51 protein-coding genes and 2 pseudogenes (2 of these 53 only partly in view) are annotated in these 56,961 nt (G+C 67.4%); 39 read left to right on the forward strand and 14 right to left on the reverse strand.

Going from position 1 to position 56,961, the window contains the following annotated elements; translation table 11 throughout:
• The 4 genes and pseudogenes from HB681_RS16090 to HB681_RS38105 all read right to left on the reverse strand — a co-directional run.
• A protein-coding gene (locus HB681_RS16090) for an FAD-binding protein (RefSeq protein ID WP_213955854.1) crosses the window boundary here: on the reverse strand, positions 1-206 show its beginning. It extends 727 nt beyond the left edge of the window; the window shows 206 of its 933 coding nt (coding positions 1-206); the start codon lies at positions 204-206; the stop codon falls past the left edge of the window.
• Positions 207-220: 14 nt separating this feature from the next.
• Positions 221-970: an electron transfer flavoprotein subunit beta/FixA family protein gene (locus HB681_RS16095; RefSeq protein WP_213955855.1), complete on the reverse strand. Its 750-nt coding sequence runs from the start codon at positions 968-970 to the stop codon at positions 221-223.
• A gap of 260 nt (positions 971-1,230) precedes the next feature.
• Positions 1,231-1,731: pseudogene (locus tag HB681_RS16100) on the reverse strand (citrate/2-methylcitrate synthase); the annotation flags it as partial.
• Between the two features lie 164 nt (positions 1,732-1,895).
• Complete coding sequence (locus HB681_RS38105; protein ID WP_256734963.1) at positions 1,896-2,138, reverse strand: hypothetical protein; 243 nt, start codon at positions 2,136-2,138, stop codon at positions 1,896-1,898.
• Positions 2,139-2,193: 55 nt separating this feature from the next.
• Between HB681_RS38105 and HB681_RS38110 the strand changes: the two genes are divergently transcribed.
• Positions 2,194-2,574, forward strand: a complete 381-nt coding sequence (locus HB681_RS38110; protein ID WP_256734974.1) for a LuxR C-terminal-related transcriptional regulator — start codon at positions 2,194-2,196, stop codon at positions 2,572-2,574.
• A 116-nt stretch (positions 2,575-2,690) separates the two neighbouring features.
• On the opposite strand, the gene HB681_RS16110 is transcribed toward HB681_RS38110, so the two are convergent.
• From HB681_RS16110 to HB681_RS16125, 4 genes are read right to left on the reverse strand one after another with little or no spacing between them, the layout of a single operon-like run.
• Positions 2,691-3,494, reverse strand: coding sequence for an enoyl-CoA hydratase-related protein (locus tag HB681_RS16110; protein ID WP_213955857.1), 804 nt, complete (start codon positions 3,492-3,494; stop codon positions 2,691-2,693).
• A 36-nt stretch (positions 3,495-3,530) separates the two neighbouring features.
• Complete coding sequence (locus HB681_RS16115) at positions 3,531-4,691, reverse strand: acyl-CoA dehydrogenase family protein (protein WP_213955858.1); 1,161 nt, start codon at positions 4,689-4,691, stop codon at positions 3,531-3,533.
• Positions 4,692-4,702: 11 nt separating this feature from the next.
• Positions 4,703-5,461: an SDR family NAD(P)-dependent oxidoreductase gene (locus HB681_RS16120; protein ID WP_256734964.1), complete on the reverse strand. Its 759-nt coding sequence runs from the start codon at positions 5,459-5,461 to the stop codon at positions 4,703-4,705.
• A gap of 21 nt (positions 5,462-5,482) precedes the next feature.
• Positions 5,483-6,553, reverse strand: a complete 1,071-nt coding sequence (locus tag HB681_RS16125; RefSeq protein ID WP_213955860.1) for a DUF1254 domain-containing protein — start codon at positions 6,551-6,553, stop codon at positions 5,483-5,485.
• A 329-nt stretch (positions 6,554-6,882) separates the two neighbouring features.
• Here HB681_RS16125 and HB681_RS16130 point away from each other — a divergent pair, with 329 nt between their 5' ends.
• From HB681_RS16130 to HB681_RS16195, 14 genes are all read left to right on the forward strand, one after another.
• Positions 6,883-8,118, forward strand: a complete 1,236-nt coding sequence (locus tag HB681_RS16130; RefSeq protein WP_213955861.1) for an alpha/beta hydrolase — start codon at positions 6,883-6,885, stop codon at positions 8,116-8,118.
• 89 nt (positions 8,119-8,207) lie between these two features.
• Complete coding sequence (locus tag HB681_RS16135) at positions 8,208-8,978, forward strand: SDR family oxidoreductase (protein WP_213955862.1); 771 nt, start codon at positions 8,208-8,210, stop codon at positions 8,976-8,978.
• Between the two features lie 35 nt (positions 8,979-9,013).
• Entirely contained in the window at positions 9,014-9,460 is a 447-nt protein-coding gene (locus HB681_RS16140; protein ID WP_213955863.1) for a phasin family protein, read from the forward strand.
• Between the two features lie 2 nt (positions 9,461-9,462).
• Positions 9,463-10,569 (forward strand): alpha/beta fold hydrolase, encoded by a 1,107-nt coding sequence (locus HB681_RS16145; RefSeq protein WP_213955864.1) that lies wholly within the window; start codon positions 9,463-9,465, stop codon positions 10,567-10,569.
• Positions 10,566-11,168: a GNAT family N-acetyltransferase gene (locus tag HB681_RS16150; protein ID WP_213955865.1), complete on the forward strand. Its 603-nt coding sequence runs from the start codon at positions 10,566-10,568 to the stop codon at positions 11,166-11,168. Before HB681_RS16145 ends, HB681_RS16150 begins: the two co-directional genes overlap by 4 nt.
• A gap of 135 nt (positions 11,169-11,303) precedes the next feature.
• Complete coding sequence (locus tag HB681_RS16155) at positions 11,304-12,407, forward strand: CaiB/BaiF CoA-transferase family protein (protein ID WP_213955866.1); 1,104 nt, start codon at positions 11,304-11,306, stop codon at positions 12,405-12,407.
• Positions 12,408-12,471: 64 nt separating this feature from the next.
• Positions 12,472-13,659, forward strand: a complete 1,188-nt coding sequence (locus HB681_RS16160; RefSeq protein WP_213955867.1) for a lipid-transfer protein — start codon at positions 12,472-12,474, stop codon at positions 13,657-13,659.
• Positions 13,660-13,691: 32 nt separating this feature from the next.
• Positions 13,692-14,135 carry a MaoC family dehydratase N-terminal domain-containing protein gene (locus HB681_RS16165; RefSeq protein WP_213955868.1) on the forward strand — a complete coding sequence of 148 codons (444 nt, stop codon included), beginning with the start codon at positions 13,692-13,694 and terminating at the stop codon, positions 14,133-14,135.
• Between the two features lie 15 nt (positions 14,136-14,150).
• Positions 14,151-14,570, forward strand: a complete 420-nt coding sequence (locus HB681_RS16170; RefSeq protein WP_213955869.1) for a MaoC family dehydratase — start codon at positions 14,151-14,153, stop codon at positions 14,568-14,570.
• Positions 14,571-14,614: 44 nt separating this feature from the next.
• The gene (locus HB681_RS16175; RefSeq protein WP_213955870.1) at positions 14,615-15,442 is read left to right on the forward strand and encodes an SDR family NAD(P)-dependent oxidoreductase; all 828 of its coding nucleotides are present in this window, start codon (positions 14,615-14,617) and stop codon (positions 15,440-15,442) included.
• Between the two features lie 16 nt (positions 15,443-15,458).
• Positions 15,459-16,604 (forward strand): acyl-CoA dehydrogenase family protein, encoded by a 1,146-nt coding sequence (locus tag HB681_RS16180; protein ID WP_256734965.1) that lies wholly within the window; start codon positions 15,459-15,461, stop codon positions 16,602-16,604.
• A 33-nt stretch (positions 16,605-16,637) separates the two neighbouring features.
• Positions 16,638-18,188 (forward strand): long-chain fatty acid--CoA ligase, encoded by a 1,551-nt coding sequence (locus tag HB681_RS16185; protein ID WP_213955871.1) that lies wholly within the window; start codon positions 16,638-16,640, stop codon positions 18,186-18,188.
• A 77-nt stretch (positions 18,189-18,265) separates the two neighbouring features.
• Entirely contained in the window at positions 18,266-20,971 is a 2,706-nt protein-coding gene (locus tag HB681_RS16190; RefSeq protein WP_213955872.1) for a LuxR C-terminal-related transcriptional regulator, read from the forward strand.
• Between the two features lie 135 nt (positions 20,972-21,106).
• Complete coding sequence (locus HB681_RS16195) at positions 21,107-22,141, forward strand: DUF1254 domain-containing protein (RefSeq protein WP_256734966.1); 1,035 nt, start codon at positions 21,107-21,109, stop codon at positions 22,139-22,141.
• A gap of 273 nt (positions 22,142-22,414) precedes the next feature.
• On the opposite strand, the gene putA is transcribed toward HB681_RS16195, so the two are convergent.
• Positions 22,415-26,221, reverse strand: a complete 3,807-nt coding sequence (gene putA, locus HB681_RS16200; RefSeq protein WP_213955873.1) for a trifunctional transcriptional regulator/proline dehydrogenase/L-glutamate gamma-semialdehyde dehydrogenase — start codon at positions 26,219-26,221, stop codon at positions 22,415-22,417.
• 72 nt (positions 26,222-26,293) lie between these two features.
• Between putA and HB681_RS16205 the strand changes: the two genes are divergently transcribed.
• The gene (locus HB681_RS16205; protein WP_213955874.1) at positions 26,294-26,791 is read left to right on the forward strand and encodes an Lrp/AsnC ligand binding domain-containing protein; all 498 of its coding nucleotides are present in this window, start codon (positions 26,294-26,296) and stop codon (positions 26,789-26,791) included.
• 24 nt (positions 26,792-26,815) lie between these two features.
• Here HB681_RS16205 and HB681_RS16210 read toward each other — a convergent pair.
• Positions 26,816-27,786, reverse strand: a pseudogene (locus tag HB681_RS16210) (LysR family transcriptional regulator).
• Between the two features lie 84 nt (positions 27,787-27,870).
• On the opposite strand from HB681_RS16210, the gene HB681_RS16215 reads away from it, so the two are divergent.
• The 4 genes from HB681_RS16215 to HB681_RS16230 all read left to right on the forward strand — a co-directional run bounded on the left by HB681_RS16215 (position 27,871) and on the right by HB681_RS16230 (position 33,432).
• Positions 27,871-28,686, forward strand: a complete 816-nt coding sequence (locus HB681_RS16215; protein WP_213955875.1) for a sugar phosphate isomerase/epimerase — start codon at positions 27,871-27,873, stop codon at positions 28,684-28,686.
• Between the two features lie 11 nt (positions 28,687-28,697).
• The gene (locus HB681_RS16220) at positions 28,698-30,413 is read left to right on the forward strand and encodes an FAD-dependent oxidoreductase (protein ID WP_256734967.1); all 1,716 of its coding nucleotides are present in this window, start codon (positions 28,698-28,700) and stop codon (positions 30,411-30,413) included.
• A 126-nt stretch (positions 30,414-30,539) separates the two neighbouring features.
• On the forward strand, positions 30,540-31,751 hold the full coding sequence (locus HB681_RS16225; RefSeq protein ID WP_213955876.1) for a CoA transferase: 1,212 nt from the start codon (positions 30,540-30,542) through the stop codon (positions 31,749-31,751).
• Between the two features lie 25 nt (positions 31,752-31,776).
• The gene (locus HB681_RS16230; RefSeq protein WP_213955877.1) at positions 31,777-33,432 is read left to right on the forward strand and encodes an acyl-CoA dehydrogenase family protein; all 1,656 of its coding nucleotides are present in this window, start codon (positions 31,777-31,779) and stop codon (positions 33,430-33,432) included.
• Positions 33,433-33,510: 78 nt separating this feature from the next.
• Here HB681_RS16230 and HB681_RS16235 read toward each other — a convergent pair whose 3' ends face one another.
• From HB681_RS16235 to HB681_RS16245, 3 genes are read right to left on the reverse strand one after another with little or no spacing between them, the layout of a single operon-like run.
• The gene (locus HB681_RS16235) at positions 33,511-34,530 is read right to left on the reverse strand and encodes a tripartite tricarboxylate transporter substrate binding protein (protein WP_213955878.1); all 1,020 of its coding nucleotides are present in this window, start codon (positions 34,528-34,530) and stop codon (positions 33,511-33,513) included.
• A 54-nt stretch (positions 34,531-34,584) separates the two neighbouring features.
• A complete protein-coding gene (locus HB681_RS16240) occupies positions 34,585-35,544 on the reverse strand; it encodes a 2-hydroxyacid dehydrogenase (RefSeq protein WP_213955879.1) in 960 nt (319 codons plus the stop codon).
• Positions 35,545-35,554: 10 nt separating this feature from the next.
• Entirely contained in the window at positions 35,555-36,751 is a 1,197-nt protein-coding gene (locus HB681_RS16245; protein ID WP_213955880.1) for a mandelate racemase/muconate lactonizing enzyme family protein, read from the reverse strand.
• A gap of 126 nt (positions 36,752-36,877) precedes the next feature.
• Here HB681_RS16245 and HB681_RS16250 point away from each other — a divergent pair, with 126 nt between their 5' ends.
• From HB681_RS16250 to HB681_RS16275, 6 genes are all read left to right on the forward strand, one after another.
• Positions 36,878-37,609, forward strand: a complete 732-nt coding sequence (locus HB681_RS16250) for an FCD domain-containing protein (RefSeq protein WP_213955881.1) — start codon at positions 36,878-36,880, stop codon at positions 37,607-37,609.
• A 91-nt stretch (positions 37,610-37,700) separates the two neighbouring features.
• Complete coding sequence (locus HB681_RS16255) at positions 37,701-38,306, forward strand: class I SAM-dependent methyltransferase (protein ID WP_213955882.1); 606 nt, start codon at positions 37,701-37,703, stop codon at positions 38,304-38,306.
• Positions 38,307-38,437: 131 nt separating this feature from the next.
• Positions 38,438-39,514, forward strand: a complete 1,077-nt coding sequence (locus HB681_RS16260) for an MBL fold metallo-hydrolase (RefSeq protein ID WP_213955883.1) — start codon at positions 38,438-38,440, stop codon at positions 39,512-39,514.
• Between the two features lie 42 nt (positions 39,515-39,556).
• Entirely contained in the window at positions 39,557-40,153 is a 597-nt protein-coding gene (locus tag HB681_RS16265) for a sigma-70 family RNA polymerase sigma factor (protein WP_213955884.1), read from the forward strand.
• Positions 40,154-40,393: 240 nt separating this feature from the next.
• Complete coding sequence (locus tag HB681_RS16270; RefSeq protein WP_213955885.1) at positions 40,394-41,011, forward strand: hypothetical protein; 618 nt, start codon at positions 40,394-40,396, stop codon at positions 41,009-41,011.
• Positions 41,012-41,016: 5 nt separating this feature from the next.
• Positions 41,017-41,859: a caspase family protein gene (locus tag HB681_RS16275; protein ID WP_213955886.1), complete on the forward strand. Its 843-nt coding sequence runs from the start codon at positions 41,017-41,019 to the stop codon at positions 41,857-41,859.
• Positions 41,860-41,909: 50 nt separating this feature from the next.
• Here HB681_RS16275 and HB681_RS16280 read toward each other — a convergent pair whose 3' ends face one another.
• On the reverse strand, positions 41,910-42,872 hold the full coding sequence (locus tag HB681_RS16280; protein WP_213955887.1) for an alpha/beta hydrolase: 963 nt from the start codon (positions 42,870-42,872) through the stop codon (positions 41,910-41,912).
• A gap of 145 nt (positions 42,873-43,017) precedes the next feature.
• Here HB681_RS16280 and HB681_RS16285 point away from each other — a divergent pair, with 145 nt between their 5' ends.
• From HB681_RS16285 to HB681_RS16345, 13 genes are all read left to right on the forward strand, one after another.
• Positions 43,018-43,590: a hypothetical protein gene (locus tag HB681_RS16285; RefSeq protein ID WP_213955888.1), complete on the forward strand. Its 573-nt coding sequence runs from the start codon at positions 43,018-43,020 to the stop codon at positions 43,588-43,590.
• 207 nt (positions 43,591-43,797) lie between these two features.
• Positions 43,798-44,370, forward strand: a complete 573-nt coding sequence (locus tag HB681_RS16290; RefSeq protein WP_213955889.1) for a hypothetical protein — start codon at positions 43,798-43,800, stop codon at positions 44,368-44,370.
• Positions 44,371-44,445: 75 nt separating this feature from the next.
• Entirely contained in the window at positions 44,446-44,799 is a 354-nt protein-coding gene (locus tag HB681_RS16295) for a hypothetical protein (protein WP_213955890.1), read from the forward strand.
• A gap of 30 nt (positions 44,800-44,829) precedes the next feature.
• Positions 44,830-46,413, forward strand: a complete 1,584-nt coding sequence (locus tag HB681_RS16300) for a DUF4384 domain-containing protein (protein WP_213955891.1) — start codon at positions 44,830-44,832, stop codon at positions 46,411-46,413.
• Positions 46,397-46,831, forward strand: a complete 435-nt coding sequence (locus HB681_RS16305; RefSeq protein ID WP_213955892.1) for a hypothetical protein — start codon at positions 46,397-46,399, stop codon at positions 46,829-46,831. Before HB681_RS16300 ends, HB681_RS16305 begins: the two co-directional genes overlap by 17 nt.
• Positions 46,832-46,933: 102 nt before the next feature.
• Positions 46,934-47,668, forward strand: a complete 735-nt coding sequence (locus tag HB681_RS16310; protein ID WP_213955893.1) for a head GIN domain-containing protein — start codon at positions 46,934-46,936, stop codon at positions 47,666-47,668.
• 62 nt (positions 47,669-47,730) lie between these two features.
• Complete coding sequence (locus HB681_RS16315) at positions 47,731-48,507, forward strand: OmpA family protein (RefSeq protein ID WP_213955894.1); 777 nt, start codon at positions 47,731-47,733, stop codon at positions 48,505-48,507.
• 142 nt (positions 48,508-48,649) lie between these two features.
• Complete coding sequence (tssJ, locus tag HB681_RS16320) at positions 48,650-49,864, forward strand: type VI secretion system lipoprotein TssJ (protein ID WP_213955895.1); 1,215 nt, start codon at positions 48,650-48,652, stop codon at positions 49,862-49,864.
• Positions 49,861-51,006: a DotU/TssL family secretion system protein gene (locus tag HB681_RS16325; protein WP_213955896.1), complete on the forward strand. Its 1,146-nt coding sequence runs from the start codon at positions 49,861-49,863 to the stop codon at positions 51,004-51,006. The genes tssJ and HB681_RS16325 overlap by 4 nt, the downstream gene beginning before the upstream one ends.
• Positions 51,007-51,024: 18 nt before the next feature.
• A complete protein-coding gene (gene tssM, locus HB681_RS16330; protein WP_213955897.1) occupies positions 51,025-54,357 on the forward strand; it encodes a type VI secretion system membrane subunit TssM in 3,333 nt (1,110 codons plus the stop codon).
• 3 nt (positions 54,358-54,360) lie between these two features.
• On the forward strand, positions 54,361-54,921 hold the full coding sequence (gene tagF / locus HB681_RS16335) for a type VI secretion system-associated protein TagF (RefSeq protein WP_213955898.1): 561 nt from the start codon (positions 54,361-54,363) through the stop codon (positions 54,919-54,921).
• A 284-nt stretch (positions 54,922-55,205) separates the two neighbouring features.
• Complete coding sequence (locus HB681_RS16340) at positions 55,206-56,393, forward strand: DegT/DnrJ/EryC1/StrS family aminotransferase (protein WP_213955899.1); 1,188 nt, start codon at positions 55,206-55,208, stop codon at positions 56,391-56,393.
• A protein-coding gene (locus tag HB681_RS16345) for a glycosyltransferase (RefSeq protein ID WP_213955900.1) crosses the window boundary here: on the forward strand, positions 56,387-56,961 show its 5' portion. The gene runs 376 nt beyond the window's last position; the window shows 575 of its 951 coding nt (coding positions 1-575); its start codon is at positions 56,387-56,389; the stop codon falls past the right edge of the window. Before HB681_RS16340 ends, HB681_RS16345 begins: the two co-directional genes overlap by 7 nt.

Below are 56,961 nucleotides of genomic sequence, written 5' to 3' on the forward strand. Positions count from 1 at the left end.
AGGTTCTCGGCGAGCGACGGGCTGTCGGCGGCGATGACCTTGGAGACACCTGCGATCTTGGCGGCGGCAGCAGCAGCCTCGGCGGCATTGGCGCCAGCCACGAGCACGTGGACGTCGCCACCGCAGGCCAGCGCGGCGGTCACGGTGTTGAGGGTCGCCGGCTTGACGGTGGCGTGGTCGTGTTCGGCAATGACGAGTGCGGTCATGTTGTTGTCTTTCCTCAGATCACTTTGGCTTCGTTCTTGAGCTTGTCCACCAGCGTGGCGACGTCGGGCACCTTGATGCCGGCACCGCGCTTGGGCGGCTCGCTGACCTTCAGGGTCTTCAGGCGCGGCTTGACATCGACGCCGAGGTCCTCGGGCTTGAAGGTGTCGAGCTGCTTCTTCTTGGCCTTCATGATGTTGGGCAGCGTCACGTAACGCGGCTCGTTCAGGCGCAGGTCGGTGGTGATGACTGCAGGCAGGCTTACCGAAATGGTTTCGAGGCCGCCGTCGACTTCACGCGTCACGTTGAGCTTGTCGCCGGCCAGTTCGACCTTCGATGCGAAGGTGGCTTGCGGCAGGTCTGCCAGTGCGGCCAGCATCTGGCCGGTCTGGTTGGCGTCGTCATCGATGGCTTGCTTGCCGAGGATGATGAGCGAGGGTTGCTCCTTCTCGACAAGCGCCTTCAGCAGCTTGGCCACGGCCAGGGGTTGCAGCTCTTCGGTGGTCTCGACCAGGATGCCGCGATCTGCACCGATGGCCATGGCGGTGCGCAGGGTTTCCTGGCACTTGGCGTCGCCGCAGGAGACGGCGATGACTTCCGTCACGACGCCCTTCTCCTTCAAGCGAACCGCTTCTTCGACGGCGATTTCATCGAATGGGTTCATGCTCATCTTCACGCTGGCGATATCGACGCCGGAACCATCCGACTTGACCTGCGCCTTGACGTTGGCGTCCACGACGCGCTTGACTGCGACCAATGCCTTCACTGGAGTGTCTCCATCAATTTGATGGAGGCAGTAGACCAGCAAGGGCTCGCGAAGCCACTACCCTTATTGGGTAGTTTCCGGCGAGTCCGTTGGCGAATCGCAGGGTCACTGATTGCGCGTGGGCGGATTCGTACCAGCCTGATCCCGGAGAACGAGGCCTGCGCAACAACGAGCGCGCGAACGCCGAGGTCCGCGCCGCCGACTTCGACCTGCTCTCACCGTTCATGCGTCATTCGAACCGGTTGTGGGCCCCGCGAATGTCAGAGCCCCTTCGCCTCTTCCTTCAGCACCACGTCCCAGATCTGGGGGCCGCTCGGCTTCATCGCCTCTTCCATGATGTGGCCGACCAGGCCGGCCGTGCGCCCCACCAGCGCCAGGCCGCGCGCGATGCGCGGGTCCAGCCCCAGGTCGGCGGCAATGGCGCCCATGGCGCCGGCGCCGTTGATCGACAGCTTGCGGCCGAACTCATTGGCCTGGATCGTCTCGATGGCGTCGAGCAGCCGCCAGCATGCGCCGTAGTAGCCGTTGTCTTTCGAGATGGCGCGCAGCGACGGCACGCGCGGATCGCCCTCCACGTGGATCGGATGGCCGACGCCCTGGATGCGCTTCTTCTCGCTTCGGTAGGTCTGCAGCAGCTCACGGGCGCGTGCGTCGAACAGGTCCTGCGGCGCATCGGCTGACATGCCCTTCATCCAGGTGACGAGCATTTCTGCCACGTTCTGCGTGGCACCCAGGTAACGGTCGCCAGCGCCGAGCAGGCCGGCGGCGACCGAGAAGGGCCGCTATCTCGATGCGCTGGCTGGAGGACTACGGCACCCAGCATCGCCTGGATCGGCCGCTGGGCTACGCGCTGGCGATGCGCCTGCGCTGGCAGTTGCGCCGCGGCGAGACCGTGCAGGCGCAGGGCACGCTGGAGCGCATCGTGCTACTGGGCGCGCGCCAGGCCGGCCGCACCTCGACCGCCGCGGCCGAGGTGCGCCGCATCGCTGAGCGGGCCCGCGCCGAGATGAGCCTGAACTGGAACGACTTCGACGCCGCCATCGCGCGGCTCGGGCCGGTGATGACCGAATGCGAGGCCTGCGGGCGCTACCGCACCGTGGCCCTCCTGCAGGCGCAGCTTGCCTGCGCCGAGGCCGGCCGCGGCAATGCCGAGACGGCCAGGCGCCATCTACTGGAAGCGCTGCGACTGGGCCACCGGCTGGGGCTTTCGCGCAGCCTGCTCGATGCCGACCGCCGCGTGCCCGAACAGATCGAGGCCCTGCTGCACGCCACCCCTGTCGACCCGGTGCTGGCCTTCTACGCCCGGCGCGTGCTGGCCGCAGCGACGCAGCGACAACCCGTGGCGGCGCCGCCGCCCGCATCCTCGACCGACGCGGCCATCGAGTCCTTCAGCGAGCGAGAGCGCGAGGTGCTCAACCTCGTCGCCCAGGCTGCCCAACAAGAAGATCGCCCGGGTGCTCGGCGTCACGCCGCACACCGTGAAATGGCACCTGCGGAAGATCTACGCCAAGCTTGGCGTGGCCGAGCGCGACGAGGCCGTGGCACGCCTGCGCGACCTCGAGCTGGGCAGGGATAACACCGCCATTCGCGGCGGCAACAACTAGCCATCCAAACCAGGCGGCGCTTTGCATTGTCGCGAAAGGGTGTTGGTGGCCCACCGCCCTTGCGACTTGCCACTGCTGTTGCGCATCGTCGCGCCAGCGACGCTCGAAACGGCGCGTCACATGCCGAACCAATGGCCTTCGCCGCTGCGCGGCATGAATCGCGCCGGGCGCTTTTCCTTGAAGGCTGCCAGAGCCTCCTTGGAATCCGGATGGCCGCTCATGCGGGAGGTCGCGCCCTGCTCGAATTCGTAGCCGGTGCGCAGGTCCATCGATTCGATACGGTCCAGCACCCGCTTGCTGACACGCACCGCCGTCGGGCTGTGCTGGGCGATCCGCCGCGCGAAGCGCATCGCCTCGTCCATGAGCTTGTCGCCCTCGCACACCACGATCGCCGCGCCTGCCGAGGCAAGGTCCTGTGCGCTCATCGGGTCCCCCGTGAAATACATGCGTCGCACCACCGGCTGCGGCGCCATCCGCGCCAGGTGTCGCGCACCGCCCATCACGCCGACGGTCAGCTCGGGCAAGCCCAGCCTGGCGTCCTTTGCCGCCACCACGAAGTCGCAGGATCCCGCGATGGCCAGCCCGGTGCCCATCGCGGCGCCGTGCACGGCGGCAATCACCGGAACCGCACACTCGGAGATGGCGAAGAAGGCCTCGCGTACGCGCCACATGCGCTCGACCGCGTTGTCCGGGGTCATGGTCGCGAATTCCTCGAGGTCGTTGCCACCGCAGAAATGCTTGCCCTGTCCGCTCAGGACGATGGCGCGTACGTCGTCGCCCAACTGGTCCACGTTGCCGAAGAGTTGCTTGAGCTCGATGTACATGTCGCGATGCACTGCATTGGCCGGGGGCCGCGCGAGCTGGACGTGATAGACCCCGTCGCCCTGGGGCTCGACGGTCAGGTACTTGAATTCAGGCATGGTTTTCCTTGCAGTTGATCGGGGAAAAGACGAGGCTCAGGCCCTCGCCAACGTTCCCTTGAAGATGTTGTTGCGTTGGACGGCCGAGGAGCCGCCGATGATCGGCATGAGCAAGGCGTCGCGCACATAGCGCTCGGCATCGAAGTCCTTGACGTAGCCATAGGCGCCGAAGATGGTCTGGCATTCGAGGGCGACGGCCTTGCAGACTTCCGTCGCGAACAGCTTGGCCATCGAGGTCTCGACCTGGCAAGGCTGGTGCTCGTTGGCCAGCCAGGCCGCGTGGTAGAGCACCAGCCGCGCCGCATGCAACTGGGTCTTCATGTCCGCGAGCTTGTGCTGGATCGACTGGTAGCTGGCGATGCGCTTGCCGAACTGCCGGCGCTCGAAGGCATAGGCCCAGGCGTCGTCGAGCGCAGCGCGTGCGATACCCACGCCGATGGCGGCCACTTCGAGCTTCTCGACGTCCAGGCCCGGGCCGACCAGCATCGGCCAGCCGTTGTTCCACCCGTCCTCGCCGCCGATGACGTTGGCAAAGGGCACTTCCACGTCGTCGAAGATGACGTCGGTGGTGGCCGCGCCCTTCATGCCCATCCCTTCGATGGGGGTGATGAGCACCCCCTTGGCGGTCGACGGAATCATGACCATCGAGAGGTTCTTGTGCCGGTCGCCTTCAGGGCCGCTGCGAACCAGCGCGTAGATGTAGTCGGAGATCGCGGCACCCGAGCAGAAGCGCTTGGCGCCGTTGATGCGCACCGTGTCGCCGATGCGCTCGGCGCGCGTCTTCACGCTGGCCAGGTCGGCGCCCGCATCGGGCTCGGTCAGGCCGTAGGCAAAGATCAGCGTGCCGTCGGCCACCTTGGGCAAGAGCGCCTGGCGCTGCTCCTCGGTCGCGCATTCCACAATGTTCATGCCGGCATAGCAGGCACCCATGATGTAGGGCACGGAAACGGCAAGGCTGCGGCGCGACAGTTCCTCGATGACCACCATGGTCGCGAGGATGTCGCGCCCGGCGCCGCCGTATTCCTCCGGCACCGTGAGGCCCAGCACGCCGAGGCCCGCCAGCTTGTCGAACACGTCCCGCGGGAAATGGTTGTTCTTGTCCCACTGCGCCGCGGCGGCGCGTGGCATCTCCTTGTCGACGAAGCGCTCCAGCGTGTCGCGCAGTTGCCGGATGTGGTCGGGCTCTGTGAAGTTCATCGTCTCGTCCTTCAGCGCGCGGTCAGGCCGCCGTCGACCGTGAAGCTCGCGCCCGTGACGTAGGAGGCGCCGCTGGAGCACAGCCACGCCACCATCTCTGCCACCTCGGCAGGTTGGGCCAATCGGCGCACTGCCGTGCCGTCGATGGCGGCCTGCACCGTCTTGTCGGTGAAGATGGTCTTCTCGCCGCGGATCATCGGCGTCTCGATGAAGCCGGGGCACACGGCATTGATGCGGATGCCATCGCGGCCGCACTCGAGCGCCGCCGACTTGGTCAGCCCGATGACGCCGTGCTTCGATGCGGAGTAAGCCGCCGTGCCCACGCCGCCCTTGGTGGCCATGATCGACGCGGTGTTGACGATGGCGCCGCCGCCCGAGCGCTTCATCGCCGGGATCTGGTGGCGCATGCAATAGAAGACGCCGCTGAGGTTGATGTCGATCACACGCTGCCATTCCACGGGCGTCTGGTCCGCCGTCATCGCGGGCGCGCCGAAGATGCCCGCGTTGTTGAAGGCGACATCCAGGCGTCCGTAGTGCTCGAGCGCGCGCGCCACCAGGGCCTCGCAATCGCCGTCCTGCGACACATCGGCGCGCATGGACACGGCCTGCCCTCCAGCGTCGATGACCAGTCGCGCCGTTTCGGCTGCGCCGACTTCGTTGATGTCGCTGGCGACCACCTGGTGGCCTTGCGCCGCCAGCAGCAGCGCGGTTGCGCGCCCGATGCCCGAGCCTGCGCCCGTGACGATGGCGACCTTGTTGTTCTCTTTCATGTTGACTTTCATTGGGTGAGTTCAGGGGGAGCCGAGGAGTTGCGGCTTGGGAAGGGTCCACGCACCGGTGATGGCCTCGGCGCGCGGGCGATACAGGCGCACGGTGTAGTTCCAGCCGTCGGTGGTCGGCAGGCAGTTGGGCGTGTCGTCCGCGCATCCGCCAAACTGGACGACCACACGGCCTTCGGGACTCTTCTTCGCGGTGATGTTGCTGATGGCGTAGGCGTTGCGCGCGTTGGGCTCGAAGTAGCCCTTGGCGTTGTAGACGCTGATCGACCAGAAGCCATCGGCGGGCACATCGCCGACATCGAGCCGGTAGACCGCCTTGCCGTCGTTGATGGGCGGCATGAAGTTCAGGTACAGGGCTTCCTGCTCGGGCAGGCCGCCCCACAGCGTGGCCGACCCGATCAGGTGGCGCACCGGGTCCAGCTGGGCGGCGCGACCGCCGAACATGCGGTGCGAGTCCGGGATCGCCGAGCCCAGCACCAGTAGCGCGTCGCGAATCCTCTTCTGGCTCTCGGCGTCCCAGGACACAGCGTCGTACGTGCCCGGCGCCTTCTGGGAGACCTGCACCGCATCCTGTAGCGCATTGCCCTTGCGGATGTCTTCCGCATCGTTCGCGTCGACCAGCACGCGAATGCCGACGATGGCGTAGCGCGTGCCGACCTGCTCGCGCGTGATGGTGTGGGTGCCCGGCGCGCGGAAGGTCGGCAGCGTGTAATGGTCCTGGCTCACGACCTGCATCGACATGTAGCGCCCGCCGGTATCCGGCAGCGTGACCGTCACCGGGCCCGCATCGAGGTCGAACACGCCTGCGCCGTACAGCGTGTCGCGGTTCATGCGGATCACGGTCTGACGGCTGATCGGTGCCAGCGCGCGGGTGAACTGCAGCTTGCCGAAGCCGTTCCGGCTGGCCACGCTGCCGAAGTAGCGATCGCTTTCTGCGCGGATGAAGTTGTCGACTGTCACGGGCACGGTCACGGGCACGGTCACGGGCACAGTCACGGGCTTGGGGCTTTCGTTGCTGACTTGCGCGTGCGCGGAGGCACCGAGCAAGGTCATGGTGGCGATGAATGCGGTCATGTTCTTCATGTGTGTTGTCTCCTGGATCGCGGCGGATCGTAGAGCGCGAAACGGCCTCGTGGCGCACCGGCAAATTGCAAATCACCCGTTCGGACGAGGGACTGAACCCCGTGGGCCAAACGGGACGAATCCGACGAATCACCCGTTAAGACGATGTCCCGGGGATCACCTGCGTCGAACAATTCCGACCTGACTGAACGCGACTGCCGCCTCTTGCGGCATTCGAACGGCACACGTCGCCCGCAGGTAGCCCCATGACTCCACAACATCCAGATCTACAACGACAACCGGCGCAAGCCACGGCCATCGAGAGCCCTCGAACTGCTTCCGATTCAGGCATGCCGCGCATGCTGCGTGCGAGCCGGCCGGACCGCGCGGCGCGGGCGCTGCTGCGACTCGTCAACCTGGCCCAGCGTGCCGCAAGCGCGGACGGCATGTCGTTGCGTCGGCAGCGCGAGGTGTGGCGCATCGTGGCGCTGGCCATGGGACGCAGGCCGCCGGTCTTGCACGTCATCGAACGCACGATCGATGGGCCGGGCGGCCCCATCGCGATGCGGATCTTCGTGCCGACGCGCGCTCAATCACCACGGCCTGCCTTCCTGTGGTGCCATGGTGGCGGCTTCATCGTCGGTGGCCTGGACACCGGCGATTCGATCTGCCGCCATGTCGCACTGGCCGCCGACTGCATCACGATCGCGGTGCGCTATCGCCTTGCGCCCGAGCACGATCTGCGCGCCTGCCGCGAGGACTTCCTGGCCGCCCTCGAATGGGTCGCGGGCAACGGCGCCGAGTTCGGCATCGACACGACGCGCCTTGCCATCGGCGGCGACTCGGCGGGTGGCAACATCTCCGCCGCGGTGGCGCAAGAGGCCTTGCGCCGTGGTGGCCCGGCCCTGCGCCTGCAGGTGCTGGCGTACCCGGCCACCGACCTGGTGAAGGAGTTCCCTTCGCTGGTGGAGAACGCGCACGGGTACTTCCTCACGCTCGATACGATCGAACAGATCAAGCGCCAGTTGGGCAACAGGATCGAAGTGGGCGACGATCCCTGGCTGTCTCCCAGCCACAGCCGCGACCTGCGCGGCTTGCCGCCGGCGCTCATCGTCAGCGCCGGCTTCGACCCGATCCGCGACGACGGGCTGGACTACGGCGAACGGCTTCGCGCCGCGGGCGTGCCCGTGGAACTGCTGCACTACGCGGGCCAGTTCCATGGTTTCCTGAACTTCGACGCGGTGATCGATGCGAGCCGCGACGCACTGCAGCGCATCGGCGACGCCCTCGCCGCAGCATTCCGTGACGACGGTGCGGTCGACCGCACCGTCGAGATCGCCGACGTGCCAGCGGCACAGCCATCCGCGCTCACAGGCACGGTGGGCGAAATGCTGAGCACGACGCGCTTCACATGGATCGCCCTCGAGCGCTACGCCGATACCTTCCTGGGCCTGCTGGCGCCACGCACAACCAGAGCGACGCGACACATGCTGCGGCCCCTGTTCGCGCCCGCTCGACTGGTGCGCCACTCGGTGGCCCGGCGCATCGATCGCCTCGCGGCGCAGCAGACGCACCCGCGACCCTGACGACGAAATCCTCACGCGACCCATCCGGGACGCGCCACACCAGCAACAGGCCTGCTGCAGAACGGCCATCAAAGAAAGAGAGACAAGATATGGATATGGGCGCAATGCTCAAGGGACAGCATGTCCTCGTCACCGGCGCGTCGTCCGGGCTCGGGCAGCACTTCGCCCGACTTGCCGCGCGCTGCGGCGCCAGCGTGGTCATCGCCGCACGTCGCAAGGATCGCCTCGACGCATTGGCTGCAGAGCTGGGCGCCCTGGGCGCAACGCAGGCGACGGCGATCGAGCTGGACGTCGCTTCGGAGGCCTCGGTGGCAAAAGCCTACGCAGAGATGGCCGAGGCAGGCGTGCTGCCGGATGTCGTCGTCAACAACGCCGGCATCGCGGCCCACACCGCGGCCATGAAGCAGTCGATGCAAGCGTTCGACGACACGATTGCGACCAACGTGCGCGGCGTCTGGATGGTCTCCACCGAAGCCGCGCGACGCTGGAAGGCTGCAGGTCGCGGCGGCGTCATCGTCAACATCGCGTCCGTCATGGGCCAGCGCGTGCTGCCAGGCACCGCTGCCTATGCGGCTTCGAAGGCGGCCGTCATCCACATGACGCGTGCGCTGTCGCTCGAATGGGCGCGCTTCGGCATTCGGGTGAACACGCTGGCGCCGGGCTACATCGACGCCGGCATCGCCGAAGGCGTGGGACAGACGCCCGAACAGATCGCATTCGTGCAGCGCATACCAATGCAGCGCCTGGGCCAGGCCGAAGACCTCGATGGTGCGCTCCTGCTACTGGCCACACCTGCGTCCTCGTGGATGACGGGTGGGCTGATCACCGTCGACGGCGGGCATCTCGCCGCTTCGCTCTGATCCACGACTCACTCCTCACAAGAAAGGTCACCGCCATGGTGAGTTCCAAGATTCCCGATCCCCTCGAAATGTGGCGCAGCGCGCTCACCCGGATGGAGGCGACCGTCAACGAGATGTTCGCCCGCCAGGTCTCCAGTTCACCGCAGATTGCCAAGGTGCTCGACCGCTCCACCAAGGTCACGCTCGGCCTCCAGCACGTGACCGACAAGGCGCTTGCGAGGGCACTCGCCCGGCTGGAACTGCCCAGTCGCAGCGAAGTGCAGGCGCTCGCCGCGGCCGTCCAGCGCGTCGAGGACAAGCTCGACCAGTTGATGCCTGCAACAGCCTCCCGCCCGGCGCGCCCGCCGCGTACGCGCCGCCCTGCGCCGGTTGCAGCCGTTGTGACCCTCGCGCTCGACGGAGGAAAGCCGGCGCAGGCGCCAAAGACCGCCAATGCCCCGGCGCGCCAACCGGCCGCAGAGCAGCCACGCAAGGGAGCCTGACGATGGCTGCCCAACAACAGCAACAACAACAACGCCAGGCCAAGCCTGCCGATCCGGCGCCGGGCCAGCGCCTGCGCACCGAAGTCGATCGCATGATCCAGCGCAGCCTCAAGGGCCTCGCCTTCCTGGGCTCGCCCTCGCCAGCGGTCGGCGTGAGCCCGCGCACGCTGCTGCATCGCCGCGGCACGCTCAGCCTCTACCACTACCACGCCACCAGCGCCGAGACCTACCGCGTCCCGCTGCTGCTGGTGATGGCCACGAGCAACAAGGCTGCCGTCTTCGACCTGGCCAAGGGCCAGAGCCTGATCCAGTACATGCTGGCGCGCGGCTACGACATCTATGTGATGGACTGGAACGCGCCCACGCGCGAGGAAAGCCACCTGCGCATCGAGGACTACGTGCTGGACTTCATCCCGGACTGCATCCGTCGCGTGCAGCAGGACTGCGGCGAGGACGACGTGACGGTGATCGGCTACTGCATGGGTGGCGTGCTGTCGACGATCTACGCGGCGTTGCATCCGGACGGGCCGCTGAAGAACCTGGTGCTCTTCACCACGCCCACCGACTGGCGCAATACCCAGATGTCGATGTCGATGACCGACAAGAGCCACTTCGACGTGGACCGCCTGGTCAACTCGCTCGGCCTGATTCCGCCCGAAGCCATCATCACCGCCATGGACCTGCAACGCCCCGCCAGCCGGGTCGTCGGCCAAATCCGGCTGTGGGACAACATGTGGAACGACGACTACGTCAAGGGCTACCGCATGATGGACCGCTGGGGCGCGGACACCTTGCCCATGGCAGGCGAGTACTTCCGCCAGCTCATCAAGGAGTTTGTGTGGAAGAACGGCCTGCACGAAGGCACCCTGCGCATCGGCGGCCGGCCGGTACTACTGAAGAACATCAAGGTGCCGCTGCTGCACATCATCGCGCAGCACGATCACCTGGTGCCCCCCGCCTGCGCACAGCCACTGGCGGCCGCCGTGAGCTCGCAAGACAAGCAGGAAGTCATCCTTCCCGGCGGCCACGTCAGCCTGGTCGCCGGTCCGAATGCCGTCAAGCGGATGTGGCCCGCACTCGATCAATGGTTGGGAGAAAGATCCGTATGAACGACCCCATTTTTTCGCGGCCTTATCCGCGCTCCCTGTCCCTCGGAAAAGCCAGCGTCGACATCCGCCCGATGACGGCGACCAACGCCGGCGCATTCGGCCTGTTCATCCAGAACATGCCCGAGCACGACTTGCTGTTCGTGCGCCGCGACATCCGGCACCCCAAGGTGATCGCCGCATGGATGGACGCACTGGAACACAAGCGCTTCGTCAGCCTGGCCGCGTGGGAAGACGGCGAAATGGTTGGCTGCGGCGCCATCGTGACGGACCCACTGTCATGGTCCCCGCAAGTCGGCGAGCTGCGTGTCCTCATCGCGCCGCACTGGCGTGGCCGCGGGCTGGGCCGGGCATTGATCCAGGAATGCTTTGCCATCGCGCTGGGCTTCGGCCTGGAGAAGCTCACGGTGCAGATGACGGTCGACCAGGTCGCAGCGATCGCCTTGTTCGAGGAACTGGGCTTTAGCGCCGAGGCCGTGCTGCGCAACCACGTCAAGGACCGGGAAGGCAATGTGCACGACATGGCGCTGCTCAGTCACGACGTGGCCGAAGTGCAGGCGCGCATGCAGACGTACGGAATCCAGCAGGCGCTGGAGCGCTGAGTCACTGCAAATCACCCGTTCGGACGATGGGCTCCGCAGCCCATGCGCCGAACAATCGAAACATCGATCGGAGGCCGAATTCCTGCCCCCGCAACGCGGCCCCCGGGGCCGTTCAAACCTGGAAGTCAAAGCGAAATGAGTGGTCCTTTGGAAGGCATCAAGGTGGTCGAGATGGCAGGCATCGGCCCTGGCCCCTTCTGCGCCATGATGCTGGCCGACATGGGCGCCGACGTGGTGCGCGTGACCCGTCCCGGCGATGCACCCTTCGGTCCCGCCAACTGCGACGTCAACAGCCGCGGCAAGCGCACGCTGGTGGTCGACCTCAAGTCGAGCGAAGGCGTCGCGCAGGTGCTCGCACTGATCGAGAACGCCGACGTGCTGGTCGAGGGCTTTCGCCCGGGCGTCATGGAGCGGCTGGGCCTGGGCCCGGAGGTCTGCCTGCAGCGCAACCCGCGCCTGGTCTTCGGCCGCATGACGGGCTGGGGCCAGTTCGGCCCGCTGTCGCACGCAGCTGGCCATGACCTCAACTACATCGCGCTCAGCGGCATGCTGGGCGCCATGGGCCGGCATGGCGAACCGCCGGCCCCACCGCTCAACCTGGTGGGCGACTACGGTGGTGGCGCGATGATGCTGGCCTTCGGCATCGCCTGCGCGCTGGTCGAGGCCAGCGCCAGCGGCCAGGGCCAGGTGATCGATGCGGCCATGACCGACGGCACCGCGCTGCTGGGCTCGCTGTTCTACGGCATGAAGGGCCACGGCGCCTGGAGTGCGCGGCGCGGCAGCAATTTCCTCGACGGCTCGGCACACTTCTACGACACCTACGAATGCGCCGACGGCAAGTACGTGGCCATCGGTTCGATCGAACCCCAGTTCTACGCGCAGCTGCTCGAGGCGCTGGGCCTTGCGGACGACCCCGCCTTTGCGCGCCAGCAGGACAAGCGCCAGTGGCCGGAGCTGAAGCGGCGTGTCGCGGCGGTGATCGCCACGCGCACACGCGCCGATTGGGTCGCGCGCATGGAAGGCACCGACATCTGCTTTGCGCCCGTGCTCGACATGGACGAAGCGCCCCTGCACCCGCACAACGTGGCGCGCCGCACCTTCATCGAGATCGATGGCGTGACGCAGCCCGCGCCCGCGCCGCGCTTCAGCCGCACGGTGCCCGAAGTGCGCCACGCACCGGGACAGCCACACATCGATCTCGCCGAACTTCTTTCCCAATGGCAACCCGAGGCGAGCTGAACGAACGCACCGGGCCCACCGGGTCCATTCATTTCAAGTCCACAGACACAACCAGGAGAACCACATGACGCAACCAGTCGTCGTCGTCGGGGTCGGCATGATCCCCTTCAAGAAACCGGGCGCGAGCGCCAGCTACATCGACATGGGAGCCGACGCCACGCGCCAGGCCCTGGCCGATGCCGGCATCGGCTACGAGCTGATCCAGCAAGCCTACGTCGGCTATGTCTATGGCGACTCGACCAGCGGCCAGTCGGCGCTGTACGACGTCGGTCTGTCGGGCATTCCGGTGGTCAACGTGAACAACAATTGCTCCACCGGCTCGTCCGCGCTCTTCCTGGCGCGCCAGGCGGTCGAGAGCGGCATGGTCGATTGCGCGCTGGCGCTGGGCTTCGAGCAGATGCAGCCCGGCGCGCTGGGCTCGGTGTGGAACGACCGCCCGGCCGCGATGGGCAAGAGCATCGCCGTGACCGAAGCGCTGGCCGGCGACGTGGCCGGCATGCCGGTCGCGTTGCAGATGTTCGGCGGCGCAGGCCGCGAGCACATGCAGAAGTACGGCACCAAGATGGAGACCTTCGCGGCCATCCGCGCCAAGGCCAGCCGTCACGCTGCCAACAACCCGCTGGCACTGTTCCGCAAGGTCGTCTCGGTCGATGACGTGATGAACGACGTGCAGGTGTGGCCCGGCGTGATGACGCGCCTCATGGCCTGCCCACCCACCTGCGGCGCAGCAGCCGCCGTGGTCGTGTCCGAGCGCTTCGCGAAGAAGCACGGCCTGCGCACCGATGTCGTGATCCTCGCGCAGTCGATGACCACCGATTTCCCGAGCTCCTTCGAGCCCCAATCGATGATCAAGATGGTCGGCGCCGACATGACCCGCGCCGCCGCGCAGCAGGTCTACGAGAAGGCCGGTGTCGCGCCCGAGGACATCAAGGTCGCCGAGCTGCACGACTGCTTCGCCCACAACGAACTGCTCACCTACGAAGCCCTTGGCTTCTGCCCCGAAGGCGGTGCCGAGCAATTCATCAATGACGGCGACAACACCTACGGCGGCCAGGTCGTCACCAACCCCTCGGGCGGCCTGCTGTCCAAGGGCCATCCGCTGGGCGCCACCGGCCTGGCCCAGTGCTACGAGCTCACGCATCAGTTGCGTGGCACAGCAGACCAACGCCAGGTCGCGAACGCGAACCTCGCACTGGCGCACAACCTCGGCCTCGGCGGCGCCTGCGTGGTGACCCTGTACGGCCGCGCCTGATCCTTTTCCCCGATATCCAAGGAGACATCCCCATGACAGACAAGAACCTGATCGGCCAGTCGCTCGGCGGCGGCAGTGTCGAGGTCGAGAAAGGCCGCCTGCGCTTCTTCGCCAAGGCCACGGGCCAGCGCAATTCGGTGTACAGCGACGAATCCGCTGCACGCGATGCCGGCCATCCGACCTTGCCGGTGCCGCCCACCTTCCTGATGTGCCTCAACAGCGAAGTGCAGGACCTGGAATACACGTTGCGCACGCTGAAGATGGACCTCGGACGCATCCTGCACGCCGAGCAAGCCTTCGAGTACCACCGCATGGCCTACGCCGGCGACACGCTGAGCTTCGAGACCAAGGTCGCGGACGTCTACGACAAGAAGGGCGGCGCCCTGAGCTTCGTCGTCAACGAGACCCGCGTGACCAACCAGAAGGGCGAACACGTGGCCGACCTGCGCGGCACGATCGTCCAGCGCAACGGCTGAACCAGAGGAGACATCATGCAATCCCCCCGCTATCAAGACCTCAACGTCGGCGACGCGCTGCCGCCGCTCACGCTGCCCGCCATCAACCGCACCACCCTCGCGCTGTATGCCGGTGCATCGGGTGACCACAACCCGATCCACATCGACATCGACTTCGCCCGCAAGTCGCGCATGCCCGACGTGTTCGCGCACGGCATGCTGTCGGCGGCCTACGTGGCCAACCTGCTGACGGACTGGGTGCCGCAAGAACAGGTGCGCAACTTGTCGATGCGCTTCTCGGGCATCACGCACCTGGGCAACCAGCCGACGCTGACCGGCCGCGTGGCCGAGAAGTTCGAGGCGAACGGCGAGCAGCGCGTGCGCGTCGAGATGCTGTGCGCCAGCCAGTACGGCGAACCCAAGATCGTCGCCGAAGCCGTGGTCGCGCTGAGCTGACCACACAACCAACCCCCTATCACCCAAGACATCGAGAAATACACATGAGCAAGCTCACCGGAAAAACCGCACTCATCACCGGCTCTGGCCGTGGCATCGGCCGCGCACTGGCCCTCAAGCTCGCCAGCGAAGGCGCGCGCCTCGTCATCAACGATCTGGACGCAGAGCCAGCAAACGAAGTGGTCGAGACCATTCGTGGCATGGGCGGCGAGGCTGTCGCCTGCGTCGGCAGCGTCACCGCGCCCGACTTTGCCGATCGCTTCATCAAGACCGCGGTGGACAACTACAAGGGCATCGACATCATCGTCAACAACGCGGGCTACACCTGGGACAACGTGATCCAGAAGATGACGGACGAGCAGTGGTACGCGATCATGGATTGCCACCTGACTGCGCCATTCCGCATCCTGCGCGCGGCCTATCCGGTCATCAGCGCAGCAGCCAAGGCCGAGAAGGCCGAAGGCCGCGAAGTGTTCCGCAAGATCGTGAACGTATCGTCGGTCGCTGCTGGCGGCAACCCGGGCCAGAGCAACTATTCGTCGGCCAAGTCCGGCATCCTGGGCCTGACCAAGACGCTGTCCAAGGAATGGGGCCGCCTCAAGGTGAATGTCAATGCAGTGGCCTTCGGCTTCATCATGACGCGCCTGACCGAAGCCTCGGCCGACGGCAATGCCTCGGTCAAGATCGAAGGCCGCGACATCAAGGTCGGCGTGAACCCGCAGCTGCTCGAAGCCGCCAAGCAAGGCATCCCGGCTGGTCGTCCTGGCACGCCGGACGAAGCAGCAGGCTCCATCTACCTGTTCTGCCAGCCCGAATCCGACTACGTGTCGGGCCAGGTGCTGATCTGCGGCGGCGGCCTCGGCAACATCTGACGCGGAGCGCTTCGACATGCTCGACAAGATTCGATCCCCGTGGATGGACGAAGACCTCGAAGCCTTCGCCGACACGGTGCGGCGCTTCTGCAAGGAATTCGTCGAACCCCATGACCTGCAATGGCGCGAGGACCACCAGAGTGGCCGCGAGGTCTGGCGCAAGGCCGGCGAGCTCGGCCTGATCCTGCCGGACGTGCCGGAGGAATACGGCGGCTCGGGCGGCACGCCCGCGCATGCTGCGGTGGTGGTGCGTGAACTGGGCTATGCCGGCAACACCGGCTTCGGCCAGGGCATCAGCCACATCGTCGGCCACTACCTCATGGCCTACGGCACCGAGGCGCAGAAGCTGAGCTGGCTGCCGCGCATCGCTTCCGGCGAAGTCATCACGGCGATCGCGATGACCGAACCCGGCACCGGTTCGGACCTTCAAGGCGTGCGCACCAAGGCAGAGAAGCGGGGCGACGGCTACGTGATCAACGGCGCCAAGACTTTCATCACCAACGGCCAGCTGTGCGACGTGGTGATCGTGGTCGCGAAAACCGACACCACGCAGGGCGCCAAGGGCATCTCGCTCTTCATCGTCGACGTCAACAACCCGGGTTTCCGCCGCGGCAAGGTGCTCGACAAGATCGGACAGGACGGCGGCGACACCTCCGAGATGTTCTTCGACGATTGCGTGGTGTCGGCCGACTGCCTGCTGGGCGGTCAGGAAGGCCAGGGCTTCTTCCAGCTCATGGGGCAACTGCCCTACGAGCGTGCACAGATCGCCGTCAGCGCCGCGGCCGCCATGGAGCGCGCCTTCGTGCTCACGCTGGACTACGCGCGCGAGCGCCGCGCCTTCGGCAAGCCGATCCTGGAGTTCCAGAACACCCGCTTCGTGCTCGCGGAAGTGAAGGCCACCGCGCTCGCATCGCGCGCCTTCGTCGACCACATCGTGCAGGAGTGGATCGAAGGTCGCCTCGACGCATCGCTGGCGTCGATGGGCAAGTTCTGGCTCACCGAGCGCCAGGGCGAAGTGATCGACAAGTGCCTGCAACTGTTCGGCGGCTACGGCTACATGCTGGAGTACCCCATCGCCCGCATGTACGCCGACGCGCGCGTGCAGCGCATCTACGGCGGCACCAACGAGATCCAGCGCGAGCTGGTCGGACGCTCGCTCTAAGCAACCCGACACACCCAAAAAAGGAGACAAGACATGTACCTCACCCAAGGCCTGCACAAGTCGATGCATGTGCGCCCCGACGCCACCGCGGTTCGCTTCATGGACAAGGAGCTGACATACGCCCAACTCGGCGACCGCGTCGCGCGGCTGGCCGGCGCGCTGCGCAAGCTCGGCATCAACGATGGCGATCGCGTCGCGATGTATTCGCTCAACTCGCTGCGCTACATCGAGTACGACCTCGCCGTGCCGTGGGCCGGCGGCGTGCTCAACCCGGTCAACATCCGCTGGAGCCCCGCCGAGATCCTGTACTCGCTGGACGACTCGGGCACCACAGTGATGATCGTCGACGACACCTTCAAGGCGGCTGCCGCTGGCATGGTCAAGCAATCGAAGACCGTGCGCCACCTGGTCTACGCCGGTGACGGCGAGACGCCCGAAGGCATGCTCGACTACGAGACGCTGATCGCGCAAAGCGAGCCGATCGAAGACGCATGGCGCCATGGTGGCGACCTTGCCGGCATCTTCTACACCGGCGGCACGACGGGCTTTCCCAAGGGCGTGATGCTGAGCCACGACAACCTCGGCGTCTCGGCGGTGAACGCACTCATCATCGGTTCGTGCATCGAGAAGGTTCGCTACCTGCATGCCATGCCGATGTTCCACCTGGCCGACTTTGCGCCGACCGTCTCGCTGTTCATGAGCGGCGGCACGCACATCGTGATTCCGATGTTCGAGCCGAAGCTGATGCTGGAAACCATCTCCCGCGAGCGCGTGACCGAAACGCTGATGGCGCCGACCCTGATCCAGATGACGCTGGACTGGCTCGACCAGCATCCGGCCGAGGCGGCCGAGCTCGACCTGTCCTCGCTGAACCGCCTGACCTACGGCGCGTCGCCGATCTCGCAGACCCTGCTGGAGCGCGCCCGCGCCGCCTTCCCCAACGTCGCCTTCTACCAGGGCTACGGCATGACGGAACTGGCGCCCGTCGGCGCGCTGCTCTTCCCCGAGCACCATCATGGCCACCTGCTGCGCGCGGCCGGGCGCGCGGCCACCACCGTCGAGATGAAGATCGTCGACCCGCAAGGCGTCGAAGTGCCGCGTGGCACCGCTGGCGAGATCGTCGCGCGCGGGCCCAACGTCATGCTCGGCTACTGGAACAAGCCCGAGGAAACCGCCAAGGCCCTGCGCAACGGCTGGATGCACACGGGCGACGGCGGGCACATGGACGACGAGGGCTTCGTCTACATTGGCGACCGGATCAAGGACATGATCATCACCGGCGGCGAGAACGTCTATTCGACCGAGGTCGAGAACGCAGTGGCCGCCCATCCGGGCGTGGCCCAGTGCGCGGTGATCGGCATTCCCAGCGAGCGCTGGGGCGAGTCGGTGCACGCGGTGGTCGTGCTCAAGGAGGGCGCAACGCTTCCGCTCGACGACTTGCGCACGCATTGCCGCGAACGCATCGCGACCTACAAGGTGCCGCGCAGCATGGAGGTCCGGACGAGCCTGCCGGTTTCCGGCGTCGGCAAGGTGCTCAAGACCGATCTTCGCAAGAGCGCGAGCCCGTCGGAGCGCGTGGACTGAGACCGCCGGCACGGGCTGGCGGAGTCGGCGTAAGCTCCGGCGTGCCTCCGAGCCGATGCCGACCACGACCCAGTTCGATGCCATCCACGCCCAACGCAGTGCTGCCGGCCAAGCTGAGTGCCCCGGCCCTCTCCCCTGCCCAGCTCGAGCGGCTGGAGGTGGCCGATCGCATCGGCAGCGCCGGGCCGGTGCGGCTGATCGTGCTTCGGGCGCCGGCCGGCTTCGGCAAGACGACGGCGATGCTGCAGCACGCCGCACGCTGCGCAGCGGCTGGCATGACCACGGCGTGGCTCAATCTCGATGAATCCGACAACGACCTGACGCGCTTCCTGCTGCACTTCGAGGCGGCGATCACCAGCGCAGGGGCCATCGCGGCCGCCGACGCGCACGACGCGAGCGTGTTCGGCATGCTCGCGCGCGTCGGTGGTTCGCGGCGCGAGTTCACGCTCTTCCTGGACGACTTCGAGGTGATCCAGAGTTCGACCGTGCTCGACCTGCTGCGACAGGTGCTCGACAACATGCCCCCGCAATGGCGCATCGTGATCGGCTCGCGCACCGTGCCTTCGCTGGGACTGGGCAGGCTGCGCGCCCACGGCCGCGTGCTCGAGATCGGCCTGGAGCAGTTGCGCTTCACCCGCGCAGAGGCGCACGACTTCCTCTGCACCCAGCGCGGGCTCGTGCTGAGCGACGCCTTGGTGGATCGGCTGTACCAGGCGACCGAAGGCTGGATCACCGCCTTGTGGCTCGCCTCGGTCGCGCTGCAGGACCACGACGATCCGGAGGCTTTCCTGCAAGCCTTCTCGGGGAACCACGCCGCCATCACCGAGTACCTGGCCGAGGACGTGCTGGCCCGGCAGGCGGAACCCGTGCGCGACTTCCTGCTGCGCACGAGCGTTCTCACCTACCTGAGCGCGCCCCTGTGCGACGCCGTGCTCGAACGCGACGACAGCCACGCGATGCTGGCGCAACTGGAGCGCTCCAACCTGTTCCTGATGCCTGCCGATGCGCAGCGCGAGACCTTTCGATTCCATGCCTTGTTCGCCGAGTTCCTGCGCACGCAGCTGGCGCAGCGCGATCCGGAGGCTGCGTCCGCCTTGCACCTGCGCGCAGCGCGCTACTTCGAAGCGCAGGGGCGTGCAGTGCCGGCCATCGCCCACGCCTTGCGTGCACGCGATCACGCCGTTGCCGTGCAATTGCTGAAGGTGCACGGCCCGATGCTGCTGCACAAGGCCCGCTTCCGCCTCCTGTCGCGGTGGCTGGGCGGCCTTCCCGCGACGGAGCTGCAGGCGCAGCCCGGGCTCCTGGTGGTCTACGCCTGGGCACTGGCCTTCACGCATCGCCACCACGAGGCACTGGCACTGTTGCAGGACCCGCGCAACTGGACGCCGCCCGCCGACAAGGAAGAGGCCGAGAGCCTGCAAGCCCATCTGCTGGCCTTGCGCCCCATGGTGCTGACCATGATGGACAACAGCGAAGGCGTGCCGCTGGCCATCCACAACCATGCCTTGATCGACCCGCGCCACGATTTTCCCTATGGCGCCCTCACCAACACCCTGGCGATGCTCTTCGCGGCGCTCAACCGCGTCGACGAGGCCCGGGTCCTGCTGGAACAGGCGCGCCGCGCGCACCACCGGATCGACAGCACCTTCAGCCTGGTCGTGAGCGAATGCATCGAAGGCACCATCCGCTGGCGCCAAGGGCACCTGCAGGATGCTCTGGCGCGCTTTCGCATCGCGATGAACAACATGACGCTGGAGGCGTCTGGCCGTGTCGACGGCAACCCCAATGCGGCCGTGTATCTTGCCGCCGCCCTGTACGAGGCCGGGCAGCTCGAAGAGGCCGAGCGGGCGCTGGTCTCGTCGCTGCCCTTGCTGCGCGAGGTGGGCCAACTCGCCCATATCGTCGTCGGCTACATCACGCTGTCGCGCATTGCATGGCATCGCGGCGAGGCCGAGCGCGCCTTCGGCATCCTCGGCGAACTCGAATACCTGGGCCATCAGGACCAGGCGCCTCGCCTCGCTTCCAGCGCCGAACTGGAGCGCTCGCGCCTTTCCCTGCTGCGCGGCGATGTGAAGGGCGCCACCCACTACCTGGGGCGTGCGCAAGACCCGAAGCTGCTGCCTCCACACCCGGAAGATCTGGTGCCGCTGCATGACGTGGAGTCGCCCGCGCTGGCAGGGCAGCGCCTGCGCTTGCGCAGCGGCAAGGCGGTCGATGCGATCGGCGAGTTGGCGAAAGCGATCACGAGCGCGCGCGGCGAGGCCAACCACCGCCTCGCATTGGTGCTGGAACTGCTTCATGCCGAAGCCTTGCAGCGCGCCGGCCAGTCGGTCGAGGCCCGTGCCGCGATCTCGCGAACGCTGGAGGCCGTCGCGGTAGAGGGGATCGTTCAGCCTTTCGCCGACGAAGGCCCGGTGGTGGCCGGGCTGGCGCAATGGTGGTGCCGCACATTCGCGAGCAAGAAGCTGCCGGCGGGAGTCGCCGCCAACTTCGTCGAACGCCTCGAGCGGGCGTGTGCCGGCGTGACGGCGGATGACGAGGAAGACGACAGCGTCTTCGCGGCCCCAGCTGCGGAAGGGGCGAGCTTCGACGCGCTCACCTTCCGCGAGATCCACGTTCTCAAGCTGCTCTCTCGCGGCCAGGCCAACAGCGCGATCGCCGAGGCGCTGTTCGTGTCCGAGAACACCGTGCGCACCCACCTGCGCAACATCTTCTCCAAGCTGGGCGCGCACAATCGCACCGAGGCGGCGAGCATCGCACGCAAGCACAAGCTCCTCGAGTGACTGCCTGGACGCTTCCGGCCCGGTCGCGGAGCTTCGTTTCCTGTCCCGAATCTTTCAATCGATTGGGGTCATCAGGAATGCCAGTGATCTTCGACGGACTCTGGTGGGCCGACCTCACAACTCAAGGAGCTGACTTTGAAAGCATACGCATCGACCCTCATGGCCGCACTTGCCATCGGTGGGGGCTGGTCACATGCGCAGACACCCGCGCGTGATGCCTTGGTGCCCGTGACCGTCGACAACTTCATCCGTGCCGAGTCAGACCTTTACCTCAGCGCCGTCGCGCTGAAAGAGGGCGGCTTCGGCAAGTTCGAGCACCATCGCGAGTTGTCTCCGATCGATAGCCAGACCATCATTCGCCAGAACCGCGACGCCCTGTATTCGGCAGCCGTGTTCGACCTCGATGCAGGCCCGGTCACGATCACGCTGCCCGACGCCGGCCGGCGCTTCATGTCGCTGCAGGCGATCAGCGAGGACCAGTACTCGCAGCCCGCCATCTACAAGCCCGGCAGGCACACACTGACACGAAAGCAGATCGGAACGCGCTATGTGATCGTGGGCGTGCGCACCTTGGTCGATCCTTCCGTGCCCGGCGACCTCGAGAAGGTCCACGCACTCCAGGACGCCTTGAAGGTCGAGCAGCAATCCGTCGGCAAATTCGAAGTCCCGAAGTTCGATCCCGTCAGCCAGAAGAAGGTGCGCGATGCGCTCATCGTGCTGGGGACGACGATGACGGACACCAGCCATGCCTTCGGACTGAAGGGCGAAGTAGACCCGGTGCAGCGCCTGATCGCGGCTGCGACCACCTGGGGTGGCAATCCCCGCAAGGATGCGATCTACCTCAATTTCACGCCGCAGCAGAACGACGGCACGACCGTCCACAAGCTGAACCTCAAGAACGTGCCGGTCGATGGCTTCTGGTCCATCAGCCTTTACAACGCCGAGGGCTACTTCCAGAAGAACGACCTGAACGCCTACTCGCTGAACAACCTCACATCCAAACTAAACACCGACGGTTCGGTCACCATCCAGTTCGGGGGTTGCGACGGCAAGGTGCCCAACTGCCTGCCGATCATGAAGGGCTGGAACTACACCGCGCGGCTGTATCGACCGCGCGCGGAGCTGTTGAACGGCAAGTGGGTGTTTCCGCAACCTGAACAGGTGAACTGATCACCGTGACTTCATTTGGTGTTGGCGAGATCTTCCCTGGGCATTGGAGGACCGCATGCCGCAAGCAGTGCAGCCAATAGGGTGCTCGACGCGAATCTGGTTGGACCTGCGTTCATTTCGATGGCTCCTTGCCATCGCCCGGGGGTTCCAGGCGCCGCATGAGGCTATCGGAGCAAACGGAGGTGCGCGTCCCCCGCTTGGTAGTTGACGCCAGTACCTGGAACTTTGAGTGCGTTCTGGTTCTGAGCCCCCCGGGCGCGACGGCATGCGGACTCAGCCAATCGTCATCAGGCTCGCATTCCCGCCCGCAGCCGCGGTGTTCACGCTCAGCGAGCGCTCGACGACAAGGCTTTCCAGCGGGATGTCCGTGGCACCCGGCGCGAAAGCCCGCACGCCGACGATCGGGCCGGCGCGGTTGGCCAGCGCCAGGTTCACATCCCGCAGCGAGGCCGCGTCGCCGTGGTGCAGCACCGCGTCGAAGCTGACGGTCGGGGCACGCCAGTCCTGCGCGATGGCAATCGATTGCTGCACCTCCAGCGGCAAGGACGCACGGAGTCTCTCGGTTCCTTCCCCGGCGGCCCATACCGCCGTGCTTCCCACCGACAGCACCGCCGCGAGCTGTACCAGGCAGTCGTGTTCGTTGCCGGCCAGGCACAACACGGCCTCGCGCGGCAGCAGCGTATAGACGTTGCGCTCGCCGGTGGGTCCGACCAGCGTGCGTGCATGGCCGCTGCGGGACAGGCTGGCGAATTGCCGGCACTGTCGGGCGAGCCCTGCCATTCCGACGAGTGGCGCCCATCCCGCCAGCGCGGCGAGCGCCGGGCCCATGTCGGGCGTCGAGCCTTGCGCACCGTCGTTGCCGGGGCCGGCCGCGGCAAGCGCACGCGCCATCACATCGTCCGGCCGCGATGAAAGCATGCGATACAGGTAGAGCGGACCGCCGGCCTTCGGTCCGGTGCCGGACAGGCCTTCACCGCCAAAGGGCTGCACGCCCACCACCGCGCCCACCATGTTGCGGTTGACGTAGACATTGCCGGCACGGCCGTGCTCCACGACTTGCGCGATGGTCTCGTCGATGCGGGTGTGCACGCCCAGCGTCAATCCGTAGCCGGTGCTGTTGATCTGGCCGATCAGCGTTCCCAGGTCCCGACGGCGGTAGCGCACGAGATGCAGGACCGGACCGAACACTTCGCGTTGCAGTTCGGACAGGCTGTCCAGTTCGATCAAGGTCGGCAGGACGAAAGTTCCAAGCGTTGTCGCGCGAGCGACTTCCCGCGCCTGGCGGTGCACCTTCCGGCCACGCTGCTGCATGGCGGCGACGTGTCGCTCGATGCCATCGCGCGCCTCGGCGTCGATCACGGGCCCGATGTCCACCGCCAGCGTGGCGGGATTGCCGATCCGGCTTTCGGCCATCGCACCCTTGAGCATCTCGATCACACGATCGGCCACGTCTTCCTGCACGCACAGCACGCGCAACGCGGAGCAGCGCTGGCCCGCACTGTCGAAGGCGGACGCCATGACATCGGTGACCACCTGCTCGACCAGGGCCGATGAGTCCACGATCATCGCGTTCTGCCCGCCGGTCTCGGCGACCAGCGGCACGGGTTGCCCGTTTGCGCCGAGCCTTGCCGCAAGCGTCTTCTGCAGGATGCGCGCGACCTCGGTCGATCCGGTGAACATCACGCCCTGCACGCGCGCATCGCCCACCAGCGCCGCGCCGATCGTTTCACCGCGACCCGGCAGCAACTGCACCGCGCCGCGCGGAACGCCGGCTTGCCACAGGACGCGAACGGCTTCGGCTGCAACCAGTGATGTTTGCTCGGCCGGTTTTGCCAGCACCGGATTGCCGGCGGCCAGCGCCGCCGCGACCTGTCCCACGAAGATCGCGAGCGGAAAGTTCCACGGGCTGATGCAGACGATCGGCCCCAGCGGGCGATGGGTTTCGACAGCGAACCCGTTGCGGGCCTGCGCTGCATAGAAGCGCAGGAAATCCACGGCCTCGCGCACCTCGGCGATGCCGTTGGCGTAGGTCTTGCCGGCCTCGCGCGAGAGCAGGCCCAGGAGGCGCGGCATGCCCTCTTCCAGCAACCCGGCGGCGCGGTCGAGCCGATCAGCCCGCTCGCCGGGCGCCGTCGCAGCCCAGCCGGCCGCTTCACGCTGCGCGCTGGCGAGGGCCATGTCGACGTCCGCGAGCGTGGCCTCCTGCACTTCACCGACGATGTCGCGAAGGTCCGCGGGATTGCGCACCGGTTCGGCCACGCGCGTCGACGAAGCATCCGCCGACGGCTCGGCGAGCAAGGGCCCCGCGGTCCACGATTCGGTGGCGCTCGCCTGGAGCACATCGCGAAGCGCGCGCAGGCTGTCGTCGTTCGACAGGTCGAGGCCCCTGGAGTTGCGGCGGGCCTGCCCGTAGATCCCGGTCGGCAGCGGAATCAGGGGATGCGGCAGTCCGACGGCGCCTTCGGTCGTGGCCATCTGCTCCACCGTGGCGACCGGGTCTTCGACCAGCAGGTCGATGGCGATGGTCGGGTCGGCAATCCGGTTCACGAAGGATGTGTTGGCGCCGTTTTCCAGCAGCCGGCGCACCAAGTAGGCCAGCAGCGTCTCATGCGTGCCCACCGGCGCGTAGATGCGGCAGGGGCGTCCCAGCTTGCCGTCCGCGACCGGGCCGACGACCTGTTCGTACAAGGGTTCGCCCATGCCATGGAGGCACTGGAATTCATACTGGCCGGGCGCATAGCTGGCCGGGTCGGCCATCTCATGGATCGCCGCGAGCGTGTGCGCGTTGTGCGTGGCGAATTGCGGGTAGATGGCCTCGGGCGCCGCGAGCAGCTTGCGTGCGCAGGCCAGGTACGACACATCGGTGTAGGCCTTGCGCGTGAACACCGGATAGCCTTCCAGCCCATCGACCTGGGCGCGCTTGATCTCGCTGTCCCAGTAGGCGCCTTTCACGAGCCGGATCATCAGCCGGTGATGGCTGCGGCGCCCCAGGTCGATGACGTAGTCGATGACGAAGGGGCAGCGCTTCTGGTAGCCCTGGATCACGAAGCCGATGCCGTTCCAGCCCGCCAGCGCCGGCTCGAAGCAGAGCTTCTCGAGCAGGTCCAGCGACAACTCCAGGCGATCGGCCTCCTCGGCATCGATGTTCAAGCCGATGTCGTAGCGCCGGGCCAGCAGCGTGAGTTCGCGCAACACCGGGTACAACTCGTCCATCACGCGTGCATGCTGCGCGCGCTGGTAGCGCGGATGCAAGGCCGACAGCTTGATGGAAATCCCGGGGCCTTCATACACGCCGCGGCCTGCCGATGCCTTGCCGATCGCGTGGATCGCCTGCTCATAGGACACGCGATAGCGGTGCGCATCCTGGGCCGTGAGCGCGGCTTCGCCGAGCATGTCGTAGGAGTAGCGGAAGCCTTCCGCTTCGAGCTTGCGTGCGTGCTCGAGCGCCTGCCGGATGGTCTCTCCGGTGACGAACTGCTCGCCCATCATGCGCATGGCCATGTCGACGCCCTTGCGGATCAGCGGCTCCCCTCCCTTGCCGATCAGGCGCGTCAGCGTGGTCGACAGGCCCGATTCGCTGTGCGTCGCGACCAGCTTGCCCGTCAGCAGCAATCCCCAGGTGGCGGCATTGACGAAGATCGACGGGCTGCGCCCGGCGTGCGTCTGCCATTGGCCGTCGGCGATCTTGTCGCGGATGAGCGCGTCGCGGGTTGCGGCATCGGGGATGCGCAACAGGGCTTCGGCCAGGCACATCAAGGCCACGCCTTCCTGCGAAGACAAGGCGTATTCCTGGAGCAGGCCCTGGACCAGTCCGGCCCGCCCCGACGCATTCTTGCGGTTGCGAAGCTGGCTCGCGATGCGATGCGCCAGCGCGTGCGCCGCGTCGGCAACCGGCGGCGCCAGCCGTGCAGCCTCCAGCAGTGGCGGCAGCGCCTCCGGTTCCGGGCGGCGATACGCCGCCGTGATGCCGGCGCGAAGCGTGCCGGATTCGACCAGCCCGTCTGCGAACGCGCCAAACGGCGAGGTTGACGGCAGGGTTGGCGGCGAGCTTGGCTGGCTGGAGAGTGGATTGGTGGTCATGGCGCTGCGTTTTTGGTGAATTGACCAATAATGCCGCCCTTCCCGATGCATATTTGTTCGAATATCAAGCTTATGGCAGAACAAAACACTAGTGCAAGCGACCGAATCCCTGAACTCGACCGGCTGGACCTGAGGATTCTCAAATCCCTCCAGGAGGATGGCCGGATGTCAAACCTCAAGCTGGCGGACGCGGTGGGTCTGTCGCCGACGGCGGTGCTGGCCCGCGTGCAACGCCTCACGCGGGACAACTACATCCTGGGCTACGAGGCGCGCCTCAACCCGTTGAAGCTTGGCGCGGGAATGCTGGTCTTCGTCGAGGTGCTGCTGGATCGGACCACGCCGAACGTCTTCGACGCGTTCAAGGCCGCCGTCCAGGTGCAGCCAGCCATCATGGAATGCCACATGGTCGCGGGTGGCTTCGACTACCTGCTCAAGACCCGCAGCGCCGACATGAGCGACTACCGGCAGTTCGCCGGCTCCGTGCTGTGGCAGTTGCCCGGCGTTCGCGAGACCCGGACCTACGCCGTGATGGAGGAAGTGAAGAACTCCACCCACCTGCACCTGATGTGAGGGAATCGAAGGCGCCCGATCAACTCACGCGCCGAATCCCGCCGTGCCCGAAAGCTCACGCTTGAGCGCGAAAGGCCCCTTCCCGTTCAGTTGCTCCTGAAGGAACTGGACACACACGCGCACCTTGGCCGAATGGCTCAGCCGCACCGAACTCGCGGCCCAGATGTCGGCGGGCTGCCACCACTGCGGCAAGACCGGCACCAGTCGCCCCGCGCTGATGTCGTCATGCAGATCCCACTGCGCCTGCAGCAGGATGCCGTGCCCGTCATTGCCCCATCCCCGGACGATCTCCGAATTGTTGGATGACACCGTCCCGTGACCTTGACCTTCTCCGTGCCTGTTGGACCCGTCAGGCGCCACACCCCGAAGGCCTGGTTGCGATCCCGCAGCACCAGGCAATCGTGCTGGCTCAACTCGGCGACCTTTTCAGGGGCGCCCCGGCGCGCCACGTAGGTGGGCGCGGCGCACAGCAAGCGCACGCTGGTGGCGATCTTGTGCGCGACGAGGTGAGGCTCGTCCACTTCCCCGACTCTCACGTCCAGGTCGATGTTCTCCCCGACCAGGTCGACGCGGCGATCCACGGCGTCCAGCGTGATGTCGAGCGCCGGATAGCGCCTGGCCAGCAAGGACAGCGCCGGTCCAATGTGCATGCGCCCCAACCGGGCGCTGGTCGTCACGCGCAGCAGGCCGCGCGGGTCGAGCTTGCCGCCGGCAACGGTTTCGCCCATGTGGTCCACGCCCTGGAAGATCTGCTGGGCTGATGCGTAGACCCGCTCGCCGTCCTCCGTGACCGTGACGCGCCGCGCAGCGCGATGAAACAGCGTCACGCCCAGCGCCTTTTCCAGGATCGCGATGCGCTTGCTCACGTAGGCCGGCGAGGTGCCCAGCTCGGTGGCGGTCGCCGCAAAGCTGGCCTTGCGTGCCGCCAGGCAAAAGACGCGCAGGTCGTCCAACTGGAATTTGAGGTTCACGATGCGTGAATCGTGCCACCACATCTGGCGCGTTGTTCGCAAACCGTGTTTTCCTTAAATTCACCGGGCCGCACGCCGATGCACCCAGTACCAGGAGACAAGCAACAGATGACCCGCCCCATTTCCCTCGCCGCCCTCACCGTCCTCGAACTCACGCCGCCCGAGATGGTGACCTGCGCCGCCGACGCGGGCTACAGCCATGTCGGCATCCGCCTGCTGCCTGCCACGCCGACCGAGCCGCAGTACGACATCGTGGGCGACACGCCGCTGCTGCGCGAAGTCGAGGCCCGCCTGGCCGACACCGGCATCAAGGTGCTCGACGTGGAGATCTTTCGCATCAAGCCCGATGCGCCCGTCGCCCAGTACGAGGCCGCGATCGCCACCGCCGCGCGGCTCGGCGCGAGCGAACTGCTGGTCGCGGGAAACGACCCGGACGACGCCCGGCAGGTCGCGTCGTTCGCCGCCTTCTGCGAATTGGCCGACAGCTACGGCCTGGGCGCCGTGCTCGAGTTCATGCCGTGGACCGAAGCCAGGAACCTGGCGCAGGCGGCACGCATCGTCGAACGCTGCGGCAGCAGGAACGCCGGCGTGTTGATCGATGCCTTCCACTTCAGCCGCTCGCGCAGCCGCATCGAGGACATCGCATCGGTGCCACCTTCGCGGCTGCGCTACCTGCAGCTCTGCGACGCGCCGGCCGCGATACCGGCGACCATGGAAGAAATCCTCGACCAGGCCCGCGCCGAGCGCCTGTTCCCTGGCGACGGCGGCATCGACCTGGTCGGCCTGCTGCGCGCCGTGCCGCGCGACATTCCGCTGAGCCTCGAAATCCCGATGCACACCCTGGCGCGCACGGTCGGCGCGACCGAACGCGCACGCCGCGCACTGGCCGCGACAAGACGCGTGCTGGCCCAGCTCGACGCGTGAGCGGGACGGACATGAGCTCCCCTGCCACCCTGCCCCGCAGCAGCATCGACTGCGACCTGCTCGTCGTCGGCTCCGGCGCCGCGGGCCTCGCCGCCGCGGTGACCGCAGCCTTCCACGGCCTGAAGGTCGTGGTCGTGGAAAAGGCGCCCGTGCTGGGCGGCGCCACCGCCTGGTCGGGCGGATGGATGTGGGCCCCGGGCAATCCGCTGGCGAAGCGCGCCGGCATCCATGAAGACCCGCAGCAGCCACGCACCTATCTCAAGAACGAACTCGGTGACCGCTACGACGCCGCGCGTGTCGATGCCTTCCTCGACAACGCACCCCGGATGGTCGCGTTCTTCGAAGAGAACACCGCGCTGCAGTTCGCCGATGGCAATGCGATCCCGGATGTGCACGGCAAGGTGGCCGGCGCCGGCACGCAAGGCCACCAGGTCATCGCCGCGCCCTACGATGCCCGCGAGCTGGGTGCGCTGAACAAGCGGCTGCGCAAGACGATGCGGGAAACGTCCTTCCTCGGTATGCCGATCATGGCGGGCGCGGACCTCGGCGCGTTCCTCAGCATGACGCGCTCGCCGAAGTCCTTCATCCACGTGACGAAGCGCTTCCTTCGGCACCTGCGGGATCTCGCGCTTCATGGCCGTGCGATGCACTTGGTGAATGGCGTTGCGCTCATCGGGCGGCTGGCGAAGTCTGCCGACGACCTGAAGGTGCAGATGATCGAATCCGCGCCTGCCAGGCGACTGCTGCTGGAGAACGGCGTGGTGCGCGGCGCCGTGGTGGGGGCGTCCATCGGCGAGGTTGAGATCCGTGCTGCCAGGGGCGTGGTCCTTGCGGCGGGCGGCTTTCCGAACGACATCGCGCGGCGCAAGGCGTTGTTCCCCCGCACCCCGACCGGCAACGAGCATCTCGCGCTGCCACCCGACAGTTGCTCGGGCGACGGCATCACCCTGGGCGAATCGGCGGGCGGCTTCCTCGACACCAGCGTGGCATCGCCGGCCGCATGGGCGCCCGTCTCGCGGGTGCCGCACCCGGACGGCAGCATTGGTCACTTCCCGCACATCATCGAACGCGGCAAACCTGGGTTGATCGGCGTGCTGTCGAACGGCGCCCGCTTCGTCAACGAAGCCGACGGCTACTACGACTATGTCGCGGCGATGGTGGCGCAGGCGCCGCAGGGTGAGGAAGTGCATTCATGGCTCATCTGCGACCAACGCTTCCAGCGTCTCTACGGGCTGGGCTACGCGCGGCCCTTCCCTGTTCCCGTGGGGCGCTTCGTGCGCAATGGCTACCTCCGACGCGGCGCGACCATCGCGGAACTCGCCAGGGCGTGCGGCATTCCACCAGCGGCGCTGGTTGCAACGATCCAGCGCTTCAACGACAACGCCCGCCAGGGCACGGACCCGGACTTCGGACGCGGCTCCACCCCCTACAACCGCAAGATGGGCGACCCCTTGCACGAGGGCCCCAACCCGTGTGTCGCGCCGATCGAGCAAGGCCCCTTCTATGCCGTGAAAGTGCTCCCGGGCAGCTTCGGAACCTTTGCCGGGCTGAAGACGAACGAGCATGCGCAAGTCGTGGGCGCCAGCGGCCAGCCGATCGCCGGCCTCTACGCGGTCGGCACGGACATGGCCAGCGTCATGGGCGGCTTCTACCCGTCGGGCGGCATCAACCTCGGGCCTGCGATGACCTTCGGTTTCATCGCGGGTCGCCACGCGGCTGGCGCATGAGCAACCGGCCCATCACGGACATCGGGGTGCAACCATGGGCCAGTCGCGTCGCACGCGGCTGTGTCCCCGCAGCCCTCTCCGATCGCGCGGCATGCCAAACTGCGGCGCCAGGAGGAGACCTCGCCCGTGTACCCATTGCTGACAGGCCTGCGCATCGTCGAATGCGCCTCGTTCATCGCCGCGCCTTCGTGCGCACTGCACCTGCGCCAGCTGGGCGCCGAGGTGATCCGCATCGACCCGATCGGCGGCGGTCCGGATTTCCATCGCTGGCCACTGTCGGAGGGCGGCCACAGCTACTACTGGGAAGGACTCAACAAGGGCAAGAAGTCGATCGCCGTCGACCTGTCCCGCCCTGAAGGCCGCCAGATCGTCGCGGACCTCGTCACCGCGCCCGGTGCGGACGCCGGGATCCTGGTGACCAACTTTCCGAAAGACGGCTTTCTCGCGCATGAGCGCCTGTGCGCACTGCGCCCCGACCTCATCACGGTGCGCGTGACGGGATGGGGCAACGGCGACTCGGGGCTGGACTACACCATCAACGCGGCCCTGGGCATCCCGTTCATGACCGGCGGCGCGGACAACGGCGAGCGTCCGGTCAACCACGTGCTGCCGGCCTGGGACCTGCTGACCGGCGCCTATGCCGCCTTCGTGACGCTCGCTGCGGAGCGCGACCGCTTGCGCACCGGCCGCGGCCGGGAAGTGACCGTTCCGCTGTCGGACGTCGCGCTGGCCGCGCTGGGCAACATGGGCCAGATCGCCGAGGTGCTGGCGGGTGGCGACCGTCCGCGTCACGGCAATGCGCTGTTCGGCGCCTTCGGCCGCGACTTCGTGACCTCGGACGGCGAGCGCGTGATGGTGGCCGCGATCACGCGCCGCCAATGGACCGGCCTGCTCGCCGCGTTGCAGCTCGAGCAGGCGGTTGCCCGGCTCGAGTCCGCACTTGGCGTGTCGTTCGAGAAGGACGAGGGCCTGCGCTTCGTGCACCGCGATGCGTTGTTCCCGCTAGTCGAACAGGCCATCGGCGCCCTGCCCCTCGCGTCGCTGCGCACACGCTTCGATGGCGCGGGCGTTTGCTGGAGCCCCTACATGACACTGAGCCGCGCTTTGCGGGAAGACCCCAGGTTGTCGCTGGCATCGTCGATGTTCAGCGAGCTGGACCATCCGAGCGGGCAACGCTACCCCGCGCCCGGCGCAGCCGCCACGCTGTCACGCGCCGTGCGCGAGCCCGGCGTGCGCGCGCCACGCCTGGGCGAGCACACCGACGCCGTGCTGGCCGACGTGCTCTCGCTGTCTCCATCCCGCATCGGCGAATTGCATGACGCCAAGCTGGTGGCCTGACCTCAACACATTCGAGACCCGAACCATGAACGCCATCGCCAACGCGTCACCGCTTGTCGCGCAATTCCAGGAGGTTGCAGACGCGGCGCGCCAGTACGGCAACGAAGCGCAACGCGCCGCCGAGCGCATCTTCTGCCGCGACGGCAGAGTCGACGCCACTGTCCTGCACCAGCAGCAACGCGCGCTCCATGGATTCGCATGGAGCGCGACCCTCGTCGAGGCCGTGGTGCGCTCCGCTCAATGGGGCTTGCGGCTGGCCGACGAGGCGCGCCTCGGCTCGCTCGATGCGCAGGTGCTGGCGGTCGGCCTGGCCGAGTACCTGGCGCAGTTGTCCAGCGGCATCCCGATGGGCCAGAACGAGATCTTCCGTCCGCAGGAACTCGGCCTGCATGACGCAGCAGCGCGGCTCATGGCGGACGCCTCGGTGCGCGAGATGCAGGCACGCGGTGGAACGCCTGCAGCCCGCGCGGCGCTGGTCGATGCGCTGCGCAGTGGCGAGCAGCTCGGCGAATCGGCGCTGGATGAGGAGCTGGACATGATCCGCGACCAGTTCCGCCGCTTCACCGAACAGGAAATCACGCCCCATGCCCACCGATGGCACCTGGCCGACGAACTGATTCCCGATGCGCTGGTCGCCAGGCTGGCTGAACTGGGCGTGTTCGGCATCTGCATCCCGACCGAATACGGCGGCATGGGCCTCGGCAAGCGAGCGATGTGCATCGTCACGGAGGAACTCAGCCGCGGCTGGATCGCAGCCGGCTCGCTCGGCACGCGCTCGGAGATCGCGGGCGACCTGATCGCATCGGCTGGAACGCCGCAACAAAAGGCACGCTGGCTGCCGGCGATCGCATCCGGCGCTGTGCTGCCGACAGCGGTGTTCACCGAGCCGGACAGCGGCTCGGACCTGGCCTCGCTGCGCACGCGTGCGACGCCGCAACCCGGCGGGGGCTGGCGCATCGACGGCAACAAGACCTGGATCACGCATGCGGCACGCAGCGACCTCATGACGCTGCTCGCGCGCTCGGAGCCGGGCGTCGAAGGACATGCGGGCCTGTCAATGTTCCTGGCGGCGAAGCCGCGCGGCGCCGATGCCCTGCCCTTCCCCGCCGACGGCATGAGCGGCGGCGAAATCCCGGTGCTGGGCTATCGCGGCATGAAGGAATACGAGATCGCCTTCGACGGCTTCGAGGTGGCCGCCGATGGCGTGCTGGGTGGCGAGCGCGGCCAGGGCTTCCGGCAACTCATGCAGACCTTCGAAGGCGCGCGGATCCAGACCGCCGCGCGCGCCGTCGGCGTGGCCTGGCGCGCCTTCGACCTGGCCTGGCGCTATGCCAATGACAGGCGGCAATTCGCCCGCCCGCTCGTCGAATTCCCGCGCGTCTCGGACAAGCTGGCCATGATGCTGGCGGAGACGGTGCTTGCGCGCCACCTGACCTCGTTTGCCGCGATGGAAAAGGAGCAAGGCCATCGCTGCGACATCCAGGCCGGCATGGCCAAGCTCTTGGCGGCGCGGGTCGCATGGGCCAATGCGGATGCCGGCTTGCAGATCCACGGCGGCAACGGCTATGCGCTCGAGTTCGAGATGAGTCGGGTGCTCTGCGACGCGCGCATCCTCAACATCTTCGAGGGTGCGGCAGAGATCCAGGCGCAGGTGATCGGGCGGGGGCTGCTGGCGAGATAAGGCCAGGCCGCACCTGGCTGGTCAAGCCGTTCGGACTGGCCGCGCTGCTGCGCGCGGTCGACGTCGGGGAGCCGCGCCCTACTCCGCCTTGATGTTGTTGTCCTTGACCACCTTGCCCCAGCGCTGGGTCTCGGTCTTCATCCATTCGGCGATCTGCTGACGTGTCATGCTTGTCGGCTCGGAGCCGAGTTCCAGCAGGCGCTTGTTGAATTCGGGGCGCGCCACGATCTTCTGCACCGCGTCCTGCAGCTTGTCGAGCACGGCCGGCGGCGTGTTGGCGGGCGCCAGCAGCCCCTGCCAGGAGCCCGTGACGAAGTTGGGAATCTGCGAGGCCACGGTCGGCACGCCGGGCGTGGCCGCGAAGGGCTTGGCGCTAGTGACCGCAATGGCCTTGACCTTGCCGCCCTGCACCAGCTGGTTGGTGGCGATCACGCTCGCCATGGCGCTGTCGATCTGGCCGCCCGCGAGGTCGGCGAGCGCCTGCGAGCCGCCCTTGTAGCCGATGATGTTGAACTCGAAGCCACGGTCCTGCGCCAGCAGGATGCCCGCGAGCTGGCTGATGGAGGCCAGCGGGGTGCCGAAGCTCACGGGCTTGCCGCTCTTCTTGGCATAGGCGGCCAGCTCATCGATGTTCTTCACCGGAAGATCCTTCTTGACCACCAGCAGGTGCGGCGAAAAGGCCGGCATCGCGATGGGCGCCAGGTCCTTCATCGGGTTGTAGGGCAGTTGCGGAAGCACGCTCGGGCCGATGGTCAGCACGCTCATGTCGAGCAGCAGCAGGCTGTAGCCATCCGGGGCGGACTTGGCCACGGCGGCCGCGCCGATCTGGCCGTTGGCGCCGGCCTTGTTCTCCACGATGACCGGCTGCTTGAACATCTCGCTCAACTCCTTGCCCAGCAGGCGCGCCAGCACGTCGGAGGTTCCGCCCGCCGGATTCGGCACCGTGATGTGGATCAGCTTGCTGGGGTAGCTCGCGCCGTCCTCCGCCGCAAGCGACTGCAGGGATGCGCCCGCCAGCATCGCCGCGGTCGCCATGCCGAGCAGTGCGCGCCTGGCCTGCGGGCGCGGAAATGGGGTGTTCGAAGTCTGGGCTTTCATGGGTATCTCCGTGGATGTGTGGACGGGAAGGCAGCGAGCGCCGGAAGGAGGTGTTCAGGCTGCGGGATGGATCACGTTGAGCAGCGGCTGCCCTTGCTGCAGGCGTTCGATGTTCCCGGCCATGAAGCGGTAGCGCCGATCGAGCACCGCCGGCGTGATGGCCGAGATGTGGGGCGTGGCGCGCACGTTGGGCAGCTCGTGCAGCGGCCAGCGCGACGGGTCGACCGGCGGCTGCCCCTTCTTCGGGTACTGGTACCAGACGTCGAGCACCGCCCGGCCAAGCCGGTGGTCGCGCAGGGCTTCATACAGCGCCTGTTCGTCCACCACTTCCGCGCGGGCCACATTGATGAGCAGGGCTCGTGCCGGCAGCAGCGCGAGCTGGCGCGCGTCGATCAGGCCACGGGTGCTGTCGTCCAGCGGGCAGCAGACCACCAGCACCTGGATGCGTGGCAGAACCTCGTCCAGCGCCGACACGGCAACGTATTCATGGGCCAGTTCCGCGGAACCCTGCCTGCCGCTGCGCGTCACCGCGATCACGTGCATGCCGCAGGCGCGCGCGCGCCGCGTGATCTCCTGTCCGATGTGGCCGAAGCCCAGGATCGCGACCGTCTTGCCATCGGCCTCGTCGTGCTGTGCCCGGTGGGCATACGACCGCGCCCAGGCGTCCGCGTCCAGGCGCGCCGGGTACTGCCAGAGTTGCAGGAAGTGCTCCAGGATGGCGTGCAGGGCGAACTCGGCAATCGGCACCTCGTGGCCGTGCACGTTGCACACCGTGGTGCCCGATGGCAACGTGGCCAAGGCGACCTGCTCCGACCCGGCCCCCGGCACGTGCACCAGGCGGCAGTGAAGACGCGCGGCCTCGTCGGCGCTGATGCTGTTGGCGATGACGACATCCGCCTGGATCGCGCCGGATGCGGGGAAGGCTTGCAACGCTTCGACCTCGTGTCCGGGGCCGAGAAGCTCGCGCAACCGGGGTGCGTTCGGCGCATGGAGCCCGACGATCTGGATGTGCATGGATTGCCCTCTAGCGGCTTTCCCGGACGATGAGGTCCGGCCGCTGCCTGAAGCTGTCCTGCAACCGGCTTCCGATGCCAGGCGCGACGGGCGGCTGCGCCATGCCCTCGCGGATCACCGGCAGCTCGGTCACGATGTCGCGGTACCAGGTGGCGAGCGTGGCGCGCACCACTTCCTGGTAGATGGCGGTCGGCGCATGCAGTGCCATGTGCAGCCCCGCCATCAGCGTGATGGGACCGGTGCAGTCGTGCGGGGCGAGCGGCCGGTTGTAGGCCTGGGCCAGGCCGGCGATCTTGCGCCCCTCGGTGAAGCCTCCGCACCAGGCCAGGTCCAGCATCACCACGTCGAGCGCATCGGCGGCCAGCAGGTCGCGATAGGGACGCAGGCCGCCCAGCGTCTCGCTGCCGCAGATCGGCACGCGCGTGCGGCGCCGCAGGTCGGCAAGGCCGGCGGCGTCGTCCATCTTGCACAGCGGGTCCTCGACCCAGAACACGTTGTATTCCTCCAGCGCCTGGCAGATGCGCAGGGCCGAATGCCCGCCGAACAGGCTGTGCAGCTCGCACATGACCTCGATGCGATTGCCGACCGCCTCGCGGATCTGGCGGAACGGCTGCAGGCCCTTCTCCAGGTCGGGCAGGCTGATGAGGTGGCCGCCGCTGGCAGGCGCGTAGATGTCGAAGGGCCAGATCTTCATGGCCTTGTAGCCTTCGTCGAGCAGGCTCTTCGCAAGGCCGCCGGCGTCGCGCATGAAGGCCACCTGGTCGTCGTAGGGGCCCTGGGCCTGGTCGTCCGAACCGATGTCGCGACGCTTGCCGGCGGTGTTGAAGCTGTAGCCCGCACAGGTGTTGTAGACCGGCACGCTCGGGCGCGCACCGCCGCCGAGCGCCTCGTAGACGGGCACGCCCTGGCGCTGGCCCGCCAGGTCCCACAGCGCGATGTCGACCGCGCTGGCCGACCGCACCTCGACGCCGGAACTGTTGTAGCCGACGTAAGGCGTGAGCAGGTGCCGCGAGATGCCTTCGATCTGCCGCGCATCGCGCCCCAGCAGCCACGGTGCAAGCTCCTCATGCAGGCAGGTCTCCACCGACGCGGCCCCGCGAAAGGTTTCTCCCAGTCCGACGAGGCCGTCGCTCGTTTCCAGTTCGAGCCAGATCAGGCTGGGCCGGTCCGGCAGGCGGTAGGTGCGGAGGGATCGGATGGTTGACATTATTTACAGCTTTTTATATCTTTTGGGTGGAAGCGATGGCTTTCGAGGTCTGAAAAGGATTGTCCTTACGAGTCACTGCTGCGTCAATGCGACATGACTTGCGTTTTCCCTGTCAATTGCTGTCATATGAATACATCCCAATCTGGCGAACCCGGTTCCCTCTCCACTGCAAGCGGCCCGGCCCGCCTGCTGGGCGACAAGGTCTACGAAGACCTGATGCAGCTGCTCGGCACGCCGGGCTTCGAGCCGCGGGCACGCCTGCCCGGCGAGACGGCCTTGTCGCAGCGTCTGGGGGTGTCACGTCCGGTGCTGCGCCAGGCGCTGGCGCGGCTTCGCGACGAGGGGCGCGTCTACGTGCGCAAGGGCTCGGGCACTTTCGTCACCGATGCGCTGCCGCAGGCCAAACCCATCTCGCTCAGCACGCTGGAAAATATCGCCGACATCCGCGCTTTCCTGGAATTCCGATGCTTCATGGAAGGCGAGGCCGCGGCGCGCGCGGCGCTGGCGCGCACCACCGACCAGATGCACCATGTCCGCCTGTGCCGCGAGCGCTTCGAGCAGGCCCTTGCCGTCGGCAGCGATGCGGTCGAGGAAGACATCGCATTCCACGACGCCGTGGCGCAGGCCTGCGGCAATCGCTTCTTCGGCATGACGATGAATGCATTGGCGCCCCAGACGCGCTTCAGCATCGGGCTCTCGCGCAGCCTGGCCGGTCGGCCGCAGGGTGAGCGTCGGGCCGGCGTGTGCCAGGAGCACATGGCCGTGGAACTGGCCATCGAGCGCCAGGACGCGGCGGCCGCGCGGCAGGCGATGGAGGCGCACCTGAGAGGCGGCATCTCCCGCCTCTTCGGCCAGTAGGAGGGTGAATCGAGGACCCTTGCGCCAGATCGGAAGGCCGCACAATCCAGGACCGATCAAGCCTCGTCGCTTTCTAAAAGGACCCCGACCCATGGAATCCGTCAGCGCCGCCGCCTTCGACGCGTCCTACTACCAGCGCTATTACTTCGACAAGAAGACCAAGGTGGCGGATCCGCAGCACGTGGAGCGGCTGGGGGCCTTCGTGTGCGCCTACCTGAAGTACCTGCGCGTGCCGGTGCGCCGGGTGCTGGACGTGGGTTGCGGTGTCGGGCTCTGGCGCGACATCGTGGCGCGGCATTTCCCGCAGGCCAGTTTTCACGGCGTCGAGTTCAGCGAGTACCTGTGCGAACGCTTCGGGTGGGAGCGCGGATCGGTGGTCGACTACCAGGCCAGGAAGCCGTTCGACTTTGTCATCTGCCAGGGCGTGCTGGCCTACCTGAACCCGGTGGACCTGAAACGCGCCTTGCGCAACCTCGGCACCTTGAGCAAGGGCGCCCTCTACCTGGAGGTCGTGGCGCGCGAGGACTACGAGCGCGACATCGTGGACGAGGACCTGACCGATCCGCACCTTTTTCGCCACCGTGCCGAGGTCTACCGCAACGGCCTCTCCCGGCAGTTCAGGGAACTAGGCGGCGGCCTGTGGCTGAGCCGGCGCTCGGACGTGCCGCTGTTCTCGCTGGAAAGCGCGGCCGAGTGACCTGTAGCCTGTAGTCGCCGATTCGCCAGTGCCTGCCGGTGAATGGCGGACGGCGGGGTCGTCGAGCTGCCGGTCGCCCAGGCGAACCCCGCCGAAGTCAAAATGGGAAGCGCAAGCGCCGACCCCGGCGAATGACATCCCAGGACGCCCACACCCCCATGCAGACCGATGAAAAACCCCTCCTGAAATACCCTTTCAAGTCGGCGCCCGCGCGCGGCACCCTGCTCGAAGTGGCACCGGGTGTGCACTGGATTCGCATGCCGCTGCCCTTCAAGCTCGACCACATCAACCTCTGGGCGCTCGACGACGGTGACGATTGGGCGCTCGTGGACACGGGCATGCGCGACGACGAGACCGCCAGCGTCTGGCGCGAGTTGTTCGCCAACTATCCGAAGCACCGTGCGCTCAAGAGGATCTTCGTCACCCACATGCATCCGGACCATGTCGGCATGGCCGGCTGGCTCACGCGCAAGCTGGGAACACGCCTCTGGATGACTCGCCTGGAATACCTCACCTGCCGGGTGATGGCATCCGACAGCGGGCGAGAGGCGCCGCCCGAGGCCCTGGCCTTCTATCGCGAGGCGGGCTGGAGCGAGCACGCCATCGAGTCCTACCGCGCGCGCTTCGGCAGGTTCGGAAACCAGATTCACAAGCTGCCCGACGCATTCGAGCGCCTGAGCGACGGCATGGAACTGCGCATCAACGGCAATACCTGGCGCGTGGTTACCGGCAACGGCCATTCGCCCGAACACGCGTGCCTTTATTGCCCGGCGCTCAAGGTCTTCATCTCGGGCGACCAGGTGCTGCCCCGCATCTCGTCCAACGTGTCCGTCATTCCGACCGAGCCCGACGCCAACCCGATGGCCGACTGGTATGCCTCGCTCGCCAAGCTGGGTCGGGAAGTGCCCGATGACGTGCTGGTGCTGCCCGCGCACAACGAGTGCTTCTACGGCCTGCATGCCCGCCTGGACTACCTGAAGTCCTCGCAGGACCGCGCCCTGGACAGACTGGAGGCCGCGCTCGCCACGCCCCAGCGCGTGGTGGATGTGTTCACCGCCCTGTTCGGACGGCCGATCGACGAATCGCAGATGGCCGTGTTCGGCATGGCAACGGGCGAAGGCATCGCCTGCCTCAATTACCTCGTGCACGCCGGCCGCGCGGTCAAGACGATCGACGACAACGGTTGTGCGTGGTACCGCAGGACATAAACGTTATATTTCGTCAACGCCACCGCACCGCCCACCGCCCGAATGGACAACGACGAGGTCAACCAGCTGCTCGTTCGCATCGGTCGCGAAGACCAGGCGGCGTTTCGCCAGCTGTACAAGGCGTTCAGCCGCAAGGTCTACGCCTATGTCCTCAACATGCTGAACGACCACGCCCGCGCAGAGGAAGTACTGGCGGACGCGTTTTACGAGGTCTGGCGCCATCCCGATCGCTTTCGCGGCGATTCGCAGTTTTCGACCTGGGTCATCGGCATCGCGCGACGGAAGGCATTGATGGTCTACCGTGCGCGCCGGCCCGACGAAGTGCATGGCGACCTCGACGACATCGCCGAAACCACCGCCTCCGAGACACCTGACGGCTACGCCGAGTTGGTCGAAAAGCAAAGGCGTGACGGCGTGCAGCATTGCATGGGCAAGCTGTCGGACGAGCATCGCGAATGCCTGCACCTCGTTTTCTACGAGGGCATGAGCCTGGCGGAAGTGGCAGACGTGCAGAACTGCCCCGAGGGCACGGTCAAGACCCGCCTTTTCCACGCCCGCCAGAAAATCAAGAATTGCCTGCAGGCCTTGCTGCGCAGCGAAGGCGGGGCGCCGGGCGGCAAGGGTGCGCTCGCATCCTGAAAATAAATTGAACCCTTCGACCGACTCCCGCAACCCAGGGGCGACACGGGCATATCCCGTGCAGGTAGATCGGTATCTCGATGCGGTCGGTCTCGCGCGCTATATTGCGCCGACACTCCGCCGTCAGGGGTGCCGATCGGGTCAGTCACACGCCCGCAAGGGCCGAAGAATTCTGGTGGTCACCATGGTCGAGATCCTTTCATCGTTGCGGCGCCCGAGCGGCGCCACCGGAGCGCAGTCATGAACGAACGCTTCGAAGAACTGCTCCCCTGGTATGCCAACGGCACGCTGGGCGCCGAAGACCGGGCCTGGGTCGATGCCTACCTTGAACAACATCCCGAGGCCCGCAGCGAACTGGAGTGGTACCACTCGCTGCAGGCCAAAGTGCAGGAGAACGCGCCTGCGGTGCCGGCAACGATCGGCCTGGCGCGCACCATGCGCCTGATCCAGGGCGACCGGCCGACCATTGCGGAGCGCATCGGCGCCTTCTTCGGCAATTTCGGCATGCGCCCGAGCTATGCGCTGGCCGCGCTGGCGGTCGTGGCGGTGCAAGGCGGCGTGATCGTCAGCCTGCTGGGCGACGCCCGCGACAGCGCCGACGAGATCCGCGCGCTGCACTCGATCCGCGTCGAGGAAGGCCCGATGCTCAAGATCAGCTTCACGCCCGACGCCAAGGAGGCGGACATCCGGATGCTGCTGGTGCAGGTGGGCGGCGAACTGGCTGGCGGCCCTGGACAGCTTGGCGACTATTACCTGCGCGTGCCGGCCGGCAGCGAAGCCGCGGCGCTCGCCAAGGCGAAGGCCGCCCCGATCGTGCAGGAGGCTGCACTGGCCCCGGGCGTGCCGCCCAAGGAGTAGCCGCGATGGCCACCCTGCCGACCCGTCGTCTGCTGCTTCGCGGCGCCCTGGGTGCCGCAGCCCTGCCCTTCTTCGCTCGCGCCATGGCTGCGGCGCCCAATGCCAGCGATGCCGGTTCGCGCATCGCGCTGGTGATCGGCAACGGCACCTACAAGGCCGCACCGCTCAAGAACCCGCCCGGCGACGCCAGCGCCGTCGCGGGCGCGCTGCGTGGCCTCGGCTATGACGTGACGCTGCGCCAGAACACGCGGCTGCCGGAGCTGATCGAGTCGCTGCGCGAGTTCTCGATCCGCGCGCCGAAGGCTTCGGTGCGCATGCTGTTCTACGCGGGCCACGGGGTGCAGGTGAAGGGCCGCAACTACCTGGTGCCGGTCGACGCCGATCCGAAGTCGGAAGACGAGATCCAGCAGCAAAGTGCCGATGTCGGTGAGTTCGTCGACCGGCTCAGCGCGATCCGCACGGGCACCAACATCGTGGTGCTCGATGCCTGCCGAGTGAACCCGTTTGCAGGCGGCGTCATCGTCGGCCCGGACGGACGGCGCCTGAAATTCCGCGGCGCGACGCCGGGCGGCCTGGCCACGCTCGATGCGCCCGTGGGCACCCTGGTGGCCTTCTCGACCGCACCCAATGGCGTCGCGCTCGACGGCGCCAACAGCGAGCACAGCGTCTATGCGCGGCACCTGCTGGCCAACATGTCGACGCCGGGGCTGCAGATCGAGCAACTCTTCAAGCGGGTGCGCATCGGCGTGGCCGAGGACACCGGCCGCGTGCAGGTGCCGTGGGAGTCGTCGAGCCTGACGGCTGATTTCTGCTTCAAGTCGGATGACAAGGGGCGTTGCGGGATTTGAGTTGCCCGCACTGCCACGCCGTGGGCGCACAGTTTCGGAGGCGCCTTCATTCACGAATGGTCGGCGATGAATCGCTCCAGCTCGCGCGCAAAGCGCTGCGGCTCGCTCACATGCGGCGAGTGGCCGGCGCGGGGGTAGATCGAGACCTGCGCATGCTTTACCGTGTCGCGATACCAGGCATCGAGCGGCACGCCGGCATAGTGCGGGCTGCGCGCCCCGAGCACCACGAGCAGCGGCGCGTCGAGCCGGGACATTGAAGCGCGAAAGTCGGCTTGCGCCATCGATTCGGCGAGGTCGAGCAAGGGCCTGACATCGATGCGTCCCAGGCGGCGCCGCAGCATCCGTCCCAGCGCCGATTCCACTCCGAGCTGGCGCCGTAGCCAGGCGCCTCCGAACGCGCCGATTTCGTTCAACAGCGTCTCGGCCAGGTCCTGGCGCGCACCTGCGATCAGCCCCGAGAGCATCGCCGCGCTGCAGCCGCCAAAGAGCCCCAGGCGCCATTCGTCGTCCGTCACGATGCGCGGCGACTGGTCGACCAGCGCCACCGCCGCGACACGCTGCGTGCCGTGCCCCTGCAGGTATTGCATCAGCGTCAGCGCGCCCATCGAATGCCCCACCAGCACCGAGCGTTGCAGGCCGAAGTGGTCGAGCATTTCGGCCAGGTCCGTCGCCAATCGGGCCAGCGTGATGCTGCCGATCACGGGCCGGCAACCGCCATGGCCGCGTGCGTCCCATGCGAGCACGCAATGACGCCGGGCCAGCTGGCGAGCCACCGGCAGCCAGTCACGGTGCGAGCAGCCGACGCCATGCACCAGCACCAGCGGCGAACCCTTGCCCAGCACGCACACCGGAACGACCTGGCCGTCGCTGGCGGTGAAGGTGTCGTAGTCCTCCGCACCGGGCGCGCCGACACCCATGAGCCCGAAGTTGCTCAGCGCGCGCAGGGCGCCGCGCAGGCCCGTCAGGCGTGGTGCGCGCGGAGGCGGCGGTTCGGGCGGAGCGCTGTCTGGCATCGCCGGGCGATGCTACCCCGGCGTTTCATTTGATTGAAATTTGTTTGAACCGATTCCAAACGCGCCGCAACCCATGAGCGGGAAGGCAAGCAATTCAGCAAGCCCCACCGCAAATCCTGTCACTCATCAACCTCTGGAGTTCATCATGCAAATCGTTCGTAAAGCTTCCATCCTCGTGGCCCTCGGTTTCGCCTTCAGCGGCGCAATGGCGGGCGAAATCTCCGGCTCGACCGTGCTGTCGACCGGCTCGAGCAACGCCGCATCCGGCTTCCTGTCCTCGGCTGGACAGAACGTCGGCGTGGCCGAGCAAAACGGCAAGATCACCAACAGCACGGTGATCTCCAACGGCGCCAACAACAGCGCCTCGGGCTTCCTGTCGTCAGCCAACCAGAACGTCGGCCACGCCACGCAAAACGGCAAGATCGCCAACAGCACGGTCATCGGCACGAACCTGAACAACTCGGCTTCGGGCTTCCTCAGCTCGGCTACCCAGGAAGTGGGCTTCGCCAAGAACAACGGCCAAGTGACGAACTCGACCGTGATCGCCAACGGCGCCAACAACCGCGCCTCCGGCTTCCTGTCCTCGGCGACCCAGCAGATCGGTGGCGCGCAAGGCAACGGCAAGCTGACCAACTCGACGGTCATCGCGACGACGTCGAACAACTCGGCCTCCGGCTTCTTGTCCAGCGCAAGCCAAAGCGTGGGCGTTGCCAAGTAAGCACGCGCCGGTCACTCCGGCCCGCTCGACCACCAACCTGCCCGCTTGCGCATCCGCGCCGGCGGGTTTTTTTCTTTCGAGACCGCAGCCGCAAATTTCCTTGAACCGATTCCGCAGCAGCCGCAACCCATGAACGGGAAGGCAAGCAGTTCCGCAAGCCCCACCTTCAAGCCCCTGTCATCACTCCCTTACTCCCTGGAGATCATCATGCAAATCGTTCGCAAAGCTTCCATCCTCGTGGCCCTCGGTTTCGCCTTCAGTGGCGCGATGGCCGGTGAAATCGCCAACTCGACCGTGCTGTCGACCGGCTCGACCAATGCCGCCTCGGGCTTCCTGTCCAGCGCCACCCAGAACATCGGCGTGGCCGAACAAAACGGCAAGATCACCAACAGCACGGTGATCTCGACCAACGCCAACAACAGCGCCTCCGGCTTCCTCTCATCGGCCACGCAGAACGTCGGTCACGCCACGCAAAACGGCAAGATCACCAACAGCACGGTCATCGGCACGAACCTGACCAACTCGGCTTCTGGCTTCCTCAGCAGCGCCACCCAGGAAGTGGGCTTCGCCAAGAACAACGGCCAGGTCGTGAACTCGACGGTGATCGCCAATGGCGCCACCAACCGCGCCTCCGGCTTCCTGTCCTCGGCCACCCAGCAGATCGGTGGCGCGCAAGGCAACGGCAAGCTGACCAACTCGACCGTCATCGCCACCAACTCGACCAACTCGGCCTCCGGCTTCCTGTCCAGCGCGAACCAGAGCATCGGCGTCGCCAAGTAAGCCAGCTCCTTCGTCTTTCGTCCCCTCCCCGCCGGCGCTACCCGCGCCGGCGGCCTTCCCCCCAGGAGATCCAACATGAACGCCACCTTCGCACGCACCACCCGCATCGTCCTCGTCGCCGTCACGCTGGGCGCCTGCGCCAGTGCATTCGCCGGGGAAGAACTGCTGGGTGTCGACTCGAACTTCCGCGCGCGGATCGCCAAGGAAAAGATCCGCGCGAGCGCACAGGAGCGCAGGCAAGACGAACAGCAGAAGAAGCTGGGCATCAACAACGACAACCAGGGCTTCGGCCAGAACCCGACCAGCACCTGCGGCAGCCAGAACATCGGCAATGTTGACACCGGCGGGCGCATTGGCGCACAACCGCGCGAGGTGTTCGTGTTCGCGCCCAACGCGATCAACCTCGTCGGCCGCGGCGGCTGCAACTGATCCCCAACCCTTCTGAACAACGGAGATGTCATGAACTCGCCCCTTTTCGTGCGCGTCCTCGCCCTTGCCGCCGTCGCGACCCTCGCAGGCTGCCAGACGCTCGAGGTCAAGAAGCCCACGGTCGAGCAGACCGCCGAGGTCCGCAAGGGCCCCGAGGACCGGCCGCAGCGCTCCATCACCGGCTTCTCCCATGCGCTGCGCTGCATGGACACGCTGCTGCTGGACTACGGCGTTCGTGACGTCACCATGCTGACCGAGGAAATCACCGACGAAACCAAGAAGCTGAACGCCGGAACGCGCGACATGCTGATCTCGTCGGTGTCGGACATGTCCCGCCGCAGCCGGGCAGTGCGCTTGGTGGCGTTCGGCAAGGACACGCTGAACGTGGTCAGCTTCCTCGCAACGGCACAGACCACGGCGGCCTACCAGGCGGTTCCGCAGTACGACATCAAGGGTTCCGTCTCGCAGTTCGACGAGAACCTGATCAAGAACCAGAAGGACCTGGGCTTCGGCATCTCGCCCTTCCTCAACCTCGGCGTGGCGCGCGACGCCGCCTCCAGCATGCTGGCGCTGGACCTCAGCGTGCTGACGACCAGCGACATGGGCGTGCTGCCCGGCGTCACCTCGCGCAATTCGGTGGTGATCCTCAAGCAGGGCAGCGGCTTCGACGGCGATGCCGCGTATCACAAGTTCGGCATCAACTACAGCATGAACCTGGCCCGCTCCGAAGGCCAGTCGCAGGCGCTGCGCGGGCTGGTCGAACTGGCGGCGGTGGAACTCATCGGCAAGCTGACCAAGACGCCCTACTGGAGCTGCCTGGGCGTGACCGACCCGAAGGCGAACGAAGAGACCAAGCTCGAGATGTTCGACTGGTATCACTCGATGGCCGCCACGCGCATCGAGCTGATCGCCTACTTCCAGAACCAGCTGCGCCGCCGTGGTTTCTACGACGGCCCGATCGACGGCCAATTCAATCCGGCCATCGACGAGGCAATCTCCAACTACCGCGCCGCGCTCGGACTCAGCCGCGAGGCACTGCTCAACGAGGAATTCTTCTACGCCTTCCTCGCGGCCGACCACACGAAGATCGAGCGACCCGCGCAACCGGCGCGCTACGTTGCGCCCGCCGCGGTTGCCGGAGGGCCAGGATCGCCAGCGGCCCCAACCCCGGCCCCCGCACCCAAGGCGGCGCCGCTGAAGCTGTCGGTGTCGGCCCCGAAGCAGCAGACACGCTTTGCCCGCGGCGAGACCATCAGCCTCGCACTGCAACCGTCGCAGGATGCGCATGTCTACTGCTACCTGCAGGACGAGGATGCCAAGGTCATCCGCTTCTTCCCGAACCGGTTCGCTCGTGATTCCCGGATCGCCGCGGCCCAGCCGCTGACCTTGCCCGGGGCGATGCGCTTCCAGCTCTCGATGAACACGAAGGGCGTGCCCGAGACCATCTCCTGCTTCGCCACCCGACAGGACGTGATGGCCTCGCTGCCCCAGCAACTGGTCGGCACCGACTTCGAACCCTTGCCCGGCGCCTCGCTCCAGATGATCCGCGCCGCCTTCGAGAAAGCCAGCGGCGGCACCCTCGCCCAGGAGAACTTCCATGTACAAGCCAAGTGATTTCATCAACGGTCGGAAGCAGCACGGCGGTCTCGTGGCCGCACTGACCGGGGTTGCGGTGGTCGCCGCGGCAGGCATCGCCCTGCAATGGCATCCCGGCGCGACGGCAGGCATCGCGACCACCCGCGGCGACGACCTTGTCGTGACCCAGGTTCCGCCTGCCCCGCTCCCGCCGCCCCCTGCACCCGCGGCGCCGAGCCGCAAGGTTGCCGGCACCTACCAGCTGCGCTGCTGGCAGTACGGCCGCCTGCTGTTCGACGAAGGTCCGGTCACCCTGGGCGCCGAGGCACGGCAAGGCGCGAAGATGGTGGGGACGGATCGCAATGGCGGGGCCCTGTTCGTCACCGCCGACCTGGGCGGGACGACCTGCCTGGCGCGGCCCTCGCCCCCGCCCCCGAACCTCGCCATGCCCCGCTGAAGGAAGGTATGAATCTTTCTACCGCGGACGCCGATCTCGACGCCCTCGCTACGAAATCTTCACACCTTCTTCGGCATCGCCCACCTCGAAAGGAGCCGCACCATGAACCATCTTTCTCCCGCGTTCCCGGTGCGGCGCTTGCCGCGAGCCGTGGCCCTGGCTGCCGCCTGCATCACGGTGATCGCCGCCACCTTTTCCGGGCCGGCGAAGGCGGAGACCGAAAGCCGCAACGTCGCCGATTTCGACGAGGTGGTGTTCGCGGTGGCCGGCGAAGTCAGCATCGATCAGGGCGCGGGTGAATCGCTCTCCATCGAAGCCGAACCCAAGGTCCTGCGCAAGATCACGGCCGAGGTCCGCGACCGGCGCCTGGTCATCGGCCTGTCGCCCGGGAAGGTCGAGACGCAGCAACCGATCCGCATGAAGCTGGGCGTGCGCAACCTGCGCGCCTTCGAGTCGCGCACCACTGGCACGATCGGCATCGGCGCGCTGCGCGGCGACACGCTTTCGCTGGTGCTCGCGGGCGGCGGCTCGATCCGGGTCGAGCGCCTGGAGAACGCGCGCAGCCTGGACGTGCGGATCTCGGGCTCAGGCGAGGTCACGATCGGCGGCGGCAAAGTGACGGCGCAGAAACTTTCCATCACCGGCAACGGCAGCTATTCGGCGCCGCGGCTCGCCAGCGAGCAGGCCGACGTCACCATCAGCGGCAACGGCGAAGTGCAGCTCGCCGCCAGCGCCACGCTGGCCGTGCGCATCAGCGGCATCGGCAATGTGCGCTACCACGGCGACCCGGCCGTGACACGTTCGGTCCAGGGCATCGGCTCGATCGAAAAAGATTGAACCGGCCAGGCGGCACGCGCAACCCATGGGTGTTGACGAAACCACCCCCCAAGGAGTCCGCAATGTTCCGCTACCTCAGCACCCTCACCCTCGCCCTTGCCGCCGCCGGCCTCCTGGTCGCCATCCCGGCGAAGGCCGAGAAGGTCATCGTCTACCGCGAGGGCCAGATCGTGAATCCGCAGGAAGTGGCGGACGTGCTGGGCAAGACCCGCTCCATCCGTCTGCTCGACGATGCGCCCGCAGCCCCGGCTTCGGCCCCGGCCGCAGCGTCAGCCCCAGCTTCCGCTTCCGCCTCGGCAAAGCCCACCCTCGTGGCCTCGGCCTCCAAGCCCAAGCCCTCGGCGCGTCCCGCCGCCCCCGCGGCGGCTGCGCGCCCCGAGCAAGCTGCACACTCCGAGCAAGCTGCACGCCCCGAGCAAGCTGCACGCCCCGAACACGCCGCACGCCCCGAACACGCCGCACGCCCCGCCGCCGTCGCGCACGACGACCCCAGCTCCGAAGCCCCTGCGGCCCTTTCCCTGCCGGTGCAGTTCGGCTTCGGCTCCGCCGAGATCCTGCCGATCGCGCGCACGCAGCTCGACGCACTCGCCGAAGGCATCAAGCTGCTGGCTCCGGGCAGCATCATCATGATCGAGGGCCACACCGACGCCGCCGGCAGCCCGGCCTACAACCTGCAACTGTCGCGGGTCCGCGCCAACGCCGTGCGCGACTACCTGGTCAACCACCACGACATCGACGCCGCACGCCTGAAGACCGTCGGCTACGGCAAGGAACGCCCGATCGAGGGCTCCGACCCGAACGCCGCAGTGAACCGCCGCGTGCAATTCCGCGGCGCCTGAAAAGCCCGGCCGGGGCTGCCCCATGGCATAGGCCATGGGGCCAGCCCGCTCCCCTTGTGCCACCGCGGTGCACAGCCCAGAATGGCACGCGATCTGTCAGGGAGTCCAGCCGGTCCGCAGCACACACTCCTCTCGCCGCACCATGAGTCGCCGTCGCCTGCTCGCCTGCCTTGGCCTCGGCCTGCTGCCCCTGGGATGGAGCGCCGCCTGCCCGGCGCAGGTCCAGGCCCCACCCAAGGCCAAGGTCGACGCTCCCGGACAACGCCGCGTCGCACTCGTGATCGGCAATGGGCGCTATCCCGAGATGCCGCTCAACAACCCCGAGCATGACGCCCGCCTGGTCGCGCAGACCTTGCGCAGCCTCGACTTCGAGGTGGGCGAGTACCTCAACCTCAATGCGCGCGACTTCAAGCGGGTGCTGCGGGAATTCGCGCGCCGCATGGACGACGACCAGGTCGCGTCGGTCTTCTACTACGCAGGCCATGGCGTGCAGATCGGCGGGCGCAACTTCCTGCTGCCGGTGGACATCGCGCTGCGCGACGAGGCCGAGGTGCGCGACGAGGCGATCGACATGCAGGAGGCGCTGCTGTCGCATGTCGAGCGGGTGCGCCCGCGCGCCCGCATCTTCATCATCGATGCCTGTCGCAACGACCCCTTCGCGACCCGCGGGCGCGGCCCGCGCAATACCAACGGCCTGGCCGAGATGGCGGCGCCGGGGGCGCTCATCGCTTTCTCCGCGGCGCCGGGCCGTGTCGCTGAGGACGGCCCGATCGGCGGCAACAGCGTCTACACGCGCCACCTCGCCACCGAGCTGCGCACGCCGGGCGTGGATGTCGAGGAAATGATGAAGGCGGTGCGCATCAAGGTGCTGCGCGACACGGCGGAGCGCCAGATCCCGTGGGTCAACACCTCGATGGTGGTGAACTTCATGTTCAACCCGGCGCCGGCGCCGGCATCGGCCGGGCCCCGGCGCAATCTCCAGTTGCTGGTGCAGGCGCAGCGCAGCCTCAACACCGATGACCGCAATGCGTCGGCGTCGCTGGCGCTGCGGATCTATGTGCTGCGCGACGCGGGCAGTTTCGAGAAGGCCAGCTTCGACAGCCTCTACGACGACGACGAGGCCACGCTGGGCTCGAACGTGCTGGTGCGCGAGAAGCTGTACCTGCGCCCCGGCGAAGCACGCGAACTGGCCCTCGAGATCGCCGGTGATGCGCGTGCCGTCGCCGTGTTCGGCGCATTCAGGCAGATCGAGCAATCGCGATGGCGAGCGATCCTGCCCTTGCCGGCCGGCACGCTGGCGCCGCGCGCACGCATCGACGCGCAGGCGCGCCAGCTGCAACTGGAGTGGGCCCGATGAGCCGATCCGGCGCCGCGCTCGCGTCGCCGGCTTCCGGCGCGGCGGATGCGGTCGATGGGGTCGACGCCGTCGATGAGCCGGCCACCGTGCGTGCGCTGCGCGTCGAGGCCCTTCCGCTCGTCGCATTGATCGCACGCCTGCGCGATGGGACGCCTGCCGACACCGCCGAGCTGCGCCGCACGCTGTCCGCGGCGGTGGCCGGCTTCGAGGCCGATGCGCGTGTCGCGGGCGTCGACGAGCCCAGTGTCGCGGCCGCGAGCTACGTGCTCTGCGCCTGGGGCGACGAGCAGTTTGCCGCGGCGCCGTGGGGAACAGGAGGCGCCGGACTGCTGCAGCGCTTTCATGGCGATGCCAGCGGCGGCGACAAGCTGTTGCGCCTGCTGTCGCGCCTCGCCGAGAAGCCGCAAGAGCACCGCGCCTTGCTCGAGCTGTTCCACACCTGCCTGAGCCTGGGCCTGCGCGCGCGCATCGGCCCCGACAACCGCGACCACGAAACCCTGCGCGCCCGCGTGCAACTGGCGCTGCAGCAGGTCGCGCCAGCGCCGACGCTGGCGCCCGCCTGGCACTGCGCCGCGGCGGCAGCCAGTCCGCCGCGCGCCCCCCGACTCGCGTTGCCGCGGGTCCTGCTGCTGGGTGTGCTCGCCCTGGGCGTCTACAGCGCCAGCCAGCTTCAACTGGCCACGCGCGTCGACGGGGTGCTGGCGTCGATGCAGCGACTCGTGCCGGCGCACAGCGTGCCCGCGCCGCCCATCGCACCCCCCGCGCCGGCGCCGCCGCGGCTGGCCTCAAGGCTGCGCGAGGACATCGAGGCGGGTCGCCTGGCCGTGCGCGACGAGGTGCTGCGCAGCGTGGTCACGATCAATGCCGATGCGCTCGACAACGCCACCGCCCCCCTGACGCGCGTGGGCGCGGCGCTGAAGAAGGAGCCGGGCAAGGTCCTGGTCGTCGGCTACACCGATGGCAGCGATCCGCCCACGGCGCGCACGCCCTCGGCCTGGCACCAGGCGATGGAATGGGCGCGCGGCGCCGCCGACGTGCTGCGGCCTGTCATCGGTGACGCGCGGCTGGCAGTCGAGGCCCGTGTCGACCCGGCTGCCAGTGGTCCGCTGCGGCGTGTCGAGATCGTTCTCTTTCCGGAATGACGCCAGAATGAAGCCGGAATGAAGCCGCCGCCCCGCTTCCTGCAACGCGCCGTGAACCTCGGCGCGGCGGGGGTGCTGCTGTGGTTCGCGGCCCCGCTGCTCGCCTTCGGCAAGTGGCACCCCTTCGACGACACGCGCGCCCGACTTGCCCTGCTCGCGCTGGCCGCGCTGCTGCTGGTCGGCCTGTACGCGCTGTCGTTGTGGCTGGCCCGGCGACGCAATGAGCGGCTGCTCAAGAGCCTCGAACAGGGCGATGTCGGCCTGGAACTGAGCCAGCGCTTCCGCGATGCGCTCGCGATGCTGCGGAACGGCGTCGAGGCCAAGGGCACGCGCCGCTGGTGGCAGCGCCGCCGACAGGTGCAGCAACTGCCCTGGTACCTGATCATCGGAGCGCCCGGTGGCGGCAAGACCACGGCGATATTGCATTCGGGCTTGCGCTTTCCGCTGGCCGAGAAGCTTGGCCGCGACCCGCTCGCCGGCATCGGCGGCACGCGCCAGTGCGACTGGTGGTTCAGCCAGGAGGCGGTGTTCATCGATACGGCCGGACGCTACTTGACGCAGGACAGCGATGCCGCGGCCGACGCCCGCGAATGGCAGCAGTTCCTCGCCTTGTTGCGTCGGCACCGGTCGGTGCAGCCGATCAACGGCGTGATCGTCAGCGTCAGCGTGCCCGACCTGCTGCAGGGCGGCGCGGAACTCGGCCGCCAGTCGGCCGCCGTGGCGGCACGCCTGGACGAATTGCGGCGCGAACTCGACCTCGCCTTCCCCGTCTACCTGCTGGTCACCAAGGCCGACCTGCTCGCCGGTTTCGTCGAGACCTTCGGCGATCTCGACGCCGCGCAGCGGGAGCAGTTCTGGGGGCTGGTGTTCGATGCCGATGTCGACGGTGTCCCGGTCAACCTTGACATGCGCCTGAATGAACTCGCGCAGCGCCTGGCACAGCGCACGCCGGAGATGCTCCAGCATGAACGGATGGCGCATCGCCGCCTGCCGATCTATGCCTTCGCGGCGCAGTTCAAGGCCCTGCTGGCCCCGCTCGAAGGTTTCGTGCGCGATGCCTTTGCCGGCATCGCCGTCGAGCCGGCGCAGCGCCTGCGCTCCATTGCGCTGACGAGCGGCACGCAGGAGGGCAATCCGATCGACCGGGTGATCGGTGAACTCGCCCGCAGCCATGGCCTCGCGCTGAAGCCGTTGGCGCGGCCCGATGCCGGGGGCAAGTCGTACTTCCTGAGCGCCTTGCTCAGGCAATTGGTGATCGCGGAAGCGCCGCTGGCAGGCCAGCGCTTGCGGCGGCTGCGCTGGCGTCGGCGCGCCGTCATGCTCGGCGCCGGCACGGCCGGTATCGTGCTGCTGGCCGCCTCCGTCCTGTGGTGGCAAAGCTATGAGCGCAACCTCGCCTACGTCGACACGGTGCGCACACGCGTCGAGCAATTGACGCAACGCATCGGTCCGCTGGAATCGGCGAGCCTGGAGCAGGTGCTGCCGCTGTATGCGCTGCTGGAACGGCTGGCCTCCAACGATGGCATCGATCCCGACGAACCGCCGGCCGGCTTCGGCTTCGGGCTGTTCCAGGGGCCGCGGCTGGCGCGCTCGGCGGAGCAGGCCTACCGCGAGATGCTGGACCAGAGCCTGGCGCCACTGCTCGTCGAACGCTTGCGCCGCGACCTGCGCGAGGCCGAGGACAGCGCCACACGCTACGAGGCGCTGCGTTCGGCATTGATGCTCTCCGACCCGTCGCGGCTGGTACGCCCGGAGTTGAAGGGCTGGGTCGGGCAGGCGCTGGCGCAGGCGAGCGGCGCTGGCGAACGCGCCGAATGGTCGCGCCATGTCGACACCCTGATCGAGCGCAGCGGCCTGCCCGAGGCGATGCGCCCTGACGAGGCCGGCGTGCGTGCCGCGCGTGCCGCCCTCGCTGCGGTCCCGCCGGCGCAGCGCGTGCACGAACTGCTGCTGCTACGCGTGCCCGACCCCGACCCGCCGCAAGACCTGCCGACGGAACTGGGCGCAACCAGCGCCGCCTTTTTCACCACGTCGAGCGCCGGCCCGATGCCACCGAATTCGAGCGCCGGTGACTGGCGCCGCAGGCTGCTGCCTGCCCTCGATCCCCTCATCGACACGCTGGCCAACGAGGCGGATTGGGTGCTCGGCGACACCGCCGCCGACATCCGCCGGCTGCAGAAGGACCGCGCCTGGCGAGACGACATCGCCTTGCAGGTCGGCAAGCGGCAGGCACAGCGTGTGAACGCGGCCTGGTCGGCCCAACTCGATGCGTTGGCACTGGCGCCTGTCGCCGATCCGGAAGGCGCCTCGCGCCGGGCCGCCGAGCTCACTGCCCCCGATTCGCCGCTGCGCCGCCTGTTCACGCGCCTGGCCGACGAGTTCAGCGCGCCTACCCAGGGCGGCAGCGCGGCAGAGAACGGCTTCAATGGCGCATTGCGAGCGCGCTTCGGTGCGCTCGGCGACTATGCTGCCGGCGCAGGACCGCAAGCACTCGACCGGCTGCACGTCCTGGCCACCGGCAAGCGCGACGAGAGCGCCGCCGCGCAGCTCGATGCAGCCCTGCGTGCCGAGGCTGCCCGTGCCCCGCCCGAATTGCGCAAGGTCTATGTCGACCTCGGGACATTGATTCGCTCCCGCGGTGGCGCCCGGCCGGGCTTCGACGCCGCGCTGGGCGAACTCGCGCGAGCCTGCACCACGTTGACACGCGCGTACTTTCCGTTTGGCGGCGCCGCATCACGCGACATGCCGCCGTCCGATTTCGCGCGCCTGTTCGGACCGGGCGGCCTGTTCGACGAGTTCCGCCGCCACCAGTTGAACGAACGCGTCGACACCTCGAGCCGGCCATGGAAGGCCCGCGGCGCTGGCGTCGATGTGGGTGTGCCGGCGGCCTTCGAGCAGGCGGCAGCCATCGGCGCCCTGTTCTTCCCGCAAGGCGCGCCGTTGCCCGAACTCAGGCTGCGCCTGACGCCGCAGCGCATGGATGCGGACCTGCTGCAGTTCAGCGTCGATGTGGATGGCCAGTTGCTGCGCTTCGAGAACGGCCCGGCGCGCGCCAAGGAACTGGTCTGGCCCGGGCCGGCCTCGACGCAGAAGGTGTTGCTGCGCATCCTGCCGCCCGGCCCCTCCGGCGTCGGCGCCGAGGTCCACGAAGGTCCATTCGCCTGGCTTCGGGTGCTGCTGCGCAGCGACTGGCAAGGCGCGCGCGGCGCACCCGCCCGGTTGTCCCTCGTCGTCGACACGCGCAAGCTGGACGTCGAGGCGAGCGCCGCCGCCGGGCCCGAGGCGGACATCTGGACGCTGCGGGAGCTGGCGCGTTTTCGCTGTCCTCCTGAGCCTGGAAAAAGCAGCTGAATCATGGTGAAGTCGCCGGCTTCGCGTCGCGTGTGCTGGTACGGCAAGCTGCCCGCGCGCGGGGATTTCGTCGGACGCGGCCTGCCGCCCCGCTGGCGCAACGATTGGGACGGCTGGCTGCAGCGCGGCTTGGTCCTCGCTGCCACGACGCTGGACGGCGGCCCGCTGCGGGAACGCCTGGGCGCGTTCGCACCGTGGCGCTACGTGGCGCTGCCGGCCCCTGGGGAGGTTTGGTGCGGGATCATCATGGCGTCCCAGGACCGGGTCGGACGCGCCTTTCCGCTGACACTTGTGGAGCGCCTCGACATGCCGGCTTCCCTGGACGAAAGCTGGGTCAGGCTGGCGGCGCTGCTCGATGCGGTCGCGCAAGGGCCGGAGGTGCTGGAAGCCGTGATCGCCGCGTTGCCGCCGCGCGCGGGGCCGGCCGCCAAACCCCGGCAAGATCTACCTTCAGCGCCGGCCAGCCTCTGGTGGCCGCTGGCCGCCGCGGGCGATGCCATCGCGCGGCCCGCGGCCTGGCCGCCGGAGCCGGCATTGCTGCTCGCTTTGCTTGAGCCGATCTAGCCAGAGACGCCTGCGATTGCCAGGCAAGCGCCTCAAGGTGAAGCGTGGCCGACGGCATCGAGAAACTTGAGCGCCTCCCATGCTTCAGACAGCACAGTCGTGAAACTGTCGACAAACGTGCTGACCATGCACTGACCGACGAAGCGGGATCGCGCGCCGAAAGGCCCACTGCGTGGAGGAAATTGTGAACAAATGTGTACTTTCGGACTAGGATTGGTCTTGAAGCCCGCCACTGGAGCGGGCGTTGCCCGAACAATCGATTCGTCCAAATCACCTTTATCACCATGCAAAGTAAAGAAGATTTCCTCGTGTTCGGTGCCCCGCGGATCGAGCAGGACGACATCGACGCGGTCGAGTCCGTGCTGCGGTCGGGGTGGCTCGGAACCGGGCCCAAGGTCTCCCAATTCGAGCGGGAGTTCGCACTCTATCGAGGCGCAAGCCATGCGATGGCGTTGAACTCCTGCACGGCGGCATTGCACTTGTCGCTTCTCGCCTCGGGCGTCGGGCCGGGTGACGAAGTCATCACGACACCGATGACGTTCTGCGCGACCGTCAACGCCATCATTCATGCAGGCGCCACGCCGGTCCTGGCCGACGTCGACCCCCAGACGCTGAACATCGATCCGGTGCAGGTGCTGCAAAAGATCACGCCGCGCACGCGTGCCATCGTCCCGGTTCATTTCGCCGGCCGCCCTTGCGACATGGACGCACTGATGGCTCTCGCCAGCCAGCATGGCATCAAGGTCATCGAGGACTGCGCGCACGCGATCGAGACCGAGTACCACGGCCGCAGCGCAGGGACGATCGGCGACTTCGGCTGCTTCTCCTTCTACGTCACCAAGAACATCGTCACCGGAGAAGGCGGCATGGTGTTTGCGCGCAGGGCAGAAGACGCGGCGCGCATCAAGATCCTTGGCTTGCACGGCATGACCAAGGACGCCTGGAAGCGCTTCAGCGACGAAGGCTACAAGCACTATTACGTCGTGGCCGCCGGCTTCAAGTACAACATGATGGACCTGCAGGCCGCCATCGGCCTGAAGCAACTCGAGCGCGTCGAGCACTACTGGCGTCGACGCGAGGCGATATGGGCGCGCTACATGAACGAACTGGCGGACCTCCCCCTCGGGTTGCCTGCGCCCGTCGAGCCCCACACGCGACACGGTCACCACCTGTTCACGGTACATGTCGATGCGAAGCGTTGCGGGATTTCCCGCGATGCCTTCCTGGACGCGATGACCGCGCAAGGCATTGGCGTCGGCGTGCACTACCTCTCGCTCAACGAACACCCGTTCTACCAGGAGACCTATGGCTGGCGGCCCGAAGATACGCCGCACGCGCACCGGATCGGCCGCCAGACCGTGTCGCTGCCGATCTCGGCGAAACTGAGCGATGCGGACGTCACGCGCGTGATCGGCGCGGTGCGCTCGATCCTGCAGGCGCAATCCGTGAAAGTTGCCGCCACGGCATGCTGATCTCGGTACTGATACCGGCTTATGCCAGGCCAGAGCAGTTGGGCGAAGCGCTCGCAAGCATTGCGCAACAGGATCGCTCGCTGATCGGCGAGATCATCATTGCCGACGACAGCCCACGCGCGTATTGGGATCGCAACCAGGCAGTGATCGCAGCGAGCGGCCTGACCGACCTGATCGACTACGTCCCCAGCGAACCGTCAAGGGGCACGTACCCCAACCAGTGGTTCCTGGGCACGCGAGCAAAGTGCGACCACCTGCTCTTCCTTCACAACGACGACACGCTCTGCCCAGCGGCGTTGCGCACGCTGGCCGATGCATGCATGAGCGAAACAGACACCTTGGTCAAGCTCTGGTTCGGCCGCAACCTGATCATGGACGAGGAGGGTCGCGTTGATCCGGTCCGCGGCGCGGACAACGATCGCGTGTACGGCAAGACTGGCGGCGCGCGCGCCCAGCCGATGTGGCAATGGTGCCTGACCCAATCGGTCCCGCCAGACGCCTTCCTGATTGCAAGGGACACCTATCTGCAACACATGCAGGGCCCGCGTGATGGCAACGTCGGCGACTG

This window comes from Variovorax sp. dw_954 (assembly GCF_018449755.1).
In the GTDB taxonomy this organism is placed as follows: domain Bacteria; phylum Pseudomonadota; class Gammaproteobacteria; order Burkholderiales; family Burkholderiaceae_C; genus Variovorax.

Excerpts from the sequence above, each read along its gene's own strand:
- HB681_RS38105 (WP_256734963.1), bottom strand. The coding sequence starts at position 2,138 with ATGGCGCCTGGCCGTCTCGGCATTGCCGCGGCCGGCCTCGGCGCAGGC.
- HB681_RS38110 (WP_256734974.1), top strand. The coding sequence starts at position 2,194 with ATGCCGACCGCCGCGTGCCCGAACAGATCGAGGCCCTGCTGCACGCCA.
- HB681_RS16110 (WP_213955857.1), bottom strand. The coding sequence starts at position 3,494 with ATGCCTGAATTCAAGTACCTGACCGTCGAGCCCCAGGGCGACGGGGTC.
- HB681_RS16115 (WP_213955858.1), bottom strand. The coding sequence starts at position 4,691 with ATGAACTTCACAGAGCCCGACCACATCCGGCAACTGCGCGACACGCTG.
- HB681_RS16120 (WP_256734964.1), bottom strand. The coding sequence starts at position 5,461 with ATGAAAGAGAACAACAAGGTCGCCATCGTCACGGGCGCAGGCTCGGGC.
- HB681_RS16125 (WP_213955860.1), bottom strand. The coding sequence starts at position 6,553 with ATGAAGAACATGACCGCATTCATCGCCACCATGACCTTGCTCGGTGCC.
- HB681_RS16130 (WP_213955861.1), top strand. The coding sequence starts at position 6,883 with ATGCCGCGCATGCTGCGTGCGAGCCGGCCGGACCGCGCGGCGCGGGCG.
- HB681_RS16135 (WP_213955862.1), top strand. The coding sequence starts at position 8,208 with ATGGATATGGGCGCAATGCTCAAGGGACAGCATGTCCTCGTCACCGGC.
- HB681_RS16140 (WP_213955863.1), top strand. The coding sequence starts at position 9,014 with ATGGTGAGTTCCAAGATTCCCGATCCCCTCGAAATGTGGCGCAGCGCG.
- HB681_RS16145 (WP_213955864.1), top strand. The coding sequence starts at position 9,463 with ATGGCTGCCCAACAACAGCAACAACAACAACGCCAGGCCAAGCCTGCC.
- HB681_RS16150 (WP_213955865.1), top strand. The coding sequence starts at position 10,566 with ATGAACGACCCCATTTTTTCGCGGCCTTATCCGCGCTCCCTGTCCCTC.
- HB681_RS16155 (WP_213955866.1), top strand. The coding sequence starts at position 11,304 with ATGAGTGGTCCTTTGGAAGGCATCAAGGTGGTCGAGATGGCAGGCATC.
- HB681_RS16160 (WP_213955867.1), top strand. The coding sequence starts at position 12,472 with ATGACGCAACCAGTCGTCGTCGTCGGGGTCGGCATGATCCCCTTCAAG.
- HB681_RS16165 (WP_213955868.1), top strand. The coding sequence starts at position 13,692 with ATGACAGACAAGAACCTGATCGGCCAGTCGCTCGGCGGCGGCAGTGTC.
- HB681_RS16170 (WP_213955869.1), top strand. The coding sequence starts at position 14,151 with ATGCAATCCCCCCGCTATCAAGACCTCAACGTCGGCGACGCGCTGCCG.
- HB681_RS16175 (WP_213955870.1), top strand. The coding sequence starts at position 14,615 with ATGAGCAAGCTCACCGGAAAAACCGCACTCATCACCGGCTCTGGCCGT.
- HB681_RS16180 (WP_256734965.1), top strand. The coding sequence starts at position 15,459 with ATGCTCGACAAGATTCGATCCCCGTGGATGGACGAAGACCTCGAAGCC.
- HB681_RS16185 (WP_213955871.1), top strand. The coding sequence starts at position 16,638 with ATGTACCTCACCCAAGGCCTGCACAAGTCGATGCATGTGCGCCCCGAC.
- HB681_RS16190 (WP_213955872.1), top strand. The coding sequence starts at position 18,266 with ATGCCATCCACGCCCAACGCAGTGCTGCCGGCCAAGCTGAGTGCCCCG.
- putA (WP_213955873.1), bottom strand. The coding sequence starts at position 26,221 with ATGACCACCAATCCACTCTCCAGCCAGCCAAGCTCGCCGCCAACCCTG.
- HB681_RS16205 (WP_213955874.1), top strand. The coding sequence starts at position 26,294 with ATGGCAGAACAAAACACTAGTGCAAGCGACCGAATCCCTGAACTCGAC.
- HB681_RS16215 (WP_213955875.1), top strand. The coding sequence starts at position 27,871 with ATGACCCGCCCCATTTCCCTCGCCGCCCTCACCGTCCTCGAACTCACG.
- HB681_RS16220 (WP_256734967.1), top strand. The coding sequence starts at position 28,698 with ATGAGCTCCCCTGCCACCCTGCCCCGCAGCAGCATCGACTGCGACCTG.
- HB681_RS16230 (WP_213955877.1), top strand. The coding sequence starts at position 31,777 with ATGAACGCCATCGCCAACGCGTCACCGCTTGTCGCGCAATTCCAGGAG.
- HB681_RS16235 (WP_213955878.1), bottom strand. The coding sequence starts at position 34,530 with ATGAAAGCCCAGACTTCGAACACCCCATTTCCGCGCCCGCAGGCCAGG.
- HB681_RS16240 (WP_213955879.1), bottom strand. The coding sequence starts at position 35,544 with ATGCACATCCAGATCGTCGGGCTCCATGCGCCGAACGCACCCCGGTTG.
- HB681_RS16245 (WP_213955880.1), bottom strand. The coding sequence starts at position 36,751 with ATGTCAACCATCCGATCCCTCCGCACCTACCGCCTGCCGGACCGGCCC.
- HB681_RS16250 (WP_213955881.1), top strand. The coding sequence starts at position 36,878 with ATGAATACATCCCAATCTGGCGAACCCGGTTCCCTCTCCACTGCAAGC.
- HB681_RS16255 (WP_213955882.1), top strand. The coding sequence starts at position 37,701 with ATGGAATCCGTCAGCGCCGCCGCCTTCGACGCGTCCTACTACCAGCGC.
- HB681_RS16260 (WP_213955883.1), top strand. The coding sequence starts at position 38,438 with ATGACATCCCAGGACGCCCACACCCCCATGCAGACCGATGAAAAACCC.
- HB681_RS16265 (WP_213955884.1), top strand. The coding sequence starts at position 39,557 with ATGGACAACGACGAGGTCAACCAGCTGCTCGTTCGCATCGGTCGCGAA.
- HB681_RS16270 (WP_213955885.1), top strand. The coding sequence starts at position 40,394 with ATGAACGAACGCTTCGAAGAACTGCTCCCCTGGTATGCCAACGGCACG.
- HB681_RS16275 (WP_213955886.1), top strand. The coding sequence starts at position 41,017 with ATGGCCACCCTGCCGACCCGTCGTCTGCTGCTTCGCGGCGCCCTGGGT.
- HB681_RS16280 (WP_213955887.1), bottom strand. The coding sequence starts at position 42,872 with ATGCCAGACAGCGCTCCGCCCGAACCGCCGCCTCCGCGCGCACCACGC.
- HB681_RS16285 (WP_213955888.1), top strand. The coding sequence starts at position 43,018 with ATGCAAATCGTTCGTAAAGCTTCCATCCTCGTGGCCCTCGGTTTCGCC.
- HB681_RS16290 (WP_213955889.1), top strand. The coding sequence starts at position 43,798 with ATGCAAATCGTTCGCAAAGCTTCCATCCTCGTGGCCCTCGGTTTCGCC.
- HB681_RS16295 (WP_213955890.1), top strand. The coding sequence starts at position 44,446 with ATGAACGCCACCTTCGCACGCACCACCCGCATCGTCCTCGTCGCCGTC.
- HB681_RS16300 (WP_213955891.1), top strand. The coding sequence starts at position 44,830 with ATGAACTCGCCCCTTTTCGTGCGCGTCCTCGCCCTTGCCGCCGTCGCG.
- HB681_RS16305 (WP_213955892.1), top strand. The coding sequence starts at position 46,397 with ATGTACAAGCCAAGTGATTTCATCAACGGTCGGAAGCAGCACGGCGGT.
- HB681_RS16310 (WP_213955893.1), top strand. The coding sequence starts at position 46,934 with ATGAACCATCTTTCTCCCGCGTTCCCGGTGCGGCGCTTGCCGCGAGCC.
- HB681_RS16315 (WP_213955894.1), top strand. The coding sequence starts at position 47,731 with ATGTTCCGCTACCTCAGCACCCTCACCCTCGCCCTTGCCGCCGCCGGC.
- tssJ (WP_213955895.1), top strand. The coding sequence starts at position 48,650 with ATGAGTCGCCGTCGCCTGCTCGCCTGCCTTGGCCTCGGCCTGCTGCCC.
- HB681_RS16325 (WP_213955896.1), top strand. The coding sequence starts at position 49,861 with ATGAGCCGATCCGGCGCCGCGCTCGCGTCGCCGGCTTCCGGCGCGGCG.
- tssM (WP_213955897.1), top strand. The coding sequence starts at position 51,025 with ATGAAGCCGCCGCCCCGCTTCCTGCAACGCGCCGTGAACCTCGGCGCG.
- tagF (WP_213955898.1), top strand. The coding sequence starts at position 54,361 with ATGGTGAAGTCGCCGGCTTCGCGTCGCGTGTGCTGGTACGGCAAGCTG.
- HB681_RS16340 (WP_213955899.1), top strand. The coding sequence starts at position 55,206 with ATGCAAAGTAAAGAAGATTTCCTCGTGTTCGGTGCCCCGCGGATCGAG.